This window comes from Listeria marthii, assembly GCF_014227425.1.
GTDB lineage: Bacteria > Bacillota > Bacilli > Lactobacillales > Listeriaceae > Listeria > Listeria marthii.
The window spans coordinates 403431-459599 of sequence record NZ_JAASWB010000004.1 but is presented as its reverse complement, the minus strand read 5'-3'; the positions used below and the strand labels follow the sequence as shown (position 1 = coordinate 459599).

General features: G+C 39.7%; 72 protein-coding genes (2 of these 72 running past the window's edge). 5 read left to right on the top strand and 67 right to left on the bottom strand.

The genetic code is table 11. From position 1 onward, the window contains the following. From HCJ55_RS10020 to pplA, 32 genes are all read right to left on the bottom strand, one after another. Positions 1-596: the 5' portion of a DNA-directed RNA polymerase subunit alpha gene (locus tag HCJ55_RS10020; protein ID WP_003723676.1), read on the bottom strand. The gene continues 349 nt to the left of window position 1, outside the view; only the first 596 of its 945 coding nucleotides appear in the window; it begins with the start codon at positions 594-596; its stop codon lies beyond the left edge, outside the window. A 109-nt stretch (positions 597-705) separates the two neighbouring features. Beyond that, a complete protein-coding gene (gene rpsK / locus HCJ55_RS10015) occupies positions 706-1095 on the bottom strand; it encodes a 30S ribosomal protein S11 (RefSeq protein WP_003720926.1) in 390 nt (129 codons plus the stop codon). Positions 1096-1117: 22 nt separating this feature from the next. Then, positions 1118-1483 (bottom strand): 30S ribosomal protein S13, encoded by a 366-nt coding sequence (gene rpsM, locus HCJ55_RS10010; protein WP_003723677.1) that lies wholly within the window; start codon positions 1481-1483, stop codon positions 1118-1120. Between the two features lie 18 nt (positions 1484-1501). Beyond that, on the bottom strand, positions 1502-1615 hold the full coding sequence (gene rpmJ, locus HCJ55_RS10005; protein ID WP_003720928.1) for a 50S ribosomal protein L36: 114 nt from the start codon (positions 1613-1615) through the stop codon (positions 1502-1504). 103 nt (positions 1616-1718) lie between these two features. Then, positions 1719-1937: a translation initiation factor IF-1 gene (gene infA / locus HCJ55_RS10000; RefSeq protein ID WP_003720929.1), complete on the bottom strand. Its 219-nt coding sequence runs from the start codon at positions 1935-1937 to the stop codon at positions 1719-1721. A gap of 387 nt (positions 1938-2324) precedes the next feature. Then, positions 2325-2972, bottom strand: coding sequence for an adenylate kinase (locus HCJ55_RS09995; protein ID WP_008948845.1), 648 nt, complete (start codon positions 2970-2972; stop codon positions 2325-2327). A gap of 59 nt (positions 2973-3031) precedes the next feature. Further along, a complete protein-coding gene (secY, locus tag HCJ55_RS09990) occupies positions 3032-4327 on the bottom strand; it encodes a preprotein translocase subunit SecY (RefSeq protein WP_185502934.1) in 1296 nt (431 codons plus the stop codon). Beyond that, positions 4327-4767 carry a 50S ribosomal protein L15 gene (gene rplO / locus HCJ55_RS09985; RefSeq protein WP_003723680.1) on the bottom strand — a complete coding sequence of 147 codons (441 nt, stop codon included), beginning with the start codon at positions 4765-4767 and terminating at the stop codon, positions 4327-4329. Before rplO ends, secY begins: the two co-directional genes overlap by 1 nt. Positions 4768-4822: 55 nt before the next feature. Then, entirely contained in the window at positions 4823-5002 is a 180-nt protein-coding gene (rpmD, locus tag HCJ55_RS09980; protein WP_003720933.1) for a 50S ribosomal protein L30, read from the bottom strand. A gap of 16 nt (positions 5003-5018) precedes the next feature. Next, entirely contained in the window at positions 5019-5522 is a 504-nt protein-coding gene (gene rpsE, locus HCJ55_RS09975; protein WP_003723681.1) for a 30S ribosomal protein S5, read from the bottom strand. Positions 5523-5543: 21 nt separating this feature from the next. Next, the gene (gene rplR, locus HCJ55_RS09970) at positions 5544-5903 is read right to left on the bottom strand and encodes a 50S ribosomal protein L18 (protein ID WP_003764129.1); all 360 of its coding nucleotides are present in this window, start codon (positions 5901-5903) and stop codon (positions 5544-5546) included. A 39-nt stretch (positions 5904-5942) separates the two neighbouring features. Beyond that, positions 5943-6479 carry a 50S ribosomal protein L6 gene (gene rplF / locus HCJ55_RS09965; protein WP_008948847.1) on the bottom strand — a complete coding sequence of 179 codons (537 nt, stop codon included), beginning with the start codon at positions 6477-6479 and terminating at the stop codon, positions 5943-5945. Positions 6480-6509: 30 nt separating this feature from the next. Further along, positions 6510-6908 (bottom strand): 30S ribosomal protein S8, encoded by a 399-nt coding sequence (gene rpsH, locus HCJ55_RS09960; protein ID WP_003720937.1) that lies wholly within the window; start codon positions 6906-6908, stop codon positions 6510-6512. A 30-nt stretch (positions 6909-6938) separates the two neighbouring features. Next, entirely contained in the window at positions 6939-7124 is a 186-nt protein-coding gene (locus HCJ55_RS09955) for a type Z 30S ribosomal protein S14 (RefSeq protein WP_003723684.1), read from the bottom strand. A 30-nt stretch (positions 7125-7154) separates the two neighbouring features. After that, entirely contained in the window at positions 7155-7694 is a 540-nt protein-coding gene (gene rplE, locus HCJ55_RS09950) for a 50S ribosomal protein L5 (protein ID WP_003720938.1), read from the bottom strand. A 26-nt stretch (positions 7695-7720) separates the two neighbouring features. Continuing rightward, complete coding sequence (rplX, locus tag HCJ55_RS09945) at positions 7721-8032, bottom strand: 50S ribosomal protein L24 (RefSeq protein ID WP_003723685.1); 312 nt, start codon at positions 8030-8032, stop codon at positions 7721-7723. Positions 8033-8069: 37 nt separating this feature from the next. Further along, positions 8070-8438: a 50S ribosomal protein L14 gene (rplN, locus tag HCJ55_RS09940; protein ID WP_003723686.1), complete on the bottom strand. Its 369-nt coding sequence runs from the start codon at positions 8436-8438 to the stop codon at positions 8070-8072. Positions 8439-8517: 79 nt separating this feature from the next. Next, complete coding sequence (rpsQ, locus tag HCJ55_RS09935) at positions 8518-8781, bottom strand: 30S ribosomal protein S17 (protein ID WP_008948849.1); 264 nt, start codon at positions 8779-8781, stop codon at positions 8518-8520. A gap of 27 nt (positions 8782-8808) precedes the next feature. Further along, positions 8809-9000: a 50S ribosomal protein L29 gene (gene rpmC / locus HCJ55_RS09930; RefSeq protein WP_003720942.1), complete on the bottom strand. Its 192-nt coding sequence runs from the start codon at positions 8998-9000 to the stop codon at positions 8809-8811. After that, a complete protein-coding gene (gene rplP, locus HCJ55_RS09925; protein ID WP_003720943.1) occupies positions 8990-9424 on the bottom strand; it encodes a 50S ribosomal protein L16 in 435 nt (144 codons plus the stop codon). The genes rpmC and rplP overlap by 11 nt, the downstream gene beginning before the upstream one ends. A gap of 2 nt (positions 9425-9426) precedes the next feature. After that, a complete protein-coding gene (gene rpsC, locus HCJ55_RS09920) occupies positions 9427-10083 on the bottom strand; it encodes a 30S ribosomal protein S3 (protein ID WP_003720944.1) in 657 nt (218 codons plus the stop codon). Between the two features lie 3 nt (positions 10084-10086). Next, the gene (gene rplV / locus HCJ55_RS09915; protein WP_003727697.1) at positions 10087-10443 is read right to left on the bottom strand and encodes a 50S ribosomal protein L22; all 357 of its coding nucleotides are present in this window, start codon (positions 10441-10443) and stop codon (positions 10087-10089) included. A 20-nt stretch (positions 10444-10463) separates the two neighbouring features. Beyond that, positions 10464-10742, bottom strand: coding sequence for a 30S ribosomal protein S19 (rpsS, locus tag HCJ55_RS09910; protein WP_185391934.1), 279 nt, complete (start codon positions 10740-10742; stop codon positions 10464-10466). A gap of 87 nt (positions 10743-10829) precedes the next feature. Then, complete coding sequence (gene rplB, locus HCJ55_RS09905) at positions 10830-11663, bottom strand: 50S ribosomal protein L2 (RefSeq protein ID WP_185502933.1); 834 nt, start codon at positions 11661-11663, stop codon at positions 10830-10832. Between the two features lie 40 nt (positions 11664-11703). Beyond that, positions 11704-11988 carry a 50S ribosomal protein L23 gene (gene rplW / locus HCJ55_RS09900; RefSeq protein WP_003728540.1) on the bottom strand — a complete coding sequence of 95 codons (285 nt, stop codon included), beginning with the start codon at positions 11986-11988 and terminating at the stop codon, positions 11704-11706. After that, positions 11988-12611, bottom strand: a complete 624-nt coding sequence (gene rplD / locus HCJ55_RS09895; protein WP_003727695.1) for a 50S ribosomal protein L4 — start codon at positions 12609-12611, stop codon at positions 11988-11990. Before rplD ends, rplW begins: the two co-directional genes overlap by 1 nt. Before the next feature lie 25 nt (positions 12612-12636). Beyond that, complete coding sequence (gene rplC / locus HCJ55_RS09890; RefSeq protein WP_003726733.1) at positions 12637-13266, bottom strand: 50S ribosomal protein L3; 630 nt, start codon at positions 13264-13266, stop codon at positions 12637-12639. Positions 13267-13300: 34 nt separating this feature from the next. Next, positions 13301-13609 (bottom strand): 30S ribosomal protein S10, encoded by a 309-nt coding sequence (rpsJ, locus tag HCJ55_RS09885; RefSeq protein ID WP_003720954.1) that lies wholly within the window; start codon positions 13607-13609, stop codon positions 13301-13303. Positions 13610-13969: 360 nt separating this feature from the next. Further along, positions 13970-14770, bottom strand: a complete 801-nt coding sequence (gene fmnA / locus HCJ55_RS09880; protein WP_008948855.1) for an FAD export ECF transporter transmembrane subunit FmnA — start codon at positions 14768-14770, stop codon at positions 13970-13972. 19 nt (positions 14771-14789) lie between these two features. Continuing rightward, on the bottom strand, positions 14790-15749 hold the full coding sequence (gene menA / locus HCJ55_RS09875; RefSeq protein WP_008948856.1) for a 1,4-dihydroxy-2-naphthoate polyprenyltransferase: 960 nt from the start codon (positions 15747-15749) through the stop codon (positions 14790-14792). 81 nt (positions 15750-15830) lie between these two features. Further along, the gene (locus tag HCJ55_RS09870) at positions 15831-16913 is read right to left on the bottom strand and encodes an FAD:protein FMN transferase (RefSeq protein ID WP_185517983.1); all 1083 of its coding nucleotides are present in this window, start codon (positions 16911-16913) and stop codon (positions 15831-15833) included. Positions 16914-17075: 162 nt separating this feature from the next. Next, a complete protein-coding gene (pplA, locus tag HCJ55_RS09865) occupies positions 17076-17975 on the bottom strand; it encodes an extracellular electron transfer flavoprotein PplA (RefSeq protein ID WP_185502930.1) in 900 nt (299 codons plus the stop codon). Between the two features lie 447 nt (positions 17976-18422). Between pplA and HCJ55_RS09860 the strand changes: the two genes are divergently transcribed. The 5 genes from HCJ55_RS09860 to HCJ55_RS09840 all read left to right on the top strand — a co-directional run bounded on the left by HCJ55_RS09860 (position 18423) and on the right by HCJ55_RS09840 (position 23918). Then, on the top strand, positions 18423-20309 hold the full coding sequence (locus HCJ55_RS09860; RefSeq protein WP_008948859.1) for an FAD-dependent oxidoreductase: 1887 nt from the start codon (positions 18423-18425) through the stop codon (positions 20307-20309). A 175-nt stretch (positions 20310-20484) separates the two neighbouring features. Continuing rightward, entirely contained in the window at positions 20485-20919 is a 435-nt protein-coding gene (gene eetA, locus HCJ55_RS09855; RefSeq protein ID WP_008948860.1) for a flavin-based extracellular electron transfer system protein EetA, read from the top strand. Positions 20920-20951: 32 nt separating this feature from the next. Then, the gene (gene eetB, locus HCJ55_RS09850) at positions 20952-21494 is read left to right on the top strand and encodes a flavinylation system FAD exporter subunit EetB (RefSeq protein ID WP_008948861.1); all 543 of its coding nucleotides are present in this window, start codon (positions 20952-20954) and stop codon (positions 21492-21494) included. A 21-nt stretch (positions 21495-21515) separates the two neighbouring features. Continuing rightward, positions 21516-22496 (top strand): polyprenyl synthetase family protein, encoded by a 981-nt coding sequence (locus HCJ55_RS09845; protein WP_185502929.1) that lies wholly within the window; start codon positions 21516-21518, stop codon positions 22494-22496. Positions 22497-22586: 90 nt separating this feature from the next. Continuing rightward, a complete protein-coding gene (locus HCJ55_RS09840; RefSeq protein ID WP_185502928.1) occupies positions 22587-23918 on the top strand; it encodes a cyclic nucleotide phosphodiesterase in 1332 nt (443 codons plus the stop codon). 45 nt (positions 23919-23963) lie between these two features. Here the strand turns inward: HCJ55_RS09840 and HCJ55_RS09835 are convergent, their stop codons facing one another. The 35 genes from HCJ55_RS09835 to HCJ55_RS09665 all read right to left on the bottom strand — a co-directional run. Next, entirely contained in the window at positions 23964-24950 is a 987-nt protein-coding gene (locus tag HCJ55_RS09835) for a DUF4003 family protein (protein ID WP_185517981.1), read from the bottom strand. 27 nt (positions 24951-24977) lie between these two features. Next, positions 24978-25790, bottom strand: a complete 813-nt coding sequence (locus HCJ55_RS09830; protein ID WP_185517979.1) for an SMI1/KNR4 family protein — start codon at positions 25788-25790, stop codon at positions 24978-24980. 78 nt (positions 25791-25868) lie between these two features. Next, entirely contained in the window at positions 25869-26612 is a 744-nt protein-coding gene (locus tag HCJ55_RS09825; protein ID WP_070222821.1) for an SIS domain-containing protein, read from the bottom strand. After that, on the bottom strand, positions 26613-27332 hold the full coding sequence (locus HCJ55_RS09820) for a KDGP aldolase (protein WP_185517977.1): 720 nt from the start codon (positions 27330-27332) through the stop codon (positions 26613-26615). After that, complete coding sequence (locus HCJ55_RS09815) at positions 27292-28041, bottom strand: creatininase family protein (RefSeq protein ID WP_185517975.1); 750 nt, start codon at positions 28039-28041, stop codon at positions 27292-27294. Before HCJ55_RS09815 ends, HCJ55_RS09820 begins: the two co-directional genes overlap by 41 nt. A 12-nt stretch (positions 28042-28053) precedes the next feature. Beyond that, positions 28054-29046, bottom strand: a complete 993-nt coding sequence (locus tag HCJ55_RS09810; protein WP_185517973.1) for a phosphotriesterase family protein — start codon at positions 29044-29046, stop codon at positions 28054-28056. A gap of 68 nt (positions 29047-29114) precedes the next feature. Further along, positions 29115-30413 (bottom strand): PTS ascorbate transporter subunit IIC, encoded by a 1299-nt coding sequence (ulaA, locus tag HCJ55_RS09805; protein ID WP_185391922.1) that lies wholly within the window; start codon positions 30411-30413, stop codon positions 29115-29117. A 26-nt stretch (positions 30414-30439) separates the two neighbouring features. Continuing rightward, positions 30440-30712 carry a PTS sugar transporter subunit IIB gene (locus tag HCJ55_RS09800; RefSeq protein ID WP_185502921.1) on the bottom strand — a complete coding sequence of 91 codons (273 nt, stop codon included), beginning with the start codon at positions 30710-30712 and terminating at the stop codon, positions 30440-30442. A 2-nt stretch (positions 30713-30714) separates the two neighbouring features. Beyond that, on the bottom strand, positions 30715-31149 hold the full coding sequence (locus tag HCJ55_RS09795; protein WP_185517971.1) for a PTS sugar transporter subunit IIA: 435 nt from the start codon (positions 31147-31149) through the stop codon (positions 30715-30717). Between the two features lie 193 nt (positions 31150-31342). Next, positions 31343-33409 carry a BglG family transcription antiterminator gene (locus HCJ55_RS09790; protein WP_185517969.1) on the bottom strand — a complete coding sequence of 689 codons (2067 nt, stop codon included), beginning with the start codon at positions 33407-33409 and terminating at the stop codon, positions 31343-31345. A 154-nt stretch (positions 33410-33563) separates the two neighbouring features. Beyond that, positions 33564-34046, bottom strand: coding sequence for a hypothetical protein (locus tag HCJ55_RS09785; RefSeq protein WP_185504344.1), 483 nt, complete (start codon positions 34044-34046; stop codon positions 33564-33566). Further along, complete coding sequence (locus tag HCJ55_RS09780) at positions 34043-34687, bottom strand: ABC transporter ATP-binding protein (RefSeq protein WP_185504343.1); 645 nt, start codon at positions 34685-34687, stop codon at positions 34043-34045. The genes HCJ55_RS09785 and HCJ55_RS09780 overlap by 4 nt, the downstream gene beginning before the upstream one ends. A gap of 11 nt (positions 34688-34698) precedes the next feature. After that, positions 34699-35376: a hypothetical protein gene (locus HCJ55_RS09775; RefSeq protein ID WP_228464327.1), complete on the bottom strand. Its 678-nt coding sequence runs from the start codon at positions 35374-35376 to the stop codon at positions 34699-34701. Positions 35377-35449: 73 nt separating this feature from the next. Beyond that, a complete protein-coding gene (locus tag HCJ55_RS09770) occupies positions 35450-36160 on the bottom strand; it encodes a hypothetical protein (protein WP_008948875.1) in 711 nt (236 codons plus the stop codon). Continuing rightward, a complete protein-coding gene (locus tag HCJ55_RS09765) occupies positions 36147-36932 on the bottom strand; it encodes a hypothetical protein (protein ID WP_185517965.1) in 786 nt (261 codons plus the stop codon). Before HCJ55_RS09765 ends, HCJ55_RS09770 begins: the two co-directional genes overlap by 14 nt. 244 nt (positions 36933-37176) lie before the next feature. Then, positions 37177-38364, bottom strand: a complete 1188-nt coding sequence (gene tuf, locus HCJ55_RS09760; RefSeq protein WP_185480361.1) for an elongation factor Tu — start codon at positions 38362-38364, stop codon at positions 37177-37179. Between the two features lie 107 nt (positions 38365-38471). After that, entirely contained in the window at positions 38472-40559 is a 2088-nt protein-coding gene (gene fusA / locus HCJ55_RS09755; RefSeq protein ID WP_003724965.1) for an elongation factor G, read from the bottom strand. A 65-nt stretch (positions 40560-40624) separates the two neighbouring features. Beyond that, positions 40625-41095: a 30S ribosomal protein S7 gene (gene rpsG / locus HCJ55_RS09750; RefSeq protein WP_003753956.1), complete on the bottom strand. Its 471-nt coding sequence runs from the start codon at positions 41093-41095 to the stop codon at positions 40625-40627. A gap of 30 nt (positions 41096-41125) precedes the next feature. Beyond that, entirely contained in the window at positions 41126-41539 is a 414-nt protein-coding gene (gene rpsL / locus HCJ55_RS09745) for a 30S ribosomal protein S12 (protein WP_003720973.1), read from the bottom strand. 192 nt (positions 41540-41731) lie between these two features. Then, positions 41732-43129, bottom strand: a complete 1398-nt coding sequence (locus tag HCJ55_RS09740) for a deoxyguanosinetriphosphate triphosphohydrolase (RefSeq protein WP_185517962.1) — start codon at positions 43127-43129, stop codon at positions 41732-41734. 14 nt (positions 43130-43143) lie between these two features. Further along, positions 43144-43623: a GNAT family N-acetyltransferase gene (locus HCJ55_RS09735; protein ID WP_185517960.1), complete on the bottom strand. Its 480-nt coding sequence runs from the start codon at positions 43621-43623 to the stop codon at positions 43144-43146. A 132-nt stretch (positions 43624-43755) separates the two neighbouring features. After that, positions 43756-44400 (bottom strand): ribulose-phosphate 3-epimerase, encoded by a 645-nt coding sequence (gene rpe / locus HCJ55_RS09730; protein WP_185517958.1) that lies wholly within the window; start codon positions 44398-44400, stop codon positions 43756-43758. Next, positions 44397-46412 carry a transketolase gene (tkt, locus tag HCJ55_RS09725; RefSeq protein ID WP_185517956.1) on the bottom strand — a complete coding sequence of 672 codons (2016 nt, stop codon included), beginning with the start codon at positions 46410-46412 and terminating at the stop codon, positions 44397-44399. Before tkt ends, rpe begins: the two co-directional genes overlap by 4 nt. Positions 46413-46445: 33 nt before the next feature. Then, a complete protein-coding gene (locus tag HCJ55_RS09720) occupies positions 46446-47120 on the bottom strand; it encodes a ribulose-phosphate 3-epimerase (RefSeq protein WP_185517954.1) in 675 nt (224 codons plus the stop codon). An 8-nt stretch (positions 47121-47128) separates the two neighbouring features. Further along, positions 47129-47569 (bottom strand): ribose 5-phosphate isomerase B, encoded by a 441-nt coding sequence (rpiB, locus tag HCJ55_RS09715; protein WP_185502910.1) that lies wholly within the window; start codon positions 47567-47569, stop codon positions 47129-47131. A 194-nt stretch (positions 47570-47763) separates the two neighbouring features. Beyond that, positions 47764-48795, bottom strand: coding sequence for a zinc-binding dehydrogenase (locus tag HCJ55_RS09710; protein ID WP_070255231.1), 1032 nt, complete (start codon positions 48793-48795; stop codon positions 47764-47766). Between the two features lies 1 nt (position 48796). Beyond that, the gene (locus tag HCJ55_RS09705; RefSeq protein WP_185502908.1) at positions 48797-49849 is read right to left on the bottom strand and encodes a galactitol-1-phosphate 5-dehydrogenase; all 1053 of its coding nucleotides are present in this window, start codon (positions 49847-49849) and stop codon (positions 48797-48799) included. 36 nt (positions 49850-49885) lie between these two features. Then, the gene (locus tag HCJ55_RS09700) at positions 49886-51157 is read right to left on the bottom strand and encodes a PTS galactitol transporter subunit IIC (RefSeq protein ID WP_003722022.1); all 1272 of its coding nucleotides are present in this window, start codon (positions 51155-51157) and stop codon (positions 49886-49888) included. Between the two features lie 61 nt (positions 51158-51218). Further along, positions 51219-51500 carry a PTS sugar transporter subunit IIB gene (locus HCJ55_RS09695; protein ID WP_003722023.1) on the bottom strand — a complete coding sequence of 94 codons (282 nt, stop codon included), beginning with the start codon at positions 51498-51500 and terminating at the stop codon, positions 51219-51221. A gap of 56 nt (positions 51501-51556) precedes the next feature. After that, the gene (locus tag HCJ55_RS09690) at positions 51557-52021 is read right to left on the bottom strand and encodes a PTS sugar transporter subunit IIA (RefSeq protein ID WP_003722024.1); all 465 of its coding nucleotides are present in this window, start codon (positions 52019-52021) and stop codon (positions 51557-51559) included. 33 nt (positions 52022-52054) lie between these two features. After that, positions 52055-54124, bottom strand: a complete 2070-nt coding sequence (locus HCJ55_RS09685; RefSeq protein ID WP_185502907.1) for a BglG family transcription antiterminator — start codon at positions 54122-54124, stop codon at positions 52055-52057. 369 nt (positions 54125-54493) lie between these two features. Next, a complete protein-coding gene (locus HCJ55_RS09680) occupies positions 54494-55306 on the bottom strand; it encodes a putative ABC transporter permease (RefSeq protein ID WP_185517952.1) in 813 nt (270 codons plus the stop codon). 72 nt (positions 55307-55378) lie between these two features. Further along, positions 55379-55741: an MmcQ/YjbR family DNA-binding protein gene (locus HCJ55_RS09675; protein WP_185502905.1), complete on the bottom strand. Its 363-nt coding sequence runs from the start codon at positions 55739-55741 to the stop codon at positions 55379-55381. Further along, positions 55738-56106, bottom strand: coding sequence for a VOC family protein (locus tag HCJ55_RS09670; protein ID WP_185506419.1), 369 nt, complete (start codon positions 56104-56106; stop codon positions 55738-55740). The genes HCJ55_RS09675 and HCJ55_RS09670 overlap by 4 nt, the downstream gene beginning before the upstream one ends. Before the next feature lie 45 nt (positions 56107-56151). After that, positions 56152-56169 carry the 3' end of a helix-turn-helix domain-containing protein gene (locus HCJ55_RS09665; protein ID WP_185517951.1) on the bottom strand. It continues 789 nt past the right edge of the window, so only the last 18 of its 807 coding nucleotides appear in the window; its start codon lies off the right edge, out of view; its stop codon occupies positions 56152-56154.

Sequence of the window (56169 nt, the reverse complement as noted above, 5' to 3'; positions counted from 1 at the left end):
AACACATCAAACGTAAGCTTATCATAATTAGTTGATTGTCCAACACGTGTATTTTCCACTTGATAGTTCACACGGATAACCGGTGAAAAGATTGAATCGACTGGAAGTACACCAATTGGCATATTTTCGCGTTTATTTTGATCAGCAGGTGTATAACCACGACCACGAGTCGCATTTAAACGCACATGAAATTTAGCATTATCACTTAATGTAGCAATGTGTAAGTCGGGATTTAAAATCTCAACGTCGCTGTCATAATTAATGTCAGCTGCAGTTACTACACCAGGACCTTGCATATCGATTTCTAATGTTTTTTCTTCATCAGAATAGATTTTTAGTGCAAGTTTTTTGATATTTAAAATCATGGTTGTTACATCTTCTACTACACCTTCAATTACAGAAAACTCATGTAAAGCTCCATCAATTTGGATAGAGGTTACTGCTGCACCTGGAAGAGAAGATAATAGAATACGACGTAAGGAGTTACCCAAAGTTGTACCATATCCACGCTCAAGTGGCTCTACAACAAACTTTCCATACTTGGCATCATCGCTGATCTCAATCGTCTCGATTTTTGGCTTTTCAATTTCGATCATTCAAATTTACCCTCCTTCAAAACGTCTAGAATATCAGTCTTTATGTCAAACTCTCTGCCTTGATAGTTAAGACAGTAAAAATCTACTATTGGCAAAAGAAAACGACCACTTATACGCGACGACGTTTTGGAGGACGACATCCGTTATGTGGAACTGGAGTTACATCTTTAATAGCTGTTACTTCAAGACCAGCTGCTTGTAGTGCACGGATAGCCGCTTCACGACCTGAACCAGGACCTTTAACAGTTACTTCTAATGTTTTCAAACCATGTTCTTGTGCTGATTTAGCTGCACTTTCAGCTGCCATTTGCGCTGCGAAAGGAGTAGATTTACGAGAACCTTTAAATCCTAGAGAACCTGCACTTGACCAAGCTAAAGCATTACCATGTGTGTCAGTAATCATTACGATCGTATTATTAAATGTAGAACGAATGTGTGCAATACCAGATTCGATATTCTTTTTCACACGGCGTTTACGAGTATTTGTTTTACGAGCCATTCACTAACTACCTCCTTTACTATTATTTCTTTTTGCCTGCTACTGTTTTGGACGGGCCTTTACGAGTACGGGCATTATTTTTTGTATTTTGTCCGCGAACTGGAAGTCCACGACGGTGACGCATGCCACGGTAAGAACCGATTTCGATTAGACGTTTAATGTTTAAGTTTACTTCACGACGAAGGTCACCTTCAACTTTAATACGGTCTAAGATTTCACGGATTTTACCTAGCTCTTCTTCAGTTAAATCACGAGTACGAGTATCTTCAGAAACGCCAGCTTCAGCAAGAACTTCTTTAGCTGTTTGTTTACCGATACCATAAATGTAAGTCAGGGAAATAACAATACGTTTTTCACGTGGAACGTCCACACCTGCAATACGTGCCATTTACTTAAGCACCTCCTCTTATCCTTGTTTTTGTTTATGTTTTGGATTTTCACAAATTACCATTACTTTACCTTTACGACGAATAACTTTACATTTTTCGCACATAGGTTTCACTGATGGTCTTACTTTCATATAGATATACCTCCTTGTTTATTAGAGAAAATGTCTCTATAAACCGATAATTTCTAAGCTGGATAAACCAGACCGGTATATAAATTCAATTTCGGAGTGCAAATTATTTGAAACGATAAGTAATTCTTCCGCGTGTCAGGTCGTATGGAGAAAGCTCTACTGTCACTTTATCTCCGGGTAAAATACGAATGTAATGCATGCGGATTTTACCAGAAACAGTTGCCAGTACTTTATGACCATTTTCGAGTTCAACATTGAACATCGCGTTTGGTAGAGTTTCTTGTACTACGCCTTCTACTTCAATAACATCTTCCTTTGCCATATGTTTGCTACCTCCTTCTTGTATTCTTGGATTTGTTCCTGATGCAGGCCTAATCCTTTCAGTGTAACTATTTCTCTTACATGAAAAAAACGTAAAACATGCAAAAATGGATGCACTTCATTAAAAGGCAACACATTTCGCCAGCTTTTCAGACAACCTGTAAAAGTGAAATCCGTAAAAACCAGAAGAACTGTAACTCGCAAAAGCATTGCGGCGGAACAGATCAAGGTAGAACATATACGTCATTCGGATGATCTTCAAACGGTTCTCTCGTTCATCATGATTTGCTTAGATGCCTTTAATTCCACTGCCAATTATCCATTATACTACAAACTAACTTAATTTGCACGCATTGATTTCGGCAGTGATTTCAGCACAGCTTACCCCTCAAAAAGAAGCAAGAATTTTTTCCACATCTACAAAAACGTCATTAATATCTTGCTCGCCGTTTATGCTATGAAGTTTACCCTTTGCGGAGTAAAAATCAAGAAGCGGCTTGGTCTGTTTCATATTTACATTTAGTCGATTTTCAACGGTTTCTTTCTTGTCATCCTCACGTTGGTAAAGTTCTCCACCATCTAAATCACATTTCCCAGCAACTTTCGGTGGGTTGTAAATTTCATGGTAAGTTTTACCGCAAGTCCGGCAAATCCAGCGACCAGTAAGACGTTTCATTAAAACATCTTTTTCAACGTCAATGTTAATGACAGCATCAAGTTCTGTTCCTAAATCACGTAGAATATTTTCAAGCTCTTCTGCTTGTTCCACAGTACGCGGAAAACCATCAAGCAAGAAGCCATCCTTAGCATCATCTTCGGCTAAACGTTCACGAACGATACCATTTGTTACTTCGTCAGGAACAAGATCGCCATTATCCATAAAGGATTTAGCCTTGCGTCCTAACTCTGTGTTATTTTTCATAGCTGCTCGGAACATATCTCCAGTGGAAATATGAGGAATGTTGTATTTCTCAACAATCTGTTCCGCTTGTGTGCCTTTTCCGGCGCCGGGCAGTCCCATTAATACTAATTTCAACTGTTTCGCCCCTTATTACGCGCTAGCTCCTGCTAGGAATTCCTAACAAGAACTGCGTGTTATTTGATAAATCCCCGATAGTTCCTTTTTACAAGTTGTCCTTCGAGTTGTTTCGTAGTATCTAATGCTACCCCGATAACAATTAGTAGGCTTGTACCACCAACGGCTAACGACTGCGGTAAACTAAACACAGTAGTACCGATAGTTGGAAGTATAGCAACCGCTGAAAGGAAAATTGCACCAACAAATGTTAGTCGGTAAAGTACCGATGTAAGATAAGCTTGTGTTTCCCGACCAGGACGTTTACTAGGAATATACCCACCTTGCTTTTTCAAGTTGTCTGCAACTTTCTCAGGGTTCACTTGAATGAAAGCATAGAAATAAGTGAAAGCAACAATTAGTGCAACATATAAAATCATACCAATTGGTTTTGTGTAATCAAACACATCTTTCAATACTTTTACCACATCGTTACTTTGATCAAAGAAAGTAAGAATGGTTTGCGGTGTAATAATAAATGCACTTGCAAAGATAACTGGGATAACTCCGGCAGAGTTAAGTTTTAACGGCAAGTGCGTTGCTTGCGCGCCCGATTGTTTTGCTCCTGCTACACGTTTAGAGTATTGAATTGGAATTTTACGTAGTGCTTGTTGGAAGAAGATTACAGCTACAACAATAGCTAAAATCGCAACCGCCACACCAACCAATGTCAAAACATGTAGGAAAAGTTGATCACCGGCGTTTTCAATTTGCGAAACATATAATTGACGCACTCCATCAGGAATACGAGCAACAATACCTGCAAAGATAATGATGGAAACACCATTACCAACACCTTTAACAGTGATTTGCTCCCCTAACCACATTAAGAACATTGTACCAGTAGTTAATACAACAGCGATAATTGCATATCTACCTATGGAAGGTTCAATGACTAAGCCAGCTGCTGACATGCGGTTAAACCCGTATGCCATACCGAAAGCTTCAACCAAACCAAGTCCGATTGTCATGTATCTAGTAAGTTGATTGAGTTTTTTACGACCCATTTCCCCTTGCTTAGACCACTCAGTCAATTTAGGAACAACGTCCATTTGAAGTAACTGAACAATAATGGAAGATGTAATGTAAGGCATTACACCCATGGCAAAAATTGAGAAGTTTTTTAAAGCCCCACCATTAAATGTATTTAAGAACCCCAAAATACCGCCATCCATACTAGATTGTAGTGCTGCTGCGTTAACTCCCGGTACTGGCACGAATGTACCAATACGGAAAATAACTAGCATTGCTAATGTAAATAGTATTTTTTTACGGATGTCTGCTACTTTGAAGAAGTTAACTAACGTTTGAAACATTAGATCACCTCAGTTTTTCCGCCAGCTGCTTCAATTGCTTCTTTCGCAGCTGCAGAGAATTTGTTCGCTTTCACAGTAAGTTTTTTCTCGATATTTCCATTAGATAAAATCTTGATTCCGGATTTTTCGTTACGAATAATTCCAGTTTCAACTAAAAGTTCTGGCGTTACTTCTGTACCATCTTCAAAGCGGTTTAAAACATCTAAGTTCACGATAGCAAATTCTTTACGGTTGATGTTTGTGAATCCACGTTTTGGAATACGACGGAAAAGTGGAAGTTGTCCACCTTCAAAACCTAAACGTACGCCACCACCAGAACGAGCTTTTTGTCCTTTATGACCGCGTCCTGAAGTTTTGCCGTTACCAGAGCCTGTTCCACGACCAACACGATTACGTTCTTTACGAGAACCTTCTGAAGGCTTAAGTTCATGTAGTTTCATGTCAAGCACCTCCTCCTATTTAACAAATTCTATCAAATTGCATAATTTTTTAAGCTTAAACTTCTTTGACGTCCACTAAATGACTTACTTTAGTGATCATCCCACGAATTGCAGGATTATCTTCTTTAACCACTACAGAATTTGTTTTACCAAGACCTAATGCTTGAACAGTTTTGCGTTGTGGTTGAGGGCGTCCGATTAAGCTACGTTTTAGAGTAATTTCTAACTTCGCCATAATGATAATTCCCTCCTTATCCTAACAATTCTTCTACTGTTTTGCCACGAAGTTTCGCAACATCTTCAGCGTTTTTCAGTTGTTTAATTCCGTCGATTGTAGCACGAACCATGTTAATTGGTGTATTAGATCCAAGCGATTTGGAAGATACATCAGCAACACCGGCAAGTTCTAGGACCGCACGAACGGGACCACCAGCAGTTACACCAGAACCGGCACTAGCAGGTTTAAGAAGAATTTCTCCGCCACCAAAATGTCCGACTACAGTGTGTGGAATAGTTGTGTCTACAGTTGGTACAAGCACCATGTTCTTTTTAGCATCCTCAACAGCTTTACGGATAGCGTCTGGAACTTCTTGTGCTTTACCAGTACCGAAACCAACATGACCATTTTTGTCTCCAACAACAACAAGTGCTGTGAAACGGAAACGACGTCCACCTTTAACTACTTTAGCAACACGGTTGATTGTAACAACGCGTTCTTCTAAATCTAATTTGTTTCCATCAATTTGCTCAGGCATGTAATATGTCCCTCCTTCTTATTAAAATTCTAGTCCATTTTCGCGAGCTGCTTCAGCAAGAGCTTTTACGCGGCCATGATATAAGTATCCTCCACGGTCAAAAGTGACAGAAGTAATACCTTTTTCGGAAGCACGTTTAGCAACTAGTTCGCCAACTTTGCTTGCTGCATCAACTTTGGATTCAGCAGAACCGAAATCTTTATCTAAATTAGACGCACTTGCAAGTGTCACACCATTTACATCATCAATAACTTGAGCATAAATGTTTTTGTTTGAACGGAATACGTTTAAACGTGGACGACTTTCAGTTCCAGAAATCTTAGAACGAACACGAGCATGTCTTTTTTTACGTACTTTATTTTTGTCGATTTTGGTAATCACACGACTCACCTCTTCTCTCATTTGCCTAATTAAGCGGCATTATTTACCAGTTTTACCTTCTTTACGGCGTACATGTTCGCCTTCGTAACGAATACCTTTACCTTTATACGGCTCTGGTGGACGTACGGCACGAATGTTTGCAGCTAACTCGCCAACGTGTTCTTTGTTGTATCCTTTAACAATCACTTGTGTGTTTGCAGGAACTTCAATATCTACGCCTTTAGGAGCAACAAACTCTACTGGATGAGAGTACCCTACGTTAAGAACAAGCTTGTCGCCTTGTTTTTGCGCACGGTAACCAACACCGATAAGTTCTAATTTCTTTTCATAACCCTCGGAAACTCCGACAACCATGTTATTAAGAATAGCACGAGTTGTACCATGAAGTGCACGGTGGTTTTTATTATCAGACGGGCGAGAAACGTTAATTTCGTTGCCTTCGATTTTAATAGTAATTTCTGGGTTGAACTCTTTTACAAGTTCACCTTTAGGACCTTTAACTGTTGCTGTTGATCCATTAAGTGTAACTGTTACACCTGCAGGAATCACAATAGTTTTTTTACCTATACGGGACATTTATTGCACCTCCTTATGGTTTACTTTTTCTTACCAAACGTATGCTAGTACTTCTCCGCCGACTTGTTTAGCACGGGCTTCTTTGTCGGTTAAAACACCTTGGGAAGTAGACACGATTGCGATACCTAGACCGTTAAGTACTTTAGGCACCTCAGTTGATTTTGCATATACACGTAAACCTGGTTTACTGATACGTTTCAAACCAGTGATTACACGTTCGCCAGTCGCTCCATATTTTAAGAAAACACGGATTGTTCCAGCATTGTCATCTTCAATATATTCAACGTCACGGATAAAACCTTCACGCTTCAATATTTCAGCAATTTCTTTTTTGATTTTGGATGCAGGCAGTTCTAATTTATCATGTTTAACCATGTTTGCATTACGAATGCGAGTTAGAAAATCTGCAATTGGATCTGTCATCACCATGTATAATACCCTCCTTCCTTAAACTCTTTCTTACCAGCTTGCTTTTTTCACGCCGGGAATTTGACCTTTATAGGCAAGTTCACGGAAACAAATACGGCATAATTTAAATTTGCGAATAACGGAATGTGGACGACCACAACGTTCACAACGAGTATATGCTTGAACAGCGTATTTAGGTGTACGTTTTTGCTTCGCGATCATGGATTTCTTAGCCACGTTTTCGCCTCCCTACTAAATTAGTTTTGATTACTTTTGAAATGGCATCCCAAGTTGAGTTAGTAACTCATGAGATTCTTCATCACTTTTGGCAGTTGTAACGATTACTACGTCCATACCGCGTACTTTTGATACTTGATCGTAATCAATTTCAGGGAAAATAAGTTGCTCTCTAACACCCAACGTATAGTTACCACGGCCATCGAAAGCTTTTTTCGATACGCCACGGAAATCACGAACACGTGGAAGTGAAACAGTAACTAATTTATCTAAGAAATCATACATGCGTTCACCACGCAAAGTTACTTTAGCACCGATTGGCATTCCTTCACGAAGACGGAAACCAGCGATAGAATTTTTTGCTTTTGTGATTACAGGTTTTTGACCAGTGATAAGAGCTAACTCCTCAACTGCACTGTCTAAAACTTTCGCATTTGCTGTAGCGTCACCAACACCAGTGTTGATTACGATTTTATCTATTTTTGGAACCTCCATTACGGAGTCATAATTGAATTTGCTCATTAAAGCAGGAACAATTTCCTTAAGATATTGATCTTTAAGGCGATTCATGTAATATTCCCTCCTTCCTACGACTATTATTTATCTATTACTTCACCGGATTTTTTTGCTACGCGTACTTTCTTGTCGCCTTTAACTTCGTATCCTACACGAGTAGGTTCGCCTGTTTTAGGGTCAAGTAGCATTACGTTTGAAACGTGGATTGGTGCTTCAACATTCAAGATTCCGCCTTGCGGGTTGACGTTGGAAGGTTTTGTATGTTTTTTAACCATATTGATTCCTTCGATAAGTACGCGATCCTTTTTCGGAAATGCTGCGAGCACTTTGCCGGATTTGCCTTTATCTTTACCAGTAATAACTTTTACTTTATCACCTTTTTTGACATGCATTGGTATAGCACCTCCTTGATTTCTTGGAACTTATTTTTTAAAGAACTTCTGGAGCTAAAGAAACGATCTTCATAAAGTTGTTTTCACGAAGTTCGCGAGCAACAGGTCCAAAAATACGTGTTCCACGAGGACTTTTATCGTCACGGATAATGACACATGCATTTTCATCAAACTTGATGTAAGAACCGTCTTGACGACGTGCTCCACTCTTAGTACGAACGATTACTGCTTTAACAACTTCACCTTTTTTGACAACGCCGCCTGGTGTTGCTTGTTTAACGGTACACACGACAACATCGCCAATGTTAGCAGTTTTGCGTCCTGATCCACCTAGTACTTTAATAGTTAAAACTTCACGAGCACCAGAGTTATCAGCCACTTTCATACGACTTTCTTGTTGAATCATTAGGACACCCTCCTTCCAGAATAACGGGTCGGAAAAATTGCACTCGGCAACTTTTCACAATCTATTTTTAACTTTTGATTTAGATAATTACTGCTTCTTCTACAACTTCTAATAAACGGAAATGTTTAGTTGCAGACAATGGACGAGTTTCGGAAATACGAACTACATCGCCAGCTTTTGCAATGTTATTTTCATCATGCGCTTTGAATTTTTTAGAATACTTCACGCGTTTACCGTACAAACCATGTTTCTTGTACGTTTCAACAACCACGGTAATTGTTTTATCCATTTTATCGGATACAACACGACCAGTATAAACTTTACGTTGGTTACGGTCAGCCATGTATTAAAACCTCCTTACGATTCTTTTTTAAGCAAGTTCTCTTTCTCGAACGATTGTTTTCATACGGGCAATTGCTTTACGAACCTCACGAATACGTGCGGTGTTTTCTAATTGACCAGTAGCTAATTGAAAGCGCAGGTTGAAGAGCTCTTCTTTCAAAGCTTTTTCTTGATCTTGGATTTCGGTAGTGGATAAATCACGGATATCATTAGCTTTCATTTGCTTCACCACCAATTTCTTCACGTTTAACGATCTTAGTTTTGACCGGCAGTTTATGTGCTGCTAGACGTAATGCTTCACGCGCTACATCTTCAGGAACACCTGCGATTTCAAACATAATTTTGCCACGTTTGACTGGGCTTACCCAACCTTCCGGAGCACCTTTACCTTTACCCATCCGAACCCCGATTGGTTTAGAAGTGTAAGATTTATGAGGGAAAATTTTAATCCAAACTTTACCGCCACGTTTCATGTAACGAGTCATTGCGATACGAGCTGCTTCGATTTGACGGTTTGTAATCCAAGAAGCTTCAACTGCTTGAAGACCATATTCACCAAATGCAACTTCAGTTCCGCCTTTCGCGCGTCCACGCATGTTTCCGCGGAATTCACGACGGTATTTTACACGTTTAGGAACTAACATTATTATTTTCCTCCTTCCACATTGTTTTTCTTCGTAGGAAGGACTTCACCGCGGTAGATCCAGACTTTAACGCCTAGTTTACCATAAGTTGTGTCAGCTTCTTCCCATGCGTAGTCGATGTCGGCACGCAATGTATGAAGAGGTACTGTTCCTTCGCTATAGTGTTCAGCACGAGCGATATCCGCTCCGCCAAGACGACCAGATACTTGAGTTTTGATACCTTTTGCTCCAGCACGCATAGTACGTTGGATAGCTTGTTTTTGCGCACGACGGAAAGATACACGACCTTCCAATTGACGAGCGATATTTTCAGCAACCAATTTTGCGTCTAGGTCAGCACGTTTGATTTCTACGATGTTGATATGAACACGTTTTTGAGTAAGTTCGTTTAAGTTTTTGCGTAATGCTTCAACTTCAGAACCACCTTTACCGATAACCATACCAGGTTTTGCAGTATGAATAGTGATATTCACACGGTTAGCTGCACGTTCGATTTCTACACGAGAAACAGAAGCGTCAGATAGACGTTTTGCAACGTAATCACGGATGCGTAAATCTTCATGTAAGAAGTCCGCATAATCTTTTTCCGCGTACCATTTGGAGTCCCAATCACGGATGACACCGATACGCATACCTATTGGATGTACTTTTTGACCCACGAATTATCCCTCCTTCACTTCAGATACCACAACTGTAATGTGGCTAGTACGTTTGTTGATTGCACTTGCACGACCTTGTGCACGTGGACGGAAACGTTTAAGTGTTGGACCTTCGTCAACAAATGCTTCCTCTACTACAAGGTTGTTAATGTCTAAATCATAGTTATGCTCTGCGTTAGCAATAGCGGATTTTAATACTTTTTCAATAATTGGGGAAGCCGATCTTGGAGTATACTTCAAGATTGCAATTGCTTCGCCAACTTGCTTGCCTCGAATTAAATCAATGACGATTCTAGCTTTGCGAGGAGCAATACGAACCGTTTTGGCAACGGCTTTTGCGCTTGTAACTTCACTTGCCATTAGGATATCCTCCTCTCAAATTAGCGTTTAGTTTTTTTATCGTCGCCCGCATGACCGCGGTACGTACGAGTTGGTGCGAATTCGCCCAGTTTGTGTCCTACCATATCTTCTTGAACATAAACAGGAACGTGTTTACGTCCATCATATACAGCGATTGTTAGTCCAACAAAAGTTGGGAAAATCGTGGAGCGACGAGACCAAGTTTTAATTACTTGTTTCTTTTCGCTTTCTGCTGCAGCGTCCACTTTCTTCATCAAGTGGCCATCAACAAAAGGTCCTTTTTTCAAACTACGACCCATGACGGAACCTCCCTTCGCATAGTCAGGAAGCTGAGAACGCATGTCCTCGCTATCCTGCTACCAATTTTATTCAATCTATTGATCCGATTATTTTTTCTTACGACGACGTACGATAAATTTATCGGAGTTATTGTTTTTCTTACGTGTTTTGTATCCAAGAGTTGGTTTACCCCATGGAGACATTGGCGATTTACGGCCGATTGGAGCTTTACCTTCACCACCACCGTGTGGGTGATCGTTCGGGTTCATTACAGATCCACGAACAGTTGGGCGTTTACCCATCCAACGTGAACGACCTGCTTTACCGATGTTGATAAGTTCGTGTTGTTCGTTACCAACTTGACCGATTGTAGCGCGGCAAGTAGAAAGGATCATGCGAACTTCACCGGAGTTTAAGCGGATTAATACGTATTTGCCTTCTTTACCAAGTACTTGAGCACTTGTTCCAGCAGAACGTACTAATTGTCCACCTTTACCAGGTTTCATTTCGATATTGTGGATAACAGTACCCACTGGAATATCTTTTAATTCTAGTGCATTACCAACTTTAATGTCAGCTTCTGCTCCTGAATAAATTGTTTGACCTACTTCAAGGCCTTTTGCTGCGATGATGTAGCGTTTTTCTCCATCAGCATAGTTGATTAGAGCGATATTAGCGGAACGGTTTGGATCGTACTCGATCGTTGCAACGCGTCCAGGAATACCATCTTTGTTACGTTTGAAATCAATCACGCGGTATTGGCGTTTATGGCCACCGCCGTGATGACGAACAGTTAACTTACCTTGGTTATTGCGTCCGGCTTTCTTTTTAAGAGGACGTAGTAAAGATTTTTCTGGAGTACTTGTAGTAATCTCAGCGAAATCAGAACTAGTCATGTGCCGGCGCCCGTTAGTGGTAGGTTTATACTTTTTGATCGCCATTGTTTCCCCTCCTCGTTAGATTTATTTAAAGTTAGTCGAATTATACTTCAAAGAATTGAATTTCTTTGCTGTCAGCTGTAACAGTAACAATCGCTTTACGACGTTTGTTAGTGTAACCTGCATAACGGCCCATACGTTTAAGTTTGCCTTTGTAATTCATTACGTTTACTTTAGCAACTTTTACGTCGAAAATTTCTTCAATTGCGTATTTTACTTGCGTTTTAGTTGCGCGAGTATCTACTTCAAATGTATATTTCTTATCGTCGAGAATGCTTGTAGATTCTTCAGTTACAACTGGGCGCTTAATGATGTCGCGTGCATCCATTATGCGAGCACCTCCTCTACTTTTTCGACAGCTGCTTTAGTGATAATTAATTTATCATGTTTAGCAACTTCTAGTACTGAGATACTTTCAGCTGGAATAACTGTAATGCCTTGTAAGTTGCGTGCAGATAATTCTACATTTTCACTTTCACCAGCAACTACGATTAGTGCCTTAGTATCTACAGAGATATTTTTAAGAAAAGCCGCAAATTCTTTTGTTTTAGGTGCATCGAAAGTCAAACCTTCAAGTACAACTAATTTTTCTTCATTAACTTTAGAAGAAAGAATTGATTTAATCGCTAAACGACGAACTTTCTTAGGTAATTTGTAAGCATATGAACGAGGTGTTGGGCCGAATACGACACCACCGCCACGCCATTGTGGGGAACGGATTGAACCTTGACGGGCACGACCTGTACCTTTTTGACGCCATGGTTTACGTCCGCCACCACGTACTTCTGAACGATTTTTTACTTTGTGAGTCCCTTGACGTAGGGAAGCACGTTGGCTCAAAATCACGTCAACAACAACTTTTTCATTTGGTTCGATACCGAAAACAGTGTCGTTTAAAGTAATTTCGCCAGCGTTTGTTCCATCTTGTTTAAGTAAGCTTAATTTTGGCATTCGTTAGTCCTCCTTTCCAAATGAATTATTTTGCTTTAGTAGCAGTTTTAATTTGAACTAATGCTTTTTTAGCGCCTGGAACGTTACCTTTTACTAAAAGAACGTTCTTTTCAACGTCTACTTTAACGATTTCTAGGTTTTGGATAGTGATTTGTTCTCCACCCATACGACCTGGAAGTAGTTTATTTTTGAAAACACGGTTAGGTGCTACTGGACCCATTGAACCTGGGCGACGATGGTAACGGGAACCGTGGGCCATAGGGCCGCGTGATTGTCCGTGGCGTTTAATAACACCTTGGAAACCTTTACCTTTCGATACGCCTGTCGCGTCGATGATGTCACCTTCTGCGAATACGTCTACTTTTACTTCTGCACCAATCTCATACTCGTCTAAGTTTACATCGCGGAATTCGCGAATGAAGCGCTTAGGAGTAGTATTGGCTTTTGCTACATGACCTTGTTCGGGTTTGTTTGACAAAATTGCTCTCTTATCTTCGAAACCGATTTGTACAGCTTCATAGCCGTCAGTTTCAACAGTTTTCTTTTGAAGTACCACGTTTTGTGCTGCTTCGATTACTGTTACTGGAATAAGTTCGCCGTTTTCAGTGAAAACTTGTGTCATCCCTACTTTTCTACCTAAGATTCCTTTGGTCATGAGTCACACCTCCTGTTAATTTAATATATTCTTATTATAGTTTGATTTCGATGTCCACACCGCTTGGTAAGTCTAAACGCATCAAGCTATCAACTGTTTGTGGTGTTGGATTAACGATGTCGATTAAACGTTTGTGTGTACGCATTTCGAATTGCTCACGAGAATCTTTATATTTGTGGACCGCACGTAAGACTGTGTAGATTGACTTCTCTGTTGGAAGTGGAATCGGACCAGATACGGAAGCACCTGAGCGTTTCGCTGTTTCTACAATCTTTTCTGCTGATTGATCCAAAATACGGTGATCATACGCTTTTAAACGAATACGAATTTTTTGTTTTGCCATTACTTTCCCTCCTTTTCGCCTACTTTTAAAGTAGACATTCTCCGTGAAAATTACCTGAACATCCGCCATGGCAAAGCGGCCGGGTGTGTCAGCAACCTTTCACTTCATCACATGGGCATTCCCGGCAATACCGGGGTGCTCGTTGTCAAAAGGGCAGACCAATGCCTGTCCATTTGCACTTTATCTATTATACACGGGTTGGGGGCAGTAATCAACCGCTTTTCGAAAAAAGTTTTAAGTTATTTTCATAGGAGCTATTATATAGAAGATTCTCGGTTTTCTATTGCTTCGAAACTGCTGTATAGAGCCATTTAGTGATTTTTAGCAAAAAGAAAAAACATCCGTTGAAATCGAATGTTTTTAAGTAGTTCTTAATAATACGAGACCGACTGTTAAAAGTATCATTACACAGGCCGCGATTAAGTCTCCGAAATGCCAATGCAGAATTCGGAAACGGGTGCGCCCTTCGCCACCTTGATAGCCTCTTGCCTCCATCGCATCCGCTAATTCTTCCGCTCTATTAAACGAACTAACAAATAGTGGAATGAAAATAGGAACGACGACTTTCATTTGTTCAAACAGATTCCCTTCACCAAAATCCACACCACGAGCTCGCTGCGCTTTCATAATTTTGTCCGTTTCTCCCATTAGCGTGGGAATAAAGCGAAGCGCGACTGAAATCATTAGCGCAATATCATTCACAGGGACTTTAAGCACAGCAAAAGGACGAAGGATGTAAGCTATTGCATCTGTCAGGTTCATAGGCGTCGTTGTCAGCGTGATAACTGTCGACATGATAATGATTAAGACGAAGCGTAAAAATACAAACACGCCGTTTAGAAGCCCGAATGAGGAGATTGTAAATGGTCCCCAGTCAAAGTAAATCGTGCCACCACTCGCAAATAGCACTTGCATGACTACCGTAAATAAAATTAGCCAAATTAGCGGTTTGACCCCTTTTATAAACACTTTTAGCTTAATGCCGGTCATTTGGACGATCATTAGTGTAAATAAAACCATTAATGCATATGTCCACCAGTTATTCGCTAAAAATAAAATGCCGATGTAATAAAAACCAGCTAATAATTTTGTTCGTGCATCCAGACCATGAATCAAGGACTCCCCTGGAACAAAACGACCTAATATTAGTTTTTCTATCATTCAAAGAAGCCCCCTTATCTCATGTCAATTGTTGAAGCACAACGCTCACTGCCATTAGAATCGTCAATGTCGCGTTAATTAATACGAAATTACGAATACCAATGACAAATGTTTTCGATTTCACTTGCTCTTTATTGAATTTAACTAAGTTGCGATAAACCGGATAAATCGCTACAACTGATAGTAGCATGATTGGACTTAGGAAGTTGACCACAACCGAAATAATCACAGCTAAAAACGATGCATAGTATAAAGCGTTGAATAACAGAACACCCATTTTTCTACCTATATAGTACGGAAGTGTGTAACGGTGATTTCTAATATCTTCATCTAAATCGCATAGGTTATTCGCGAGCATGATGTTAGCTATCGTGAAAATACATGGTAAGGATACCACACCTATCCGAATGATTTCTATTAGATTGAACTGAATCGTCACCATTTCTCCTTGCCAAAGCAAATTCGCAATTCCTGCATCGTACGCATTAACATAGACGGCTAAGAAGAAAATTCCAAATCCCATAGTCACTCCAGAAAAAATTTCTCCTAAAGGCATACGAGAAAGTGGCACGGGGCCGAACGTATATAAAATACCGATACAAAAACATACAAAGCCAATTAAAAGAACTAATAAATCCGTACGGAAAACTAACCACACACCTAAGCCCGTCGCAATGAAGAACATTAGGAAAATGGTAATTATAACCGTGCGTACTGGGATTTGCTCTTGACCAATGACATTGCTCGTCGTGCGGTAATCGTAATCATGATTATCTGTCGCTTTACGGTAATCCATATAGTTATTGATCGCGGTTGTTGTTAAATCAAAAATCAACATCGAACCAAAAAATATCAACGTATTAACCGGTTTAAACATATCATATTGATAAACGACGAATAGCGTGCCTAACATAAACGGAAAAACACTAGCTATCTTCGTTTGGATTTCAACCAACTTCAGAAACGATGGTATTGACATATCCTCTTTTTAACCCCTTTTCTAATTTATTGTGAGCAGAATCCGCATGGGTTTCTGCTCACTTTCTTCTATAATAATAGTTTATTTTTTAACCGTATCCATTTGGAAGTCTTTGTCCGTTAATTCGAATTGACCTTTTAGCCCAGATGTTTCGTATACTTTTTTCTCTTTACTAATGAAAATTGCGTCTACGCCTTTGAATTGTTCAATGTAATCCATTCCGCCTTTAATACCTTTGGAGAATGTGGCAGTTGATAGACCGTCGCCGTCAATCGATTTTTTAGATACAATCGAAACTCCTGCAATATCATTATCAAAAGGATACCCTGTTTTCGGATCTAAAATGTGGTGATATGTTTTCCCGTCAACTTCTAGGTAACGTTCATAAATACCTGAAGTTACGATGGACATGTCGGATTCAGGAAGTTTTCCAATAACACTTCCGCGCGGGGAGAATGGATCTTGGATTCCGACATTCCATTTATTGCCATTCGGGTTGTTACCTTGAACGTAAATGTTGCCGCCTAAATCTATAATAGAGGTTGTTACTTTATTTTCTTTGAATACTTTTAATGTTTCATCGGTAATGAAGCCTTTAGCAATTGCGCCTAAATCAAGCTCCATGCCTTCTTTTTCTAAATAGACAGTTCGATCTTTGTCGTTCATTGTAACGTCTTTGTAGTTGATTAATGGTAAAACTGCGTCGATTTCGGCTTGAGAAGGTTTACGTGCATCAGAAAAACCAATGTGCCATAAGGAAGTTAATGGGCCGATAGTGATATCAAAGCTACCTCCAGAGTTCTCTGAGTATTTAAGTCCTTCTTGGATTAAATAGTAAACGTCTTCGGATACTTTGACTGGCTTTTTACCTGCTTGTTCATTGATTTTGTCGACTTCAGAAGTTTTCCCTGAATCGCTTGTGGTAATTTTGGCAGCTAGGTCTTTGATACGATCGAAGCCTTTATCAAGGACGTCTTCTTTGTCTTTGTCATAAATTTTAAGTGTTACGACCGTCCCCATCAGGAAGTCTGTTTTAGAGTATGGTTGGTCCATTAGATTTTTTGAATCGCTTGGTTCGCTTTTTGATTCTTTACTTGAGTTTCCACACGCCGATACAACGAGCGCTAATATGATAACTGAAAATATTATTTTCCATTTTTTCATGAGCTTTTTCACCTTTCTAATCCATGATCTTTACTTGAATAACTATAGCGTAAAAAAAGGAATAAATCTATAGTAAAAAGGCTTAATTCCTCTGTTTTTCGATAAAAAAATCGGCTAGCCCCGAAAATCAAGGCCAGCCGTTTTGTGCATTAATTGTGCTGATTATTCAGCTTCTACTAAGTTGTAAACTTTAATTGTATCAGTGTTGCCATTTTGTGCAGCATTTTGAAGTTGAGCTGCATAGATTTTGAATTGGTTAGAAGAATTAGTAGCACCAGAAACTGTGTCTACTGCAGCAACGTCTTGTTTTTCTACAAGAGATTTGTTAAGTGCTGGGATGTATTCTTTTGGACCAGTACCAGATTTAGCTTTCATGTTTTTCTCGTAGTCAGCGTCGTCTGATTTAAGTTTGCCGTCTTTGTCAACATAGTTGTAGTCAGATTTAGTAATTTTACCATCTTTAACGTCCATGCTGAATACTACACGGTAACCATGTGCATAATTTTGTTCTTCTAATTTATAAGTTCCATCTTCCATTTTAGCTAGGTTGTTGATGGAAATTGTAGTTGTATCAGCTTTTTGAGCTGCTTGGATTAATTGGTTAGCATAGTTGATGAATGCGTCAGAAGAATGAGTTGCTCCTGAAACTACTTGTACAGATGAAGCGGATTGACCCTTAACTAAAGAATCGCTTAATTGTTTCAAGTATTCTTGAGGACCAGTACCTACTTTATCTTTCATCATTTTTTCGTAGTCTGCATCTTCGGATTTCAATTTACCGTCTTTGTTTTTGTAATCGTAGTTAGCTTTAGTAATTTTACCATCTTTAACTTCGATTGACATGAAAGCTTTCCAGCCTTTGTCGTCAAAGTTCTTTTCTTCTAATTTGTAAGTACCATCAGTCATAGTACCATCAGTTTTAGCTGTTTTCTTTGTTTCTGTTTGTTTTGTGTCTGTGCTCTTCTTGTCTTTGCTGCTGTCGTCACTGCTACCGCAACCTACTAGTAATAAACTTGAAGCCATTACTACGGTAATACCCATTGCTACTTTTTTCAATTTCATGTTTTGCTCCCACCTTTTGTTTTATTGATTAACTTTGTTTGTGATTTCGTGAACACAAACCGATAGTCTGCGAAAGCGATATCACTTTTACAATACAAATGATACCATCAGCGTCCGATTTTGTCTACTGTAATTCTAAAGACATAATTCATCTAATTTTCAAAATAATGACTATTGATGTATAAAAGATGGCTTAAACCAACCTTTTTGCGCAAAATAGCAAACAAAAATGTCTAACAACCTACATGAAACAAGGACTTTATGCCTGTTTAATTATGTAACATTTGCACAAAGTCCTATTTTTAAATTTTAGATTAGAATTGTTCTTTACTATCTAGACATTTGTGGGAGGTTTCTGTTAAACTATGATAGGTTATAATAATACTGTGGGGAATTTTGGACTCATTTTATTTTTGTGAATAAACTTACAAGGAGTTGAGGAAGCATATGCCTGAAAAGAATATCGTTTTAATTGGGGCAGGATATGCAGGTGTACACGCTGCTAAGAAATTAGCTAAGAAATACAAGAAAGACAAAGACGTTAATATTACATTAATCGATCGTCATTCGTATCATACAATGATGACTGAACTACATGAGGTTGCTGGTGGTCGTGTTGAACCAACTGCAATTCAATATGATTTACGTCGTTTGTTTAATAGAACAAAAGTTAATCTTGTAACTGATAACGTGACACATGTAGATCATGATAAAAAAGTTGTAACAACAGAGCACGGAAGTTATCCGTTTGATTACCTAGTATTAGGTATGGGCGGCGAACCTAATGATTTCGGGACTCCTGGTGTTGGCGAAAATGGCTTTACACTTTGGTCTTGGGAAGATTCTGTTAAGTTACGCAATCATATTGAAGAAACTGTAACGAAAGCATCCCGCGAACAAGACGTTGAAAAACGTAAAGCAATGTTAACATTCGTTGTTTGTGGATCTGGATTTACTGGTATCGAAATGGTTGGGGAACTTTTAGAATGGAAAGATCGTCTTGCTAAAGATAACAAAATTGACGCATCTGAAATTAAATTAGTTGTAGTAGAAGCTGCTCCAACAATTCTAAACATGCTTGAAAGAAGAGACGCTGACAAAGCAGAACGTTACATGGTTAAAAAAGGTATTGAAATCATGAAAAACGCTGCTATCGTTGAAGTTAAACCTGAAAGCATCGTACTTAAATCTGGCGAAGAGCTTCCAACAAGTACATTAATTTGGACTGCTGGTGTTCGCGCTAACTCTGATACAAAAGATTACGGCATGGAATCTGCTCGTGCAGGCCGTTTGAAAGTAAACCAATATATGGAAGCAGATGGTCTTAAAGACGTTTATGTCGTTGGTGACCTTGCTTACTTTGAAGATGAAGAAGGCAAACCAACACCGCAAATCGTTGAAGGTGCTGAACAAACTGCATTAACTGCAGCGAAAAGCATCATCGTTGAAATGAGCGGTACTGGCGAAAAAGAACCATTCCAAGGTAAATACCATGGTGTAATGGTTTCTATCGGAGCTAAATATGGTGTTGCTCATCTTGGTAACATGCATCTTTCTGGTTGGTTCGCTATTTTAATGAAACATATGGTTAACTTGTATTACTTCTTCGGTATCCGTAGTGGTTACTACATGTGGCAATATGTTATGCATGAATTCTTCCACATTAAAGATCACCGTAATATCTTCCGTGGTTGGACTTCTCGTTACGGTAACGTACTTTGGGTTCTTCCTTTACGTGTATATCTAGGTTGGTTCTGGATTGACGAAGCTCTTTCTAAAATCTACGGTGAAACTACATGGGATAAAGTAAGTATTACAAACTTAAAACCTTTATTTAACGGTATCGGTTCTGACTCTTGGTTAACTGCAACAAGCTCTAAAATGCCATTCGAATGGTTACAAACTGCTGCTACATCTGGTGCTAGTCAAGCTGCCGGTGATGCTGCTGGGGCTGCTGCAACAAACGTAACTACTCCAATTCTTAGCCATATGCCTGGTTGGTTTGAATGGATTATGAAACTTCTAATGCCAAACCTTGACGTTGCACTAGTAATGCAAAAAGTTGTACCTTTTGTTGAACTTGCAATCGGTCTTGCTATGGTAGTTGGTCTATTCACTTGGCTTGTAAGTATCGGAAGTGCTGGATTCCTAGTAATGTTTACACTAAGCGCTATGCTTGGTTGGGACAAATTCTGGGCGTTACCAGCTTCTATCGCACTTCTAAATGGCGCTGGACGCACATTTGGTCTTGATTATTGGGCTGTTCCATGGTTCCAAAAACATCTTGGTCACTGGTGGTACGGTAAGCCAAGGTCCGTTTACAGAGACAAGTAAATTAACTAGTTAAAATTTCAAATAAAAACTCGGGAGTGCATCCAAAAGCCAGTTTTGGCATAGGAGGTGCTTCCGTTTTTATTATTTGGTTATTTCTTGAACTTTTTCCTATTATATTTAGGCATTATCCTTTAAAATAGGATTTGTACATGACATTTTGAAAGGAGGCAATACGGTGAAGAAGTATCTTTCTATGGTGAAGCGTTGGGATATTATTATTATTTTATCTCTTTGTATACTCTCCTTTTTACCGATTGCTATTTTTTCATATGTAAAAGCGAATGAACCGGCTCCTGCTAGTGGCAAAAAAGAGCTTGTTGCGGTTATTTCTGTTGATAGTAAAGAATATAAGACCGTTACGCTCACTGGACACAAAGGAACGGAAAGCTTTGATGTGAAACAACCGGATGGACATACTAACACGATTGAGGTTTCAGGGGAAGAAATCCGAATTAGTAAAGCGAACTGTAACGATCAGGTGTGTGTTCGGACTGGGGCAATTGATAAACAAGGAGATACGGTCGTTTGTCTTCCACATAAGTTAGTAATTGAAGTAAAAGCGAGTGACGGGAGTTCAGGCGATTCAGATGATCCGATTATCTCTTCCTGACCTTATCCTCTAATAGATAGGAAAGTGTTTCTATGACAAAAAACAGACGATTAGTATATATAGCGCTTTTGGCTGCACAAGCTGTTGTCATTAGTTTACTTGAACGGGCGATTCCGTTTCCATTTGCATTTGCGCCTGGAGCGAAACTTGGCCTTGCTAATATTATTACGTGTATTTCGCTTTATACGTTATCGGCAAAAGATACATTTATGATAATCTGCATTCGATTAGTATTATCCACTTTGCTTGGTGGAACAATTTCGACCTTTATGTATAGTGCGGCGGGAGCAATCTTGAGTTTTCTTGGGATGTGGCTCGTACAGCAACTTGGGCCGAAACGTGTGAGCATCATTGGCGTGAGTGTTACGGGCGGGATTTTACATAACGTCGGGCAACTCGTTATTGCCAGCTGGATTGCGGGTACTTGGTCGGTTATGCTTTATTTGCCAGTATTATCTTTTATCGGTATTCTTTCCGGAATTGCGGTTGGGATTGCGGCAAACTACTTATTAAAAAACGTCCAAACTTTGCGGATGTTCGCTGATGCTAAACAAAATCAAGCAGCACAAAAATAACTTTTAAAAAAGGAGTTCAATATGCAACTTCATGCTATGTGGGATGAGTATCCTGCACTTTCCAAAGATTTACAAGAAGTCTTACAAACAATTGAAAAAAACATTCAAATCCGCGATAAACACGTTGAGCAAAACGTGAAAGATTTGATTCACGCTGGTGGAAAATTATTACGCCCTGCTTTTGCACTTCTTTCTGCTCAAGCTGGACCTGATTTCGATAAAGAACGCGCTGTTTCAATTGCCGCTGCGCTTGAAGTGCTTCATATGGCGACGTTGATTCATGATGATGTCGTTGATGATTCCCCGTTACGCCGTGGTATTCCGACAATTCATTCCAAATATGGTCGGAATTATGCCGTTTATACTGGCGATTATTTATTCTGTATCTGTTTCAAAATTTTATCTGCGCATGCTTCTTCTGTTGAGAATATCGAATTTAATAGTAAAAATATCGAAAAAATCTTAATGGGCGAACTTGACCAAATGCGCACTAGCTACAAAATGAACGTTACTGTCCGCGAATATTTAACTCGTATTTCTGGCAAAACAGCTCAACTTTTTGCGCTTAGTTGTTATTCTGGCGCAAGTGGGAGTAAAGCGTCTCGCCTAACTGTGGCGAAATGCTATAATATCGGGCATTATCTTGGCATGGCTTTCCAAATTATTGATGATGTGCTTGATTATACGAGTACCGATGAAGGTCTTGGCAAACCAGTTTTAAATGATATGAAACAAGGGATTTATTCTCTACCACTTATTTATGCAATGAAAGGTCATTTGGCTGAATTCGAGCCGCTTCTTTCGCAAAAACTAGATATGACTGATGATGCTTCCGAACAAGTTTTAGCACTTATTTCTAAATATAATGGTGTCGAACAGGCGTTTAAACTTGCTAATAAATATACGAATAAAGCTCTTCGTGAAATTAAAAAACTACCAGCTGGCGCGTATCGTGATGATATGTACCGCTTGACGAAAAGTATTTTAGATAGAGATATCTAAACCATTTAGAACATTGCTCCTTCCCTTTTTGAGTTTTGTTCTAAATTTTATGGTTCATTGTGAAAATACAAACATGAAAGCGTGATTAACGTGATTCGATTTTTAAAAATAGCTACACCTATCCTTTTATCTCTTTCTTTAGTTGCCTGTGGTTCTGCAAGTGGAACAACGGAGAAAGTTACTGCGCCAATCGAAAAAGATCGCAATTTATCGATGGTAGTAACAACCGACGTCCATTATTTTGCGCCGTCTTTAACGGACAAAGGAAAGGCTTTTGAAAAATATGTCGCTGCTGGCGATGGCAAACAACTGGCTTATAGCAACGAAATAACGGATGCTTTTTTAGCGGATGTTGAAGCGAAAAAGACCGATGTGCTTATTATTAGCGGTGATTTGACGAACAACGGTGAAAAAACAAGCCACGAGGAATTAGCAAAAAAACTCACTCAAGTAGAAAAAAATGGCACGCAAGTTTTTGTAGTTCCTGGTAATCATGACATTAACAACCCGTGGGCGCGCAAGTTTGAAAAAGATAAGCAACTGCCAACTGACACGATTTCGCCTACAGATTTCAGTAAAATTTATGGGAAGTTTGGTTATGAAGATGCTATTTCGCGGGATGATTTTTCGCTGAGTTATTTAGCGGCTCCCTCGTCCAAAGTCTGGCTCCTAATGTTAGATACTGCTATTTACAAAACAAATATGCAGCAAGGAAATCCCACAACAGAAGGCGGATTAACAGCTGGGACATTAGATTGGATAAAAGAAAGCAGTGCGCTTGCGAAGAAAAACGGGGCTAAACTTATCCCTGTACTGCACCATAATTTAACTGACCATAATGACGTCATTCAAAAGGGTTATACGATTAATTATAATCAACAAGTCATTGATGCTCTTACAGCTGGATCAATGGATTTCTCCCTAAGCGGCCATATCCACACGCAAAATATTCGTTCCGCGAAGAGTACAGATGGCAAAGAAATCACGGATATCGTCACCAATGCACTTTCTGTTTTCCCACATAAGTACGGTACAATCACTTATAGTGCCAAAAATAAAAACTTCACTTATCAGTCCCAAAAATTAGATGTCGAAGCTTGGGCGAAAGCAAAGGGATCTACGGATGAAAACTTGCTGAATTTCGACCAATTTGATTACGATACTTTTTACAATAGTGGTTATGATAAAGCGATTATGGACTTGATGACGAATGAGTCTTATGATAAATACAGCCAAGCAGATAAGGAAAAAATGGCAGATACGATGGGATTAAATAACATGTATTTCTTCGCTGGTACTGCACCGCCAAAATCTGCTGGAATGGAATTATGGGATTCCGCACCAAATTCATTTTTGAAAGATTATGTTTTAAGTTCTTCCAATCCACCTAAGAAAAGTAATGACTATTATGTTAGTCCTTAAATAGAAAAAACTGGTAGCCCGCGCGTGGCTACCAGTTTTTTTGTGTTAATTAGATGCGGCCGCCGCACTCGCCGCCGCTGCGGCACCTGCTGCCGCGGCTTGTTCCATCGCAATTAAAATGTGCACATTGACCATTAATCCTTCTAATTGTTCTTTGCTCATTTGTCCTGATTGTTTTTCGGTGTAGAGGCTTATCGCAAGAGCTGCAACAAATTCACGACCAAATCGCAAGCCCGGTTGTTGCTCTAATTCGTCAATTAACTTAACTAGCCCGGAGTCGATTTTGCGACCGTCCATGACAAACGCTAAAATCCCGATGCTTGAATAATGTAACGGTTTTATTTTTACTCCTTTTTGGCGTAGTTCTTCCACGACATTATCTACGCGCCGAATGAATTTGCTGTCTTTTTCACCATATAAAAGCGTTCCTGTTGTTGCTAAAAATTGCAAGCTATCATTTTTCCGAAAGCCTTTCGCAGCGAATTCTTGAAAATAGTATTCGGTTATTTCAGCCAATTTCCCAGTATTTTCTTCAGGTAGATTAGCTAGGAAAACAGCGGTTGTTACATCTTCACTTTTAGTTAAAAATGGGTGTGCTTTTTTGAAAAGTTGGTGGATGGTTTTGGCTTTTTGAGCGGTCATTGTCTGGTTTTCAGCTTGTAGTAATAAATATGCCGCAAAATAAGTATATTCTGTGCGTTGGAAACCAGCTTCAATTAACGTTTTATAATTGGCGATCACTTGACGGACGCTTTCTGAGTTGGCATTATTATTAGCCATCAAAAGCCCAACAAGCGATGCGCGCACGTTGCCATTAAGCGCAGTAAACATACCTAGTTGTTGCTTAAATTCTTTGTTTAGTGTATGAAATTGTTCCGGATCAACTACTTCATTATTTCCCGCAAAAAGACGAGCAATCAGAAAGCGAATTCGTTTATCAATAAAACTCACACCACTTGTTTTTACTAACTCGTAATTCTTCATTAATAATTTCGTTGCTTGTTCGCTATCAAATACATATGCTGAATCCATCGGCCGCACTCCTTTTCATTTTTTGGATTAATATTCTTCTATATACAAACTCATAATGAACGCTTCAAAATTATCAGCTAGCTTAATTATTTTATAATCAGCTTCTTGATCAATGTGAACAACTGCGGGCTCGCCTGTTTTGCCACATTCTCGGTAATCTAAGAAAACCATATCGTGCCCGGCAGAAGGACAATCCGCAATCGCTAAACCAACGTCTGGATAACCCCACTCTTCCATCCAAAATTTTGTATTGTATGATCCATTTAATGTAGAAATTCCGTGACTTCCTATTCCCATAATTCCAGTAATAGCAACACAATTCTCTGCCCATGAACTTGGCTCTGTCGTAGGTACAGAATCTATTGATACTATGCCTCCGTTTTGAGTATGGCGCATTAAGTAGACGTATGACTTAGGCAGTTTATACCCTAGTTCTGCTTCGATGTCAGCCACTCTTTGTCGTGTGGGGTACACGTCTTCATATTCATTTTTATAATTGGATTTTGTCCAAAGCTCTGCCAAGTGATCATCTTGGAAAAATGTCCCTACTTCACTAAAATATTCATCTAACTCAGCGAAAATTTGCTTCGCTTTTTCGCGCTCGAAATCAACTGCTTCCAAATCTTGCATGTCTTCTAAAATAGACATTAGGTGTTGATAGATTTCTGGAAAACGTTCGCCTCTTTGGTATAACACGTCACTGAGTAATACGGTTGCTGTGAAAACATCACTTTTATTTTCGTCTGTCACTGCTTGATTCCAACAAGTTTCAAGTAAGCGAATCGCGTCTTTTGTTTTTCTTTTGTCTAAATAATGTAATGCTTTTCTCGTTGTAAGCATAACGATTCCTCCAATTTCCTTAATAACTTTATTATACTAAAAAACCCTAGGGAAACAAAATCCCTAGGGAAGCTACTTTTATAAATTCATTCCAAGAAGCGGAATACGTTCGTTATATTTATCAACAAGTGCTTGGTTATGCGCATCAGCATTTTCGACATTTCCGCTAATAAATACGGGCGGTGTGAAATTATCTTTTACCATTTTTTCAATCGCTTCAGCAAAAATCGATTGCAAGATGACTGCGCCTGTTACGGTAGATGTTGGCGCGAAGGCGATATCGAAGTTGGCTGATTTTAGTACTGCGTCGCCTTTAACAGCACCGTTATCAATCACAATATCACCTGTATCGGATAAACGTTTTCCTGATACGTGGCGTGATTTTTGGCTGGCAGAGTACTGCAGAGAGGTAATCACGATGATAAAAGCGCCTTTTTCGCGGGCAATTTCTGCTACATCGATTGGCACAGGATTACGTCCAGATGTGGATAACACAATCATGACATCCCCCGGCCGAATATCTTCCTCCGCCATAAAGGTTTTCGCATAATCATTTTTTCGTTCAAGCACAGAAGACGCCGCGGCACCTTCGTGGAGCATTAACGGTTCGTGTAAAATTGGATGAATTGCCGCTAATCCGCCTGCTCTATAAAACACTTCTTCTGTTAAAATATGGGAATGCCCACAGCCGAATAAATGGATAACACCGTCGTTTTCGATGGACTCAGCTACTTTGGCACCCGCTTCTTTTACATAATCTGCTTCATTATCGAGAATATTTTCTAATAAACGAACCGTAATATCAATATAATTATTAATCATTTATTTCCCCTCCAAAGCTGTAAAAATTTTCGCGATTTCTTCTGGTTTCGTTCGGCCAGTTGCTTTATCAATTGTTTTTCCGAAAATATGCGGCATGTAAAACGGAATGCCAGTTGACTGGATGGCGGTTGTTATTTCAAGGATGTTGTCGGCGCCAATTCCACCAGCTGGCTCAATGCCGTAAATGCCTTTTTCAGCCGCGATTTTTGTTAAATAAATTAGTTCATCTAAATATTTTGTGCCTTCGATGCTCATAAATTTAATCGATGGGATGTTGGCAGATAGGCAGTAATTGACAGCTTCTTCGGCTGTGATTTCGTCGCCGGAAGATAATTTGACGATGCCGACTTTTCCGGTTGGTCGAACGAGCGCATTGGTGAAGGTTTCTGGGAGCAAATCATTTGTTAATCCCGCTGTTTCGATTGGTTGGTTGATATGACTATTTGGGGCAAGACGAGCAATATGAAGCACATCACGCCAGTTTTGCCAGTCGCCGCCACCACCAAGCCCAACACTCACGACTGCTGCTGTAGTTTGCAGTTCTTTAACCACATCGGCCGCTTGTTCTGCCGTTTCATAGTTTGTTGCAACGATTCCCGGCACTGCAAAACCATGCGCTGCTTCCATGACTTCTTGGCTATTTTCCTTATCTTTCGCTAAAAAATTAAATAGCGCAAAATTATTCCATTTCGGTAGATTTTCGAATTTTTTCTTGTTCAAGCTTTATCAACTCCACACATGTTTTTAACGTTTTTTCAATCAAGTATTCGCCTTTTTCTGCCGTCGCTAAAGTTGCTTCTCCTAAAACCGCTGTCTTGGTGAAGGCTTGCCACGGGGTTGGGGTGTAATCCGCATCAATTGGTAAAACTGGCGGATCATCAATTGCACGGCTCATATCGGCATTTTCTGGGGATAAATAGAGCATGAGTGATGTTTCAATTTCACAAGCATGAATGTACGTATGGTGATTGGCTGTTCCTTCGCGCACATCCATTGCTAATTTTTGGATATTCGGGTAAAAAATGTGCAGGATAATCATATCGGGGTATTTTGCATAAAGCTCGCGCGCAGCATCTTTGAGCGCCGCCATATTTCCAAGGTGTCCACTCACTGGCACAAACAGCCGGAACCCTTGTTTATAAAGACTTTCACCGATTTCCACGACTACTTTGGTGACCGTTTCATTCGATAATGTCAAACTTCCCGGAAAATCCTGCAAACTCCAAACTTGGCCGTACGGTAATACCGGGAGCACGAATCCGTCTGTTTCCGCCGCTATTTTCGCAGAATATTCTGACGCTAAAATATTGTCTGTCCCTAATGGCAAATGTGGTCCGTGCGCTTCAACAGCACCTATTGGCAAAATGACTGGTTTTGTTTTCGTGATTTTCGCGCCAATATCAAATGAATTTTCATCTGCATATAACACAGATTTCGCCTCCTATTTTTTAAATGTAAAGCATCTAGCTGGGTTATCCACGAAGAATTTTTTGACTAATTTTTCTCCGTCAAAGCCTTTTTCGTTTGCTTCATCGATAAAGCGTGGTACCCATTTTTTGGCGATGTATTCGAGTCCTGGGCCGTGACCGTAATGTTTATAATATGTTTTTCGCGCAGTATCGCCACTAACTAAAATTTGATCTTCAAATCCTTCTGAAACCAAGTAAAGAATCGCGGCAATTCGGGCACTTTCTGGTGCGTATTTAATTTTGGCAATGCCATCGAATGACATAAATGCGCCTGTTTTTGCAACTTGCTTATGATAATACGGGTCGAGGTTGCGGTCCATATGCCCAATAGATAGATATTCTAACGGGATATTTTCTTGTTTTAAAATTTCGATTTGCTCGAGCGCCATCGTTCCCGCTTCTGTATGGGAATGTATCGGTGCTTTTGTCTCATGATGTGCTCGTGCAACCGCGCGTATCGTCTTTTCCTCCAAAGGTGTAATCATATTGTAGCCCGTTCCAAATTTCACCTGACCGGCCTTATACGGCGTTCCTTCAAGCCCATTTTCGACTTCATTTACAACAAAATCCGTTAGTTTTTCCGTTGAAGTATTTTCAATCCATTCATAATAGGTTTCAAAATCACCAATGATTGGTTTCAGCTCTGGCTTAATTTTCCCATCCCATAAGAAGCTTTTGTTAAATCCCGCTGTCCCAACAATTTGAATGCCGGTTTCTTTGGAAATTTGCGCTACATCAAGCACGCGTCTGCCGTAATCAACCGCGGTCGCATCGACAATCGTTTTCCCGCCTAAGTCTGCGAAATCTTGTACATCTAGTTGCGATTTTTCTTTATCATCTAAAAGTAAATCGTCGGCATCTCGTTCTTGCCAGTAAGCCGGCACACAGACAATATGCTCATGTGAATAAGTGAAGCCCAATTGATCTGGGGCAATATCTCCATAAAAAGTACGAATAAAACTCATTTTTAAAACTTCCTTTCAAAAAACCTCTTCCTCTTGAATGCTAGACAAGGAAGAGGTTTTGATTTTACTTAAAAGAATAACTTCGCTAACATGCTGACAATTGGTCCGAGGATAAACATATCTGAGTCGGCTGCCCACATCGCTGTATCTGGAACCGTCGTATTGATAAAGAAGGTAACCATAATATATTGACCCCAAGCGACAACTGTAGCTGTTAAGAATCCCCCTATCAAGGCACCTCTAACCCCACCAGTCGAGTTACCGAATACTCCAGCAACTGCCCCGTGGAAGAAGAGAACAATCATCGTTGGCACAAATACGTAGCCAACTGTATTTCCAAGTACTACTAACCAGATAATCGCTCCGATGAACGCACCCACGAAACCGATAATTACGGAGTTTGGTGCATAAGGATAAACGATTGGCGCATCCAGTGCTGGTTTCGCACCCGGTACAAGTTTTGTTGCAATACCATTGAAGGCTGGTACGATTTCACCGATAAACATCCGCACACCTACAAGAACGATGGCGATACCCGCTGCAAACGTAAAGGACTGAACGATCGAGTAAACGATGAAACTTTGATTCCCAGATTCGGCAATAAGTTTTTCTGCTCCCGGTGTTTTCTTCACCATCAGAATTACTGCACCAACTACGAACAGAATCCCCATTGTAAGAGCGGTAATAACGTTCGAGTCACGCAAAAACTCTAATTTTTTCGGTAAGTTAATATGTTCAGCATCATTTTTCTTATTTCCGAATACTTTCCCTAGTAAAGCAGATAAAATCGCTACACTGGAAGAAGTATGACCTAATGCGACATTATCGTTCCCAGTAATTTTACGTAAAAATGGTTGTGTAATCGCTGGTTGGAGTGTCCAGTAAAGACCCATGATTACTGCTAAGAATAGTACAAGCCCCCAAAACGGAATATCTCCGCCGACCGCTTGCACAGTAATTCCAGCAAAAATTGTCGTTGTCCAGAACATCATATGACCAGTTAAATAAATGTACTTAAATGGTGTAAATCTTGCTAATAATACATTGACTAAAAATCCAAGTGTCATCGCAAGTGTTACCGCGCTACCAAATTTTGCATTAAAAGCTTCTTGACCTAAAAATCCTGCAAGTGGCGGTGTTTCTAGTCCAAATACCTCTTTCCACATCGGTTCAAAAATCCCTAGGGAACCAGTAATAACAGCCGCACCAGCGTTGATAATTAAGAATCCGATAATAGCTTTAAAAGTTCCGCTAATAACTTGGCTTAAATTTTTCTTTTGTAAAAGTAACCCGAGAAGTACGATAAAACCTAAAAGTATGGCTGGGGTTCCAAAAAAGTTATTGGCAATCCACGTAATAATCTCCATTTTTTTCCCACCTTTTTTTGTCTTATTTAACTATTGATTGCTGCAGATAATGCATCTTTAATTTCGGCGTTGTCAAAATAGTTGTTGACGATGACTACTTTGGCGCCTGTATCTGTTCCAAGCGTTTCTGCTAGTTCTTGGCTTGTCACGATAATATCAACGTTCATCGAGCGAGCTGCGGATACATCAATGTGCTCCACATCTGCGTCCACTCCCATGTCACGTAAAACTGTTTCTACATTCATTCGTAAAATTAAGCTTGTCCCTTGACCAAGTCCACACACTGCTAAAATTTTCATTATTATCCCTCCACTAATTCTCCAATTACTTGATAATCTTCTGAATGAATCATTTTTTCAATGTTCTCGTTGTTACTAAGCAAGGAGACAATTTTTTGAATGACTTTTAAATGTGCCTCGCTTGAAGTTGCTGCAAGTCCGAATACTAATCGCACAGGATCATTTGCGGCGTGTCCGAAATTCACACCATCTTTTAGTACGACAAGTGACACTGCAGAGTTTTCCACACCATCAGTTGGTCTTGCATGAGGAATTGCTATTTGAGGTGCAATGACAAAGTACGCACCATTTTCATGATAAGATTCCACCATTTTTTCAACGTACTGCTCGCTCACATAACCTGCATTCACTAATAATTCTCCAGCTTGCACGATAGCTTCGTCAGCGTTTTTGGCTGTTCCATGCAGATTCACAAGCTCTTTATTCAAAAAAGACATATCTCTTCATCCCTTCTAACTGATTGATAGCGCTATCAATAACTTACACTCTTATTATAGCTGTAGCGCTCCCGTTTAAAAAAGCCCAATTCCTTTCTTTTCGAAAGTGCAAAGAATAGACTGTTACATTTCGTTGTTAGCGGGCATACAAAAAAGCCAGCGCGGCAACTTAATACCACACTGGCTTTAGCTCTTATTTTATTGTTAACATTGCGGCAATTTCTGCTGCTGACTCTGCCTGTTCAATCTGCTCAAGCAAGTGATGTTTCATGATTAAATTAGTGAGTTGGCTCAGCGCGTTAATATGTGTGTAGGAGTCAATGGAAGCGAGCACAATAATTAATCTGACCTGATCCTTCGCTTTACTTGAAAATGAAACTGGCTTATCCAGCCGTAGCAAGCTCATGCCGACACGGTATGCCCCGTCGTCTACCGAAGCATGCGGAAGTGCAATCCCCGGCGCAATGACGATGTATGGGCCTAGTTTCTCAATATTTTCAATCATCGCCTGCTGATAGTTTCTCGAGATATAACCTTCTTGTTGTAGCGATTTCGAAGCAACTTGGATAGCTTCACGCCAATCAGCCACACTTTCTTGAAAAGCAATACGTTCTTTCGGTAAAAGTTCTTCAAGTGTTGGTGATCTTTCTAATTGGCTATCTGATTGCACTTGGAATAAAACAGATTTTAGTTTAGCTGCCAATTTTTCACGGTCTTCCACTTTGGCATATTGATCCACCACGTCTAACACCGACGACAACATGCGCGCGTCTGAATCTTTTTGTAAAATGTGTGGCGCAATTGCCTTCATTAATTGCTGCTTCTGAGCTTCGGTTAAAATTGGACTCACGATGAAAACTGGCGCTTTCGGTTCCATAATTGGTAATGTAGAAACGATAAAGTCTGGCGCGTACAGCCCTTTTTCAAATTCACGAATCGAAATTGGCTCTAAAATTTCTACCCGTTCGCCGAGCAATTGCGATAATTGACGTTCAATCATCCGCGAAGTTCCGACGCCTTTAGAGCACACAATTAACAGCTTTTTGCGCTCAACTAATGTATTATTTTTACGCGAAAGATAGCCGCCGAACAAAATAGTCACGTAAGCTACTTCATCTTCCGGAATTGTTTCACCGAGCAAGTCTTCCAGAGGTTCTAGTGATTTTTTTGTAATCTCATAAACGTCGCTATAACTTTGTTTAATGTCAGTACGCAGCGGATTAATCCATTCGATTTGGAATTTAAGCCGATAATAAGCTGGCTGTAAATGCAGCAATAAATCTTTTTTCAAATTGCGATGATCTTCAAAATTCACACAGGCAAGGCGTTCAAATTCAGCAATAATTTTCTCAACAATAATATCAAGTTTTCCTGTAGCGGCCGCATCATCATTCAAACGACTAGCCCCCAGCAAAAGTTTACCTAAATAAGTAATTTCCGCATGGTTGATTGAAAAATCCTCCGTTTGCTGCAATTGCTCATAAATTTCCTGCGCAATATCAAAAGATTCCACCTCATGTTCTTCCTTCTCATTTAAATAACAATCACGCTTCATCCGCTCTTTAAAGAAGAAAATCATAATACCAATGCGCTCAATAACTTCATCCGTATAACGAATCCCGATTTTTTTCTCCGTCACAGCTAAAATTTCAAAAATCGTATCCAAATTGGGAAATAGCTCCTGATTTTTTATCATCGGATTAATTTTCATTAAATCGAGCAATTGGTCAGCGGTGGCGATTTCTTCGTTATTCATGCAGTAATGAATGAAAAATTGGCGGATACTACGTTCATCACCAAGAACCATATTGCCATTTTTCCGATCATAGATAAGCTCTAAATTAAACTGTTTTAGCGCTAATTTTAATTGCTTAATATCTTGTAAACTGGTGTTGCGACTAACTTCATTGCATTCATTAATCGTATCAATAATCACTCGCGCATCTGTTACGAGCAGAAAAAATAAAATACGGATGCGGCGTTCACTAGCTGAAAAGACTTTGTGGCTCGCTTCCCTATTTTCAAGAATTTCTTTCATTGTTGATTTTTCTTCTTCTAATAAATAATACCCTTGCCCTCGCACAGATTGAATGCCATCAAGTCCTATATTATCTAATTCTTTATTAATTTTTTCCACATCATATTGAAGTGTTCGTTTGGAAATGCCTAGCTCTTCTTGTAACTTCTCAGGTGCAAGATATACATTCGCCACGACGAGCGATTCGAGTAACGCCATATTTCGAGCATCAAATTGTACCACTTGGCCTACCTCCTTGATTTCGGTCTAGAAGGTAAAAAGATATGTCTACATTAAGGTTATGCGAAAATGTGATATTTTTCAAGTATATTTTTATTTTGGTATACAAAAAACCGACAAAGCCAAATGACTTTGTCGGTTTGAATCATGCTACTTTTTATAAACTAATGTCCACAACATCCCTTGCCCCATTCTTCCAATATTTACTCGGAGTGACCAGGGTAAATGTCTTGTTTCTTGCTAATAATTCTTTAGGTATATTAAACCCCACCAAGTGTTTATATACCCCGTCTTCGAATTCATAGCTCGACGCCGTAGTATCTGACAAAGTTACAAATTCTTTATACCCTAGCTGAAAATCAGAAATCCTAATATCTTTTTCTGTAGACTCTAGTTGAACAAGCAAAAGAGCATCATTTTCTTGTTTAAAATAATTTTTTGTCGCGTACTTATTTATATCAGCATCATTCACAACAAATGCTTTTCCAAAACTAACTGTTGCAGTTCCCATTTGAAATTTTTCCTGTTCTGCGTGTGTTTTATTTTCATATGAAAAAGAATTAGCATTTACATCATACACGCGCCAAGCAAATAGGCCTATTAATAGAACAATTAAGACTCCGCCAATTATTTTTTTCATGCTTTTCTCCTATTTATTATCTGACCTGCTTCCATTTCAAATATTTCATCTGATATTCCATCAATATCGGCAATATGATGGCTTGCTAATAAAATCGTTTTTCCTTTTTCTTTTAAATCTAAAATCAAGTCAATAAAACTCTGACTGCCAGCTTTATCTAGGGAATTTGTTGGTTCATCAAATATTAGTAAATCTGGATCTTCCATAATAGCTTGAGCAATACCAAGTCGTTGTCTCATTCCAAGTGAATATTTTTTCACTTTCAAATCTTCTTTTCCAGCAAGGCCAACTTTTTCTAACGCAGCAAGTATCTCCTTTTCACCTATTTGATTTCTAATAGAAGCCAAGTATTCTAAATTTTTATAACCTGTATAATTAGCTAAAAATCCCGGCGTCTCAATAATAATTCCCGTCTTTTCTGGAAAAGATTTAGTTTTACTAATATTAACGCCATTAATTGTAACTTCACCACTTGTTGGCGCAATAAATCCACACAGCGCCCTAAATAGCATCGTTTTCCCAGAGCCATTATGACCAATAAACGAATAAATCCCACCTTGCTTTAATTCAAAATCAATATCATCTAGAACAGTATGGTTGTTGATTACTTTTGTTAAATGATTAACTTTTATATAATTCATCGATATTCTCCCTAGTTTAGTTTATATAAATCTGTCTTTCGATAAATATTTCCGCCAATGAGCATCGCCAAAATAATATATACCAATTGAATACTTAATAACAGCCAATTATTTACATCGGTAAATCCAGCAACATTCGAAACGCTTCCGATAATCCAAATGTTTGTAATAAAGCAATTAGTTACGATAATAATAAGCACTACTGTGATAGCATAAAATGGCTTAATTATTATAGAAAGCAACAATTGCAACATGATAAGCGCCAGTCCTCCAACGAAAAAGCGTACACCAATTTCATAGAGCGGCATATTTAAATCTGTAAATAATAGAGCCGGCTGCACATCAAAACGAATACCAAAAAGAAAACTAACAAACAGCACTAATCCAATAATTACTAAATAATAAACCAACATCAGCGTAATAATTAATAAAACTTTGGAAAGAAAGGGCAGTATTCTATTATTAAAACGAATAGTAATAAATTCCTCTAGCGCAAACAATTCCTTATAAAAGTAACTTCCAAATAGAAAAACTGGCAAACTTTGAATGATAATCCAGTTCAAGCTACTTGTGAGCGGATTTCCCACCCCATTATCCTGTTTTAAAAAGCCCAGAAACACATCTGCTATCGTCCCCGATGCATTTTTTGTATTAACGACATTTATTAAAATCGCTAATACCAAAAGCATTCCCAAGCCTATTATTTTCAATTTATTCCCTTGAAGGAACCATAATATCTCCCGTTTAAAAAATAACCACATATTAACGCACCTTCTTTTTTGAGGCTCGAAACATATCTTTTTTCTCTGTAATAAACCAACTTATTAAAAATAAAACGGTAATACCACCAACCAAGCAGAAAACTCGCCCAACAAAAGACAACAAATCAGTAAGGTCAGTAGGATTCACTATAAAAAGATTGGAAAGTAGCTGCAATTTGATTGTGCTAGTATCAAAGAAAAATACCAGAAATACTGCAAAAAAAGCAATTGCCTTATTACTTGTAATAACAAGTAGTATATTCTGTAAAACACCTACAAGCACTAAACCTAATCCAAATAAAATAAATGAATATATATAAATTTGTACTATTTGGGAATTTATTTCTATTCCGCTATCCATAACACTACTTCCATAATTTAAGATGTTGGTCAGTAATGCCAGCAGAAAAGCATTCCACAAAATAACAGTTGTATTGACTTTCCAAAGTGTATATTTGCTCTTAATCCGAACGACAGCAAATTCTCTATGCTGAAAATACAGTAGTTGATTCATCCATAAACAAAACGGACTTAAAAATATAAAAAGAACCTCAACTGATACGGAAGTTTGTACAATGTAAAGGACATCTGTCCCACCATTTCTCGCGTACAACAAGCGTGATACAATTATAAAAACAAATATCAATAAAAGCAGTAAATATTTTCTTCTTTCAAAATCAAAATTCAACCGAACCAAATTATGATTTTTCATTTTTCACGCTCCAAATAATCCCCATAATTATCGCTGCTAAAAGAAGTAGAAATTCTATCCAAATAATATGGAAATTTAAGGGATAACCTTGTTTTGGAGTTAAGAAACCAAACGGACTAAACTCTGGATAGCCAATCAACGAAAACACAACCCACACACCATAATATATAGCTAGCGGACTCAATAAAACCACGTATTTGCTAGAGCTAAAAAAGGATACTAAAATCCCCATTAAAGCAAACAATCCTCCATAAACAAAGCCCATTACAAGAAATATCATCTCATACATAAGCGGACTGTTATAAAAAATATTCGAAAACATCGCACCATATGTAACCGGTACTTCTGATGCAAAATAATCAAGTGGCGTAGATGGATACACTAACATTAATGCACAAAGCTCCATAATTAAAGGTAAACAAAATACGATTCCACCCGAAACAAAAGCAACGATACTCTTCGAAAAATAATACTGTTTATCATTTCCTCTTATTCGCGAAAATATATCTAAACCACTACGCCGATCTTCACCTAATAAATCTGCACCAGCTAAAGCTACTAAACATGGTAACAATAAGTAATAAATATTTGTCCCAAGTCCCGTTGTATCGTAACCAGTTAAATATAAAAACACATTTTCTTCTGTCGGGGAATAATAGCGCGCTGTAGTTATTTGCTGTATTATCACGATAAGTAATCCAAGTGCAAGAGCAGCAAGAAATGATTTGCTTTTAAAAACACGGCTAAATTCTATTTTTAAAAATCGACTCATTTGAAATTCCATTCCCGATAAATCAGTTGATCTGTTAATCCTAATATATTTAATTTCTTTTTCATTTTCTCTCTCCTAATGTATGTCATCTATGTATGTGACAAATATAGCATAGTTCAAAAAAATTGTATATAACTAATTTTTCAGAAATATAAACAAATTCTTTAGAAATCACTTTTTAATTTTTGCATACAAAAAAACCGACAAAGCCAAATGACTTTGTCGGTTTGAATCGTATCAGATATTATTTGCTGATGTTAGAAACAACGCCAGCGCCTACTGTACGTCCGCCTTCACGGATAGAGAATTTAGTACCGTCTTCGATAGCGATTGGTGCAATTAGTTCAACTGCAAGCTCAATGTTATCACCAGGCATTACCATTTCAGTACCTTCTGGAAGTGTAACAATACCAGTTACATCAGTAGTACGGAAATAGAATTGTGGGCGGTAGTTGTTGAAGAATGGAGTATGACGTCCACCTTCTTCTTTAGTTAAAACATAAGTTTCAGCTTTGAAGTTAGTGTGTGGAGTAATCGAACCTGGTTTAGCTAATACTTGACCACGTTGGATATCTTCACGAGCAACACCACGTAGAAGTGCGCCAATGTTGTCGCCAGCTTCAGCGTAGTCTAGTAATTTACGGAACATTTCTACTCCAGTTACTACTACTTTTTTGCTTTCTTCTTCGATACCGATAACTTCTACTTCGTCACCAACTTTAACTTGTCCACGTTCAACACGTCCAGTTGCAACTGTTCCACGACCAGTGATTGAGAATACATCCTCAACTGGCATCATGAATGGTTTTTCAGTATCACGTTCTGGAGTTGGAATGTAAGAATCTACAGCTTCCATTAACTCGTCAATTTTAGCTTCCCAGTCAGCTTCACCTTGAAGTGCTTTAAGAGCTGAACCTTTGATTACAGGAATGTCATCGCCAGGGAATTCATATTCAGTTAATAGATCACGAATTTCCATTTCAACTAATTCTAGTAATTCTTCATCGTCAACCATGTCACATTTGTTCATGAATACAACGATGTATGGAACACCAACTTGACGTGAAAGTAAGATATGTTCACGAGTTTGTGGCATTGGGCCATCAGCAGCAGATACTACTAAGATAGCTCCGTCCATTTGTGCAGCACCAGTGATCATGTTTTTAACGTAATCGGCATGTCCTGGGCAGTCAACGTGTGCATAGTGACGGCTGTCAGTTTGGTACTCAACGTGAGCAGTAGAGATTGTGATACCACGTTCTCTTTCTTCTGGAGCACCATCAATTTGGTCGTAAGCTTGTGCATCAGCATAGCCTTTTTTAGCAAGTACAGTTGTAATTGCAGCAGTTAAAGTTGTTTTACCATGGTCAACGTGTCCAATAGTACCAATGTTAACATGGGGTTTAGAGCGGTCAAATTTTTCTTTTGCCATTTTAAAATATCCTCCTCGATAATTCGATAATTATTTTTTACTTAGCTTAAATTAAACTAAGCAATACTTCTAACTAAAGTTATACTTGATGTTGCGAAAAAAATCAATTAATCTTCTTTGTTGTTTCCACCATTAGCTTTAATGATTTCTTCAGCAATAGATTTAGGAACTTCTTCATAGTGGTCAAATTGCATAGTGTATACACCACGACCTTGCGTACCTGAACGAAGGTGAGTTGCATAACCAAACATGTTTGCAAGTGGTACAAATGCGCGAACAACTTGAGCGTTACCGCGAGCTTCCATACCATCTACACGACCACGACGGGAAGTAATGTTACCCATGATATCACCAAGGTATTCTTCTGGGATAACAACCTCTACAGCCATCATTGGCTCAAGGATTACAGGATCACATTTCTTAGCAGCATTACGTAATGCCATTGAAGCAGCCACTTTGAAGGCCATTTCATTGGAATCGACGTCATGGTAAGATCCGTCGTAAAGTTTTGCTTTGATGTCAATCAGTGGGTAGCCTGCAAGTACACCATTATCTAGTGCGCCTTCAAGACCTGCTTGTACAGCTGGGATGTATTCACGTGGAACAACCCCACCAACGATTGCATTTTCAAATTCAAATCCTTTACCTTCTTCATTTGGTCCGAATTCAATCCAAACGTGACCATATTGTCCACGTCCACCGGATTGACGTACGAATTTACCTTCAACTTGAGCAGATTTACGGAATGTTTCACGATAAGAAACTTGTGGATCACCAACGTTAGCTTCAACGCGGAATTCACGTCTCATACGGTCAACAAGGATGTCAAGGTGAAGTTCACCCATACCGGAGATAAGAGTTTGGCCAGTTTCTTGGTCAGTTTCAGCACGGAAAGTTGGATCTTCTTCCGCTAGTTTCGCAAGAGCTTGCCCCATTTTATCTTGGTCAGCTTTCGATTTAGGCTCGATAGCTACTTGGATAACTGGTTCTGGGAATTCCATGGATTCTAAGATAATTTGTTCTTTTTCATCACATAAAGTGTCCCCAGTAGTTGTATCTTTAAGTCCTACGGCAGCAGCGATGTCACCAGCGTATACGATCGAAATCTCTTCACGGTGATTAGCGTGCATTTGAAGGATACGTCCAACACGTTCACGTTTACCTTTAGTCGAGTTTTGTACATATGAACCGGAATTCAAAGTACCGGAATAAACACGGAAGAAAGTTAAGCGTCCAACATAAGGGTCAGTCATAACTTTGAATGCTAGGGAAGAGAATGGTTCTGAATCATCAGCGTGACGAGCAGCTTCTTCTCCATCAGGCAATACGCCGTTAATAGCTGGAACATCTGTTGGTGCTGGAAGGTAATCAAGTACTGCATCTAACATTGGTTGAACACCTTTGTTTTTGAATGCTGTACCACAAACTACAGGATAGAACTCAACGTTAAGTGTTCCTTTACGGATACCAGCTTTAAGTTCTTCTTTTGTAATTTCTTCGCCTTCTAGGTATTTCATCATTAGCTCTTCGTCAAGTTCAGCAACTGCTTCCACTAATTTACCGCGGTATTCGTCTGCTAAGTCTTTCAGATCAGCTGGAATTTCTTTAATATGAGGGTCATTTCCTAAATCGTCTTCGTAATACAACGCGTTCATTTCGATTAAGTCAATGATACCTTCAAATGTATCTTCGGCCCCGATTGGGAGTTGGATTGGGTGCGCATTGGCAGCCAAACGTTCATGCAAAGTACCTACAGAATATAGGAAGTCTGCGCCGATTTTGTCCATTTTGTTGACGAATACTACACGAGGAACCCCGTAAGTAGTAGCTTGACGCCAAACTGTTTCTGTTTGTGGTTCTACACCAGATTGTGCATCTAGAACCGCAACAGCACCATCAAGTACACGAAGCGAACGTTCAACTTCAACTGTGAAATCTACGTGTCCAGGTGTATCGATAATGTTTACTCGGTAGCCTTTCCATTGAGCTGTTGTCGCAGCAGAAGTGATAGTAATACCACGTTCTTGCTCTTGCTCCATCCAGTCCATTTGAGAAGCACCTTCATGGGTTTCACCAATTTTGTGAATACGCCCTGTATAGAAAAGGATACGTTCAGTAGTGGTAGTTTTACCCGCATCAATGTGGGCCATGATACCAATATTACGAGTCTTTTCTAAGGAGAACTCTCTAGCCATGTTGTATTTCTCCTTCCATAAAACAATTTTTCAGGCAATACGCCTGGAATTTGTTAGTGATTTTTTTACCAACGATAGTGAGCGAACGCTCTGTTAGCATCAGCCATTTTGTGTGTATCTTCGCGTTTCTTAACAGAAGCACCAGTATTATTGGCAGCATCCATGATTTCGCGAGCAACACGTACTTCCATTGTTTTTTCTCCACGAAGGCGAGCATAATTTACTAACCAACGAAGACCAAGAGTAGAACGACGGTCAGCACGTACTTCGATAGGTACTTGATAGTTAGCACCACCTACACGGCGAGCTTTAACTTCAAGAAGAGGCATAATGTTCTTCATAGCTTGTTCAAATACTTCCATCGGATCTTTACCAGTTTCTTGTGCAATGATATCGAATGCGGAATATAGGATAGCTTGAGACTTTCCACGTTTTCCGTCAACCATCATTTTATTAATTAAACGAGTTACTAGTTTCGAATTATAAATCGGATCTGGTAACACGTCACGTTTAGTAACAGGACCTTTACGAGGCATCGGATATCCTCCTTTCATATTTTATAAGTATTATTTTTTAGGTTTTTTCGTACCGTATTTAGAACGGCTTTGTCCTCTATTTTCAACACCAGCTGTATCAAGCGCTCCACGAACGATATGATAACGTACCCCTGGTAAATCTTTTACACGTCCACCACGAATAAGAACAACACTATGTTCTTGTAAGTTGTGACCAATACCAGGAATGTAAGCTGTTACTTCAATACCATTACTCAAACGTACACGGGCATATTTACGAAGCGCCGAGTTAGGTTTTTTAGGAGTCATGGTACCAACACGAGTACATACGCCACGTTTTTGAGGAGAGTTAACGTCTGTTAGTTCTCTTTTAAAACTGTTTAGGCCCTTGTTCAAAGCAGGTGATGTAGATTTTTTGATTTTAGATTGACGAGGTTTGCGTACTAATTGGTTAATTGTAGGCATGGGATAAATTCCTCCTTCCTTATTTAGTAGTTCCACACATCCAGGTGGTTCATTTTTTCGGTAAAATAAAATGGCTGTAAGTTCGACCTACAACGCTGTTTTATTTTCAGACCTCTGTTTATAGTAGAGGCACCTTGAATATAGTAACACCTTGAGGTTTAGATGTCAAGGTGTTACTTGAAATTTAGTGAATCAGCTTAGTCCATTCAAACGTTGATATAAATCCTTCGCGTAGCTGTCGGTCATGCCGCAAATGAAATCTGTTACGAGTAGCAGGCGGAGGTATAGTTTCATTGTTTCGCTTTCGCCTTCTGCGTTTTTGCGGTAACAGCCTAGGTAGTTGTCGGAAATCAAGGTTAGTAGGCGTTTGTCTTTGGCTGTTTGGCGTTCTGGTGTTTCGCTATCGTAGTAGATCACTGCTGGGATGAACGTTTCGAGCAATTTGGAGATAATTTCATTGCCGGCGATTTCGGATTCAACGATGCCTTTATCTTGGTAAATATACGTGAATGACAGGCTTTGTAAAATATGAACGAGTTGTTCAGCACTTGATGCATCAATGAGTGAGTCGTTGAATGTGCCTGCCATGATTGCGTCGTAGTTCGCGTAAAACACTTCAAGTGAGCGATTGATTAATTGACCGCGGACGTTCGATGCTAGCCATTGTTGTACGATGAAACTTTCTTCTTGCCCTTCGTAGCGCTCGCTTTTTTTCTTGAGTTCGTTGTAGCATGCGGCAGTGACTTTATTGTGCTCTTCTACTTCTTCAAAACCTTTTAAGATTTGCGTAATGTTGACGATGCCTTTTTTCACACCGTCTTCTAGGTCGGCGTTTAGGTACGCGATATCGTCTGCCACTTCAAGCAAGTAAGTGAGCGGATGGCGGTTATCGAGTGCTTCTGTTGCAGTTGTTATTTCATTAAAAAGAGATTCATCCGCGTAAAAATAGCCTAGTTTTTTGCTTTTGATTTGTTTTTTATTTACTTTTAAAGAAGAAACTGGGTATTTGATAACAGCATTTAAAGTGGCGAATGTTAGGTTTAAGCCGTATTGGTCGAAAAGATAATGTAGTTTTGAGACTACACGAAGCACTTGGGCGTTACCTTCAAAGTAGTAAAAGTCTTCTTTCATTTGTGGTGTCAGGATTTCAGCTAGGCTTTTATTTTTGTAAGTGATGGTTGCTAAATTGTCGCGGAACCACTCGCGGATGCTTTCTTCACCAAAATGGCCGAACGGCGGATTCCCCATATCGTGTAACAATCCTGCACAAGCAAGGATTTCCGGAATTTTATCTGCGTGCTCTTTTGTAAATTCTTCATCTAGGTTTTCTTCTTGAATCGTGTGTGTAACCATGTTTCCCATTGATTTTGCGATGGTGCTTACTTCCATTGAATGGGTTAGGCGTGTTCGCACAAAATCGCTTTTTTCTAGTGGGAATACTTGGGTTTTATCTTGCAAACGGCGAAATGATGCACTCATGACGATGCGCTGGAAATCATTTTCGAAAGCGCTACGTACGTCGGTGTTTTTTGAACGAGTGACACCGGATTCGCGGCGGCGTTTGTCATTTAATAGTTTATCCCATTTCATTTAAATCCCATCCTTTATAAGTTGCTTAGTTTTTCCATTTCGGCTTTAGTGAGCCTATGTACGGTCCATTCCGACATTTTTTCTGCACCAATTTTTTCGTAAAAGTCCATGCCTGATTTATTTTCATTCAAGCACCACCACTCAAATCTGCCGCAATCTCGCTCTAAGGCAAGTTTGGATAAATAGCTGAAAAACTGCGTCCCAAAACTTTTGCCGCGCATTTCTGGAATGATGTAAAGATCTTCTAAGTACAAACCTTTTTTGCCAAGTAATGTGGAAAAATTATGGAAAAAGAGTGCGAAACCAACTGGCGCGTCTTCGTATTCGGCGATAATTACTTCGGCTGCTTTTTCTTGAAAAAGGGCCTTCTGTAAACCGGCTTCCGTTGCTACCACATCTTTTTCAATGCCTTCGTGTGTTGCGAGTTCTGTAATAAAACGAAGAATTAGCTTCGTGTCTTGTTCTGTCGCGTTTCGAAATGTGAGTTGTGTCATATATCTCTTCCTTTGCGTTGTCGTATTAATTTAAGTATAAGCTAGAGCGATGGATGTATCAATTAAAAAAATATCTACTATATAATATAAAAAACTAGGTGCTTTTTAGGCGACCTAGTTTTTTGGGATGTTTTATTGTTTTAAGCCTTGAATACAAGCTGCTTTATCTGCCGCTCCAAAGAAGTAAGATCCAGCAACAAGGACGTCCACGCCGGCTTGTTTACATTTCTCTGCGGTTTCAGCATTTACGCCGCCATCTACTTCGATAACGTAGCTACCGTGGTTTTCACGGCGCCAATTATCCAGATAGCGCATATTTTTGGTGGTTGACTCGATGAATGCTTGTCCACCAAAACCGGGATTGACTGTCATTTGTAAGACTAAATCTATATCTGCTAAAACAGCATCCAGCATGCTCGCCGGAGTTCCTGGATTAAGCACGACTCCTGCTTTACAACCTGCTGCTTTAATTTGTTGAATGACGCGGTGGATGTGCGGTGCGGCTTCGATGTGCACGGAAATAATGTATGCACCAGCTGCGGCAAATTTTTCAATATAGTTTTCTGGGTTTGAGAGCATTAGATGGACATCCAGTGGAATAGTCGCTGTTTTGCTGATTTGCTCGACCATGTCGATTCCAAATGTCAGATTCGGCACAAAATGGCCATCCATCACATCGATATGAAGGTAGTCAGCTCCTGCATTTTCTGCTTCTTTAATGGAATTTGCCATGTTCATATAATCAGCTGCAAGTAAAGAAGGCGCTACGAATGTCATACGCGCACACCGGCTTTCGCAATTACAGCTTCGACGCGATCCGCCACATTTTCAGGAGTGAATCCATAAGCGTTAAACAAGTCTTTCGCTGGAGCAGATGCGCCAAAATGGTCGATTCCTAGCATATCGCCTTCTGATCCAATAAATTCTTTCCAACCAAAAGTTGCTCCGGCTTCAATCGCAAATCTCGCTGTCACTTCTTTCGGTAAAATGCTTTCTTTATACGCATCGGTTGTTTTTTCAAAGCGTTCCCAGCTGGATAAACTTACAACGGAAACGTCTAGATCTTTTTTCGCAAGTTCGCGTTTCGCTTCGATTGCAAGAGACACTTCGGAACCCGTTGCGATAATGATGGCGTCTGGTTTGGAACTAGTTGCTGGCGCTACGATGTACGCTCCTTTTTCTACGCCTGCATCTACTTCTTCTTGGGCATTTTCGAGTACTGGTAAGTCTTGGCGTGATAATACAAGTGCGATTGGGCCGCTTGTGTTGGTTGCGGCAATTTCCCAAGCAGCGCGGGTTTCTTTGGCATCAGCTGGACGGATAACTGTTAGGCCTGGCATGGCACGAAGCGAGGCTAATTGTTCGATTGGTTCGTGTGTCGGGCCGTCTTCACCAACAGCGATACTGTCATGCGTGAATACATATGTTACTGGAAGTTGCATTAAAGCAGCCATTCGCATTGCTGGACGCACATAGTCTGAGAAGACGAAAAAAGTGGAGCCAAACACTCGTAAACCGCTATGAAGTGCCATTCCGTTTAACATTGCTCCCATCGCAAATTCGCGCACGCCGAACCAGATATTTTTACCAGCTGGGTCTTGGATGCTATACGCTGGACTCGCATCGATAAAGGTTTTATTTGAGCAACCTAGGTCAGCGGATCCCCCGAAAAGTTCCGGTAATTCAGCTGCAATCGCGTTGATCATTTTGCCAGATGCGGAGCGTGTTGCGACATTGGTGCCTGCTTCGAAAGTTGGTAAATTGGCATTCCAATCCGCAGCTACTTCTCCCGCTAACACGCGGTCTAATTGACTCGCAAGTTCTGGGAATTCTTTTTTGTAATTAGCGAGCATGGTATTCCAAGCGCCTTCTAGTTTCTCCCCGCGCGCTTTGTAATTTCTTAAATAATCACGAACTTCTGCTGGCACGGTAAAAGGTTCTTCTGCCCATTCATAATGTTCTTTCGCGCCGTTTGCTTCTTTTTCACCAAGCGGAGCACCATGACTTGCGGAGCTGCCTGCTTTTGTTGGCGCGCCGTAACCAATGACGGTTTTCACTTCAATCAGCGTTGGCTTCGATGTTTCTAGTTTTGCTTGGACAATTTTTTCTTGAATAGCTGCTAAATTGTTACCATCTTCTACGCGTAAAACTTGCCAGCCGTATGCGCGGAAACGGTCTGCTGCATTTTCGCTGAACGTCGCACTTAAATCGCCATCTAAACAAATATCATTCGAATCGTATAATACGATTAATTTTCCAAGTCCTAAATGACCTGCAAGTGAGGCTGTTTCTGATGCCACGCCTTCCATCAAGTCCCCATCACCACAAATCGCATACGTATAATGGTCTACAATTGGATAATTCGGTTGATTATACTGTGCCGCCAAATGCGACTCCGCAAGCGCCATACCCGCAGCCATACCAATCCCTTGTCCAAGTGGTCCACTCGTTGCATCAACCCCAGCAGTCCAACCAAATTCAGGATGTCCGGGTGTTAAACTATCTAACTGACGGAACTGTTTTAAGTCCTCCATTTTCACATCATAGCCAAATAAATGAAGCATGCTATAAAGTAGTGCCGAACCGTGTCCTGCTGATAAAACAAAGCGGTCGCGGTTAAACCATTCTGGGTTGGTTGGGTTAAACACTAAATGTTTCGCAAATAGCATGTAAGCCATTGGTGCTGCTCCCATCGGCATTCCCGGGTGTCCTGAATTTGCTTTCTCAATCATATCAATCGATAACGAACGAATCGTGTCCACTGCTTGTCTATCTAATGTTTTTTTCAAAACGGTCATCTCCCTTAAATTGTTTGTGCTTTTTTACACATGTTTTTCTACGTCGGACCAAATGTGTACCAGTCTTTCTGCATAACTCGTTTTATCTCGGTTATGAAAAAGCGCCGATGTTCCGAGTACATAAATATCTGGTAAACAGTCGCGCATCAAGCCCACTGTCTCTTTATTAATATTGCCGTCCACTTCGATGAGCGGCACATGGACTTTTCCAGCTAGTTTCGCCTTTAAATCATCCAATTTTTGTAATACGTCTGTTTGAAATTTCTGCCCCGCAAAACCTGGATTTACAGTCATCATCAACACCATTTCCACATCATCTAAATAAGGATAAATGGCTTCAATGGGGGTTTCCGGATTTATCGCGATGGATGGTTTGACATTGTAAGAGCGGATTTTTCGGATGACTTCTGATACATCTTCCGCTACTTCGACATGAAAAGAAATGTATTCCGGTTTCACAGGGCCAAACATGTCAATATATTTAAGTGGGGTAATAGTAGCCAAATGTATGTCTAGGGGGATTTCTGTATTGTTTCGCACTATTTCCAAATATTCCGGACCGAGTGCAAGATTATTCACATATACACCGTCCATCACATCGCAGTGTAGTAGTTCCACGCCAGCAGATTCGAGGCGCTGGAGCTCATCACCTAAATGTAGTTGGTCTGCACACATAATTGAAGCGGCTATTTTCCTCATTTTCATCCTCACTTTCTTTCAAGTTCAGTAATTTTATCCAAGCGGCGTTTATGGCGATCACCTGCAAAAGATGCCTCAAGCCACGTATCAACAAGTAAAAGCGCTAGTCCTTCACCGATGACGCGTTCACCAAGACAGAGAATATTGCTATTATTATGTTCCCGAGTCGCACGCGCTGAAAAAGCATCCGAAACAACCGCAGCACGGATTCCATCGACTTTATTCGCCGCAATACTCATCCCGATTCCAGTCCCACAGCATAGGATGCCGAGTTCAGATTGCCCACTCACCACTTGGCTCGCAACCTCTTCTGCATAAGACGGAAAATCAACACTTTCGTCCGTATATGTTCCAATATCAACGACCTCGATATCTTTTTCACGTAAATGTTTCACAATGGCATCTTTTAGTCTACGTCCGCCGTGGTCACAACCAATTGTTAATTTCATTTAATTTCACCTTCATTAATAGATTTTTTTCTTTTAACGTCTTATAATGAAATGGAACCGAGAACATACGCGAATATGTTCTCGGCTCATTTCTAAGGATGACTACTGTAAAACATCTGAGCCCGAGAAGCTTTGGATTCGTTTGCACGGTTATCCTTTTTTTGATGTTTTTTCATACAGCCCATCCTCCATTATTAAGATTTCACTAATACTTTAATTTCATTACCTGCCATAACTGCCTCGAAAGCCTCGCGCCAGTCATCTAAACCATATACTTTGGTAATCATTTTATCCGTATTGATTTTGCCATTTGCTAGTAAGTCGAGCGCTAAAATCCAAGAAGATGGTTTTTGCGAGCGGCTGCCAATATAAGCAATTTCACGTTGGATAATAGATTCTTCGTCAATCGCATTTTTCTTTTCGGCAAAAAGTCCTACTTGAACAAAATCGCCTTTTTTCTTCGTTAGAGGTAATCCTTGATTTACAGCTGGTACTGCGCCTGAGCAATCAAATACGCGTTCCGCTCCGTAACCATCTGTCATTCCTAGCACAACTTCTGCCAAGTCTTCTTTTAAGGTATCGACAATTCGGTCCATTCCAAGTTCTTTCGCTAGACGTAGACGATCGCTATCTTTGGTAATTCCTGCCATAATCACCGTTGCCCCTTGCGCTTTCACGACTTGAGCTAGTAATAAGCCAATTGGACCCGGTCCGAAAACAAGTACTGTGTCATCTGGACGAATCGTTGTTTTTTCAAGCGCCGAATGCACGCAACATGCAAGCGGTTCTGTCAGTGCTGCTGCTTCCAGTGAAATCCGTTCATCAAGCACGTGACAACTTTCCTCGCGAGATAAAACAAATTCTGCAAAACTACCATTTGCTTGCGTACCAATGCCGCGACGATTGCTACATAAATTGTAATCATGTTCTTTACAATAAATACATTCTCCACAAGTTTCAAAAGTTGTTTCACTTGTGACACGGTCTCCCACTTTGATACTCGTTACATCTGGCCCAACTTCTACAACGACACCAGAAAATTCATGTCCAAGTGTGACGGGAGTTGTTGGATTTTTGTATTCTCCTTTAAACGTATGGATATCTGATCCGCAAATACCTGTAAATGCTACTTTGATTTTTACTTTGTCGCCATAAACTTGTGGTTCTTCCACATCTTTTAGCTCCATTTGATCATATCCGGGGTTTGTTTTTACTACTGCTTTCAAATTAATCGTCACCTTTCTGCGGCAATATCATCACTTTGTTATAATCATGCTCTCTGGAAAGAATCATATCAAATGCTTCTTTCGTTTCTTCTAGCTTATAACGATGCGAAATTAGTGGTTTCAGTTTAATTCGACCTTGTTTCACGAATTCAATCGACGTACGCCACTCCTCACCTGGAAATGGTGCCGAGTAAGAATTCCAAAAACCTTTAAGCGTTAATTCGCGTCTGAAAATATTTTCAAAAGCTTCTTCGTGTAAAAGTACATCTGCGTAAGCTATTCCTAGAAAACCAACTTTACCTTTTTTCTTCGTTACAAGTAAGCATTGTTCTTGGGTTATTTTTGAACCAGCACACTCGAGCGCGATATCAGCTCCAAGACCATTTGTATAAGCGAGGACGCGTTCTTTTAAGTCTTCATTTTTTGGATTGATGGTGTATTTGCAACCAAATTCCCGCGCGTCTGCTAATTTTTTATCACTAATGTCAACCGCGATAATATCTTTCACTCCTGCAAGAAGTAAGCATTGTACAACTAAAATCCCGATGGTTCCAATTCCGAAGACAATGACCGTATCGCCAAGTCTCGGCTGAATACCAAGTACCCCGTGCATCGATACAGCAAGTGGTTCAATCATCGCACCTTCCTCAAAATCAAGGTCGCCGATAGAAATCACATTGTCGGCTTTCATGACAACATTCTCCGCAAATCCACCATGGAAATGTGACCCCACCATCCGGTAGTTATCACATAGCGCGAAATCGCCTGCTTTACAATAATTACATTCCATACAAGGCTCAAGTGGAATCCCTGCAACCCGGTCACCAATAGCTACATTTGTTACTTCACTACCAATTTCCGTAATTACACCTGCGAATTCATGTCCCATTACAGCAGGCAGTGGATATTTCCAGCGCGTTTGCATTTTATGAATATCTGATCCACAGATACCAACGGCTTTTACTTCGACACGAACTTGGTCTTTCCCGCAAGTCGCTTCATCAATTTGTTCTGCTTTTATTACATTATTCTCGTATAACACAGCTGCTCTCATGTTACTATCACCTCTTCTATATCATTAAGACAAAACTTAGAAAATAGCTGCCCAAGCTTGAGAGAATTTAAGAATAACCCAGTTAAAGAAGTTACCACCCATATCAAGTGTACTAACTTGTGTTGCTCCTTTAGGGAATTCGTAAACACCTTTCATCATTTCTGTATGAACAAGACCGAAGTCAGTTGCCATAAGAAGCGCTAGTGCAATAACTACAGTTCCAGCTAAAACGGAGTGAAGAATGTTACCTTTACGAGATGCTACTACGAATGATACGTAGAATGGAATAGTTGCCAAGTCACCAAAAGGAAGTACTTTGTTACCAGGAATGATAACAGCTAGGAAAAGAGTGATTGGAACAAGGATTAAACCAGTAGAAATATTCGCTGGGTGACCGATAGAAAGTGCTGCATCAAGACCGATATAAAGTTCGCGGCCTTTGAAACGAGATTTCATGAACTCACGAGCGGATTCTGAAATTGGAATTAAACCTTCCATTAAAATTTTAACCATACGAGGCATTAAGAACATTACCGCACCCATGGACATACCAAGTTGTGCAACTGCCCCAACGTCATAACCTGCAAGAATACCGATTGCAATACCTAGAATAAGACCCATCATCATTGGTTCCCCGAAAATACCAAAACGTTTTTGAATAGTTTCTGGGTCTACATGGATGTTTTTAATACCAGGGATTTTAGCGATTAGCCAACCAACCGGAATACCGATGAAACCGAATGCTGCTGTAGAACCTGTTGGTAAGGAGATCCCTTTTAAGCCGTAAAATTCTTCTACCATAGGTTGTGTTCTGTCTGCCATCCAAAGAACAGCAACTTCATAGATGATCGCACAAAGAATCGCGAACCACCAGTTACCACCAGTTACGATATAACCAGTCGCACCTGCTGCGATGAAATGCCAGTAGTTCCAAATATCAATATCAAGTGTTTTCGTAACTTTGAAGAAAATAAGTGCTAAGTTAACTACCAAACAGATTGGAATTAAAATTGCTGCAACTGGAGAAGCCCATGAAGCTGCGGCTGCTGCTGGCCAACCTGCATCAATAATTGTTAAATTCAGTCCAAAACGCTCAACCATTTGCTGCGCTGCCGGACCTAAGTTACTAGATAGTAAACTAATAACAAGGTTAATACCTACAAACCCGATACCAATCGTAATCGCTGAACGAAGCGCTTTCTTTGCTGGTACTCGGAAAATTAATGCAATAAAGAAAATCATAATAGGCAAAATAACTGTAGGCCCCAAGTTTAAAACATACTGTACTCCTGACAGAAGTGTATCCATTTAATATTTCCTCCTTTTTTCTCTGTTTAATGATGATTTCTAAACTCCCTTGCGCAGCCTTTTATTTAAGGTGCGCAAGTATTTCTTCGTCTAATTCTTCCATACCCATACCAGTGATATAAGAAGTTGCAATAATAGCTGGGATTTTGTATGTTGTTGGTAAAATAGTTGTTGATACGATTAAATCCGCTCCGTCTTGCATGGATGCTGCTTCGGAAATTTTAATTTGTTTTACTTCTGCATCCACGTTGTTTTCTTTTACCAAACGCTCTACTCTGTCCGTTACTACTGTCGATGTTGCAATTCCTGCTCCACAAGCTACCAAAATTTTAAATTGTCCCATGATAAATTCCTCCTAATTAATTGCTGCGATTTTCCGCGGCTAATTTTCCTGTTTTTTTAAACGGCAATTGTTTCTAAAATTTGTTTTACTTCGTCTTCATCTTTCGCTCTGAGTAATGCGGCTACATTGTCTTTATCCTGAATCGTCCCCATCAATTGCTGAAGTACCGCGAGCTGGCTGTGAGGTTCGTTTAGTCCAAGTACGAAAATCAAATTCGCTTCAACCGTTTGACCAGCATCTTCCATTAATTTAAATGGAATGCCATCTTTCACAGTGATTACGGCGATAAATTGTTCCGTAACGCATTCTGGATCCGTGTGCGGTAATGCCACGCCGTATCCATCTAATTTTAGCCCCGTTGGAAAGGTTTGTTCACGGTCTGTTAGTCTCGTTAAAAAGTCATCCGTCACATACCCTTCAGACTTTCCACTTTCTGCGACCATTTGGAATAGGTCCTCTTGTTTCTCGATATCCGATTGAACCCAAACCATTCCTTTTTTCAAAAATTGTACTAAATCCATTACGAAATCCTCCTGTAATTCTTTCTGACTTCTCTACATTGTCTTTTTTGTTTCCAAGTCCGTGAAGTTTTTAATTATTTGGTGCATTTCTTCTGTGTTTCTGGCATCCGCAAGTTTTTTCAGTTCTTTTTTGTTCTCCGATAATTCCATCAATTGTAGTAAAGCTGTGAAATGAGCGTTTTTGTCTACGGCTGCGATAACAACGATAAAATGTAGCTCTTTACCGCCTTCGAGTGGCAGGCCTTCTTCTAGATAAAGTAAACTCATTCCGAGGCTATTTACTCCTTTTTCCGTTTCAGCATGAGGGATAGCTATCGTATTACGGAGAATGATGTTCATAATCGGTGCCGGATATTGCCGTTTCATTTCTTCCACATAAGCTGGTTCCACCACTCCCGCTGAAAGTAACGGTAAAGCCGCATGATAAATCGCTTCATGCCAGTCTTTCACCGATTTCTTGCGAGTGATTCGCGTTACCTCAAGTAAGTCTGCGAGTGAACTTTTGCCTTCGTGTTTGGATGTGTTTTCTTCTGGAACTGGCATTAAATAGTCTGCTAGCACTTTTTCAAGACGGGCAGCATCTTTAATATCAGCAAATTTGGAAATAGTTTTCATTAATTGGTCGACGCTGATATTCACCTCATCCACTAAGTAAACCGACCGCATCACCCGGCGTCTAAGCTCGAGGCGTTCCTTCCCATCCATCAATTGGTTGATTAGGAAAAATTTTTTATCGGTCGAAAGTGGCACTGCGGAAAACACAATGTCATAACCTACCTTTGTTTGTTCAAATTCTCGAATCGACATCGCTTGATAGAAAAATATTTCCGGGAACAGGCTGCGTAATGTTTTTTCCATCAATCTCGAAATCGACAATCCGTTCGGACAAACTACAACTGCTTTTAGCCTCGTTTGTAATTTTTCCGTGGATTCGATTAAATGCCCTCCAATGAAAAGGGTGATAAATATGCTTTCATTTTCAGGAACCTTGCTACCAATAAAACGTTCTAATGGCATGAGCGACTCTTTCACGATGTAATGCACGGCTTGGAATTCTTGATCAATCTTGTCTAAAATGCTGTAATCTGTTGTAAGATGATACTTAATTCGATAATACGCAGGTTTAATATGTGCAAATAATTTTTCAAGTAACGATTCTTTGTCTACTAGTTGAATACAAGCCTTTTTCTCAAATTCGCTTAGAACTTGTTCCAGCGCCAGCCTTAACTTATGCGTTTCCTCCGATTTTAAATACTGTTTCGGAAGTACATTCGAAGTTAAAAGTTGCAAGGTGATGTACATTCGCTCCGCTTCTGGCATGTTCGGCTCTTCTTCAATAAAAATCTCTGCTGCTCCGTATTCCCGAGTATCTGACAATTCATTGTAGTCAATCAGGAAAGATGTCGTAATTGTTTGCCCCTTCTTCATCCGCCGAAAAACAGCTTCTAAAATGTAAGGCAGTATTTGCATTTTATTGTCAATAAAATGCAAATTCAGGTGATGTTCCACTTGTTCCAATTTTTCCCGGAGGTCTTTGATTCTCGCTTCCTCCACTTGCATGAAATCCTGTAAATACTCTTCGCCACCAAAACTTTCTATGATGTGTTCAGCCGCATAAATGAGCGCCGTCCGCTGATTCCACTCGTCTCCGTCAATTAAATAGCCACGCATTCGTGAATATTTCACTTCGAGGTTGAATTTATCGAGCGTCTTTTGTACCAGCTTCAAGTCTCGTAATACGGTGTTCTTACTCACCTCCAGCTCGCTTATAAAGTGATTAAGGGATAACTCTTCACTTCCTGTTGTTAACATGAGGATGATTAGGCTGGCGCGTTCCTTTTCTGACGGGATGTACCAGTCAGTTTTTTCGCCATCTTCCTCACCAATGATTTGAAACAGGTCAGGTTCTACGATAAATCGACCATTCGCAGCTCGATGAATCTTCGGATAAGTTTGTTCCTCAAGCCAGTTATTAATTTTTTGGAAACTATAGTCGACTTGTCTTCGAGTTAAACCAAATTTTGCCTGTAAGTTCGTACTCGATGTGTCAGGATGTCGTAAGAGTTCTTTTAAAAGTGAATTACTTCTCTCATCCAAATACATGTCGTTCCCTCCTGTTCGTTTTAATTATAAATCTAATTCTAATAAAAATGTACACGCTTTCATCCCAATAACTTGCGGAAAGAATGTACATCATTGGGCTTTACTTGTGACTTTATTAACAATCCTATTCTTTGTAAATGGGTGAAAGTTGCTTGTAAAGGTTGATATGTAGCGGACTTGCGAAACTTCTTGAAGTAAGGTGAAATCTGCTTTGAAACAAAAATGAGAATGAAGTAATGGAGTTTTGCGGGGCGTTGTTTCTCCTTAATCATACAAAAGATGGTCTGTTCTTTCTATACGTTTTGTAAAAAATAACGCAAAAAAAGACGCAAATGATAAAAAATACCATTCACGTCATATTCAGTGTGATTATTTTCTTTTTTGTTTATCGACTCTAAGTAAACTTTTGTTGAAGTTCTTAAAGGATGCGCCGCGTTTCACTTTCATTTTCGGGAACGATTTTAACATCCGCCGTTCATTAAATTTAAGTTTGCGCATACTGGCAGCAAGCTCTTTATCTTGTTTACGTTTTGCTTCGATCTCAGCAATTTTGATATCGACATTTTCTTGTTTTTTCAAAAGGCCTTCTTCAAATTCTTTCGCGCGTTCTTTTACGCTGGCTTTTAGTTCGGCCGCTTGTGCGTTTAGTTTTTCATTAAATTCGGCAAGTGCTTTTTGGAATGATAGCATGCTTGTGACGGATTTAATTGTATCGATGAGCATAATAACAACGATGAGCGCGGGGATAATCCAGCCGCCCCAACTTAACACCCAATCCGCAAATTCGGTCACAACCGGGTGCAAGAAACACACAACAATAATACACGCGAATCCCCAGAAAATCGAAATCGGCAAGCAAATCCGCCCTTTTACATTGAGTGGCCAGTTATGATAATCCCACCAAGTCGTATGGAATAATGCTTCCAAAATCGTTGCAGTAACGTATTCAATTACCGTACAAATAATCATCGAAAAAATAAATAATGCCCATAAGTTGTTTTGAAACGGTAAAATCATCATTAAAACTGCGGTTACGCCAAACCCGTAAATGGGGCAATATGGTCCATAAAGAAAACCGCGATATACCAACTTCTTCTCTGAAATCGAGCAAAAAACTTCTTCCCAAGCCCATCCTAGAACAGAATAAATGAAGAAGTATAGGATAAACATGTTGATATCCATCTTTTCATCTCCTTTTGTTTTCTTTTTCACAATCAATTTCATTATAACAGAAATAAGAACTTCTTAACTAAATTAGTCAAAAAGTTCCGCTTGTTTATATTTTGGCAGCTTGCTCTTCGCTTCTGAATAAGCATGGTGAATTAACGCGCGAATCAAGTCTTTATCTCGCTCTTTTTCTAGTAAAACAGAAATCCAAACCCGTTTATTCATGTAATATCCTGGGACAACTGCTGGATTTTCCGCGCGAAGTTGTTCACTTTTTTCGGCATTACACTTTAATGTTAAAATCGGTTCGCCTTCTTTATTTGTTCCACGCATCGCCATTAGTTGATCCAAAACGTGGTAGCGCTCTGACCCCCATTCTTCTTTAAAAGAATACTGGACTCCCGGCAACTTGCTTATTTCCTCCCGTATCCAAACAAATTCATCGCTCATTGTTCCGGCTCCAAAATCATAATCTTATTGCCATCTGGATCAAGCAAGTTCAGTTCGCGTCCACCCCACTCGGCCACACGCGGCTCCGGAGTATCCACTCCCACTGCTTGAAGTTCCTGATACATCTTATCCAAATTTGTATCACACGAAAACACAAATTCCACCTTAGACTCACTTGATTTGCCCCATTTGCTACTATTCCAGACAATAATTCCGGGAGCATTTTCGGAAAAGCCTAGTTTCGCACCGTCATAATTGTCGTATCCTTCAAACACAACCGGTATTCCCAGTTTTTCGTGATAGAAAGCGACCAATGCCGCCGGATCTTCCGTAGAAATATTCGTACAAACAAATTCATTAATCATTTAAAGCACCTCCATATCGATAGTTTAACAAAGCCTTTGCATTTTTTATTGTATATTTGCGAC

Bases quoted from the DNA above. Each gene is read 5' to 3' on its own strand.
- rpsK (WP_003720926.1), bottom strand. From the start codon at position 1,095: ATGGCTCGTAAAACAAATACTCGTAAACGCCGTGTGAAAAAGAATATC.
- rpsM (WP_003723677.1), bottom strand. From the start codon at position 1,483: ATGGCACGTATTGCAGGTGTGGACGTTCCACGTGAAAAACGTATTGTT.
- rpmJ (WP_003720928.1), bottom strand. From the start codon at position 1,615: ATGAAAGTAAGACCATCAGTGAAACCTATGTGCGAAAAATGTAAAGTT.
- infA (WP_003720929.1), bottom strand. From the start codon at position 1,937: ATGGCAAAGGAAGATGTTATTGAAGTAGAAGGCGTAGTACAAGAAACT.
- secY (WP_185502934.1), bottom strand. From the start codon at position 4,327: ATGTTTCAAACGTTAGTTAACTTCTTCAAAGTAGCAGACATCCGTAAA.
- rplO (WP_003723680.1), bottom strand. From the start codon at position 4,767: ATGAAACTACATGAACTTAAGCCTTCAGAAGGTTCTCGTAAAGAACGT.
- rpmD (WP_003720933.1), bottom strand. From the start codon at position 5,002: ATGGCGAAGTTAGAAATTACTCTAAAACGTAGCTTAATCGGACGCCCT.
- rpsE (WP_003723681.1), bottom strand. From the start codon at position 5,522: ATGCCTGAGCAAATTGATGGAAACAAATTAGATTTAGAAGAACGCGTT.
- rplF (WP_008948847.1), bottom strand. From the start codon at position 6,479: ATGTCCCGTATAGGTAAAAAAACTATTGTGATTCCTGCAGGTGTAACA.
- rpsH (WP_003720937.1), bottom strand. From the start codon at position 6,908: ATGGTGATGACAGATCCAATTGCAGATTTTCTAACTCGCATTCGTAAT.
- rplE (WP_003720938.1), bottom strand. From the start codon at position 7,694: ATGAATCGCCTTAAAGATCAATATCTTAAGGAAATTGTTCCTGCTTTA.
- rplX (WP_003723685.1), bottom strand. From the start codon at position 8,032: ATGCATGTCAAAAAAGGTGATAAAGTAAAAGTTATTACTGGTAAAGAT.
- rplN (WP_003723686.1), bottom strand. From the start codon at position 8,438: ATGATTCAACAAGAAAGTCGTATGAAAGTGGCTGATAACTCTGGTGCT.
- rpsQ (WP_008948849.1), bottom strand. From the start codon at position 8,781: ATGGCTGACCGTAACCAACGTAAAGTTTATACTGGTCGTGTTGTATCC.
- rpmC (WP_003720942.1), bottom strand. From the start codon at position 9,000: ATGAAAGCTAATGATATCCGTGATTTATCCACTACCGAAATCCAAGAT.
- rplP (WP_003720943.1), bottom strand. From the start codon at position 9,424: ATGTTAGTTCCTAAACGTGTAAAATACCGTCGTGAATTCCGCGGAAAC.
- rplV (WP_003727697.1), bottom strand. From the start codon at position 10,443: ATGGCAAGTGAAGTTACAAGCGCAAAAGCCGTTGCCAAAACGGTTCGT.
- rpsS (WP_185391934.1), bottom strand. From the start codon at position 10,742: ATGGGTCGTAGTTTGAAAAAAGGACCTTTTGTTGATGGCCACTTGATG.
- rplB (WP_185502933.1), bottom strand. From the start codon at position 11,663: ATGGCGATCAAAAAGTATAAACCTACCACTAACGGGCGCCGGCACATG.
- rplW (WP_003728540.1), bottom strand. From the start codon at position 11,988: ATGGATGCACGCGACATCATTAAGCGCCCAGTTGTAACTGAAGAATCT.
- rplD (WP_003727695.1), bottom strand. From the start codon at position 12,611: ATGCCAAAATTAAGCTTACTTAAACAAGATGGAACAAACGCTGGCGAA.
- rplC (WP_003726733.1), bottom strand. From the start codon at position 13,266: ATGACCAAAGGAATCTTAGGTAGAAAAGTAGGGATGACACAAGTTTTC.
- rpsJ (WP_003720954.1), bottom strand. From the start codon at position 13,609: ATGGCAAAACAAAAAATTCGTATTCGTTTAAAAGCGTATGATCACCGT.
- fmnA (WP_008948855.1), bottom strand. From the start codon at position 14,770: ATGATAGAAAAACTAATATTAGGTCGTTTTGTTCCAGGGGAGTCCTTG.
- menA (WP_008948856.1), bottom strand. From the start codon at position 15,749: ATGTCAATACCATCGTTTCTGAAGTTGGTTGAAATCCAAACGAAGATA.
- HCJ55_RS09870 (WP_185517983.1), bottom strand. From the start codon at position 16,913: ATGAAAAAATGGAAAATAATATTTTCAGTTATCATATTAGCGCTCGTT.
- pplA (WP_185502930.1), bottom strand. From the start codon at position 17,975: ATGAAATTGAAAAAAGTAGCAATGGGTATTACCGTAGTAATGGCTTCA.
- HCJ55_RS09860 (WP_008948859.1), top strand. From the start codon at position 18,423: ATGCCTGAAAAGAATATCGTTTTAATTGGGGCAGGATATGCAGGTGTA.
- eetB (WP_008948861.1), top strand. From the start codon at position 20,952: ATGACAAAAAACAGACGATTAGTATATATAGCGCTTTTGGCTGCACAA.
- HCJ55_RS09845 (WP_185502929.1), top strand. From the start codon at position 21,516: ATGCAACTTCATGCTATGTGGGATGAGTATCCTGCACTTTCCAAAGAT.
- HCJ55_RS09835 (WP_185517981.1), bottom strand. From the start codon at position 24,950: ATGGATTCAGCATATGTATTTGATAGCGAACAAGCAACGAAATTATTA.
- HCJ55_RS09830 (WP_185517979.1), bottom strand. From the start codon at position 25,790: ATGCTTACAACGAGAAAAGCATTACATTATTTAGACAAAAGAAAAACA.
- HCJ55_RS09825 (WP_070222821.1), bottom strand. From the start codon at position 26,612: ATGATTAATAATTATATTGATATTACGGTTCGTTTATTAGAAAATATT.
- HCJ55_RS09810 (WP_185517973.1), bottom strand. From the start codon at position 29,046: ATGAGTTTTATTCGTACTTTTTATGGAGATATTGCCCCAGATCAATTG.
- ulaA (WP_185391922.1), bottom strand. From the start codon at position 30,413: ATGGAGATTATTACGTGGATTGCCAATAACTTTTTTGGAACCCCAGCC.
- HCJ55_RS09800 (WP_185502921.1), bottom strand. From the start codon at position 30,712: ATGAAAATTTTAGCAGTGTGTGGACTTGGTCAAGGGACAAGCTTAATT.
- HCJ55_RS09795 (WP_185517971.1), bottom strand. From the start codon at position 31,149: ATGTCTTTTTTGAATAAAGAGCTTGTGAATCTGCATGGAACAGCCAAA.
- HCJ55_RS09785 (WP_185504344.1), bottom strand. From the start codon at position 34,046: ATGAAAAAAATAATTGGCGGAGTCTTAATTGTTCTATTAATAGGCCTA.
- HCJ55_RS09780 (WP_185504343.1), bottom strand. From the start codon at position 34,687: ATGAATTATATAAAAGTTAATCATTTAACAAAAGTAATCAACAACCAT.
- HCJ55_RS09775 (WP_228464327.1), bottom strand. From the start codon at position 35,376: ATGCTTTTGGTATTAGCGATTTTAATAAATGTCGTTAATACAAAAAAT.
- HCJ55_RS09770 (WP_008948875.1), bottom strand. From the start codon at position 36,160: ATGAAAAATCATAATTTGGTTCGGTTGAATTTTGATTTTGAAAGAAGA.
- HCJ55_RS09765 (WP_185517965.1), bottom strand. From the start codon at position 36,932: ATGAGTCGATTTTTAAAAATAGAATTTAGCCGTGTTTTTAAAAGCAAA.
- tuf (WP_185480361.1), bottom strand. From the start codon at position 38,364: ATGGCAAAAGAAAAATTTGACCGCTCTAAACCCCATGTTAACATTGGT.
- fusA (WP_003724965.1), bottom strand. From the start codon at position 40,559: ATGGCTAGAGAGTTCTCCTTAGAAAAGACTCGTAATATTGGTATCATG.
- rpsG (WP_003753956.1), bottom strand. From the start codon at position 41,095: ATGCCTCGTAAAGGTCCTGTTACTAAACGTGACGTGTTACCAGATCCG.
- rpsL (WP_003720973.1), bottom strand. From the start codon at position 41,539: ATGCCTACAATTAACCAATTAGTACGCAAACCTCGTCAATCTAAAATC.
- HCJ55_RS09740 (WP_185517962.1), bottom strand. From the start codon at position 43,129: ATGAAATGGGATAAACTATTAAATGACAAACGCCGCCGCGAATCCGGT.
- HCJ55_RS09735 (WP_185517960.1), bottom strand. From the start codon at position 43,623: ATGACACAACTCACATTTCGAAACGCGACAGAACAAGACACGAAGCTA.
- rpe (WP_185517958.1), bottom strand. From the start codon at position 44,400: ATGACATTCGTAGCGCCTTCTTTACTTGCAGCTGATTATATGAACATG.
- HCJ55_RS09720 (WP_185517954.1), bottom strand. From the start codon at position 47,120: ATGAGGAAAATAGCCGCTTCAATTATGTGTGCAGACCAACTACATTTA.
- rpiB (WP_185502910.1), bottom strand. From the start codon at position 47,569: ATGAAATTAACAATTGGTTGTGACCACGGCGGACGTAGACTAAAAGAT.
- HCJ55_RS09705 (WP_185502908.1), bottom strand. From the start codon at position 49,849: ATGAGAGCAGCTGTGTTATACGAGAATAATGTAATAAAAGCAGAACAA.
- HCJ55_RS09700 (WP_003722022.1), bottom strand. From the start codon at position 51,157: ATGGATACACTTCTGTCAGGAGTACAGTATGTTTTAAACTTGGGGCCT.
- HCJ55_RS09695 (WP_003722023.1), bottom strand. From the start codon at position 51,500: ATGGGACAATTTAAAATTTTGGTAGCTTGTGGAGCAGGAATTGCAACA.
- HCJ55_RS09690 (WP_003722024.1), bottom strand. From the start codon at position 52,021: ATGGATTTAGTACAATTTTTGAAAAAAGGAATGGTTTGGGTTCAATCG.
- HCJ55_RS09685 (WP_185502907.1), bottom strand. From the start codon at position 54,124: ATGTATTTGGATGAGAGAAGTAATTCACTTTTAAAAGAACTCTTACGA.
- HCJ55_RS09680 (WP_185517952.1), bottom strand. From the start codon at position 55,306: ATGGATATCAACATGTTTATCCTATACTTCTTCATTTATTCTGTTCTA.
- HCJ55_RS09675 (WP_185502905.1), bottom strand. From the start codon at position 55,741: ATGAGCGATGAATTTGTTTGGATACGGGAGGAAATAAGCAAGTTGCCG.
- HCJ55_RS09670 (WP_185506419.1), bottom strand. From the start codon at position 56,106: ATGATTAATGAATTTGTTTGTACGAATATTTCTACGGAAGATCCGGCG.